The 57,671-nt window shown below is 70.0% G+C and carries 27 protein-coding genes (2 of these 27 cut by a window edge); 7 read left to right on the forward strand and 20 right to left on the reverse strand.

Annotated elements, in window-relative coordinates; all coding sequences use genetic code 11:
- The 9 genes from AC3ERS_RS08395 to AC3ERS_RS08435 form a co-directional block, all read right to left on the reverse strand.
- Positions 1–225 carry the beginning of an MCE family protein gene (locus tag AC3ERS_RS08395; RefSeq protein WP_431965189.1) on the reverse strand. Its footprint begins 888 nt before the window's first position, so only the first 225 of its 1,113 coding nucleotides appear in the window; the start codon lies at positions 223–225; the stop codon falls past the left edge of the window.
- A complete protein-coding gene (locus AC3ERS_RS08400) occupies positions 222–1,322 on the reverse strand; it encodes an MCE family protein (RefSeq protein ID WP_431965191.1) in 1,101 nt (366 codons plus the stop codon). The genes AC3ERS_RS08395 and AC3ERS_RS08400 overlap by 4 nt, the downstream gene beginning before the upstream one ends.
- A complete protein-coding gene (locus AC3ERS_RS08405) occupies positions 1,322–2,332 on the reverse strand; it encodes an MCE family protein (protein ID WP_431965193.1) in 1,011 nt (336 codons plus the stop codon). The genes AC3ERS_RS08400 and AC3ERS_RS08405 overlap by 1 nt, the downstream gene beginning before the upstream one ends.
- Positions 2,332–3,354 (reverse strand): MlaD family protein, encoded by a 1,023-nt coding sequence (locus AC3ERS_RS08410; RefSeq protein WP_431965195.1) that lies wholly within the window; start codon positions 3,352–3,354, stop codon positions 2,332–2,334. Before AC3ERS_RS08410 ends, AC3ERS_RS08405 begins: the two co-directional genes overlap by 1 nt.
- Position 3,355: 1 nt before the next feature.
- Entirely contained in the window at positions 3,356–4,765 is a 1,410-nt protein-coding gene (locus AC3ERS_RS08415; RefSeq protein WP_431965197.1) for an MlaD family protein, read from the reverse strand.
- An 8-nt stretch (positions 4,766–4,773) separates the two neighbouring features.
- On the reverse strand, positions 4,774–5,637 hold the full coding sequence (locus AC3ERS_RS08420; RefSeq protein ID WP_431965199.1) for an ABC transporter permease: 864 nt from the start codon (positions 5,635–5,637) through the stop codon (positions 4,774–4,776).
- A 1-nt stretch (position 5,638) separates the two neighbouring features.
- Positions 5,639–6,511 carry an MlaE family ABC transporter permease gene (locus AC3ERS_RS08425; RefSeq protein WP_431965403.1) on the reverse strand — a complete coding sequence of 291 codons (873 nt, stop codon included), beginning with the start codon at positions 6,509–6,511 and terminating at the stop codon, positions 5,639–5,641.
- A gap of 325 nt (positions 6,512–6,836) precedes the next feature.
- Positions 6,837–7,025 (reverse strand): hypothetical protein, encoded by a 189-nt coding sequence (locus AC3ERS_RS08430; protein ID WP_431965405.1) that lies wholly within the window; start codon positions 7,023–7,025, stop codon positions 6,837–6,839.
- Positions 7,025–7,249 carry a hypothetical protein gene (locus AC3ERS_RS08435; RefSeq protein WP_431965201.1) on the reverse strand — a complete coding sequence of 75 codons (225 nt, stop codon included), beginning with the start codon at positions 7,247–7,249 and terminating at the stop codon, positions 7,025–7,027. Before AC3ERS_RS08435 ends, AC3ERS_RS08430 begins: the two co-directional genes overlap by 1 nt.
- A gap of 245 nt (positions 7,250–7,494) precedes the next feature.
- On the opposite strand from AC3ERS_RS08435, the gene AC3ERS_RS08440 reads away from it, so the two are divergent.
- From AC3ERS_RS08440 to AC3ERS_RS08455, 4 genes are all read left to right on the forward strand, one after another.
- Positions 7,495–8,274 carry an oxygenase MpaB family protein gene (locus tag AC3ERS_RS08440; RefSeq protein ID WP_431965203.1) on the forward strand — a complete coding sequence of 260 codons (780 nt, stop codon included), beginning with the start codon at positions 7,495–7,497 and terminating at the stop codon, positions 8,272–8,274.
- Between the two features lie 285 nt (positions 8,275–8,559).
- A complete protein-coding gene (locus AC3ERS_RS08445) occupies positions 8,560–8,721 on the forward strand; it encodes a hypothetical protein (protein WP_431965205.1) in 162 nt (53 codons plus the stop codon).
- Positions 8,718–9,626, forward strand: coding sequence for an oxygenase MpaB family protein (locus tag AC3ERS_RS08450; RefSeq protein ID WP_431965207.1), 909 nt, complete (start codon positions 8,718–8,720; stop codon positions 9,624–9,626). The genes AC3ERS_RS08445 and AC3ERS_RS08450 overlap by 4 nt, the downstream gene beginning before the upstream one ends.
- Before the next feature lie 8 nt (positions 9,627–9,634).
- On the forward strand, positions 9,635–10,081 hold the full coding sequence (locus AC3ERS_RS08455; RefSeq protein ID WP_431965209.1) for an SRPBCC family protein: 447 nt from the start codon (positions 9,635–9,637) through the stop codon (positions 10,079–10,081).
- Between the two features lie 7 nt (positions 10,082–10,088).
- On the opposite strand, the gene AC3ERS_RS08460 is transcribed toward AC3ERS_RS08455, so the two are convergent.
- The 3 genes from AC3ERS_RS08460 to AC3ERS_RS08470 all read right to left on the reverse strand — a co-directional run bounded on the left by AC3ERS_RS08460 (position 10,089) and on the right by AC3ERS_RS08470 (position 13,026).
- The gene (locus AC3ERS_RS08460; RefSeq protein WP_431965211.1) at positions 10,089–10,889 is read right to left on the reverse strand and encodes a serine hydrolase domain-containing protein; all 801 of its coding nucleotides are present in this window, start codon (positions 10,887–10,889) and stop codon (positions 10,089–10,091) included.
- Between the two features lie 213 nt (positions 10,890–11,102).
- Positions 11,103–12,029: a nucleotidyl transferase AbiEii/AbiGii toxin family protein gene (locus AC3ERS_RS08465; protein WP_431965213.1), complete on the reverse strand. Its 927-nt coding sequence runs from the start codon at positions 12,027–12,029 to the stop codon at positions 11,103–11,105.
- A complete protein-coding gene (locus AC3ERS_RS08470) occupies positions 11,962–13,026 on the reverse strand; it encodes a type IV toxin-antitoxin system AbiEi family antitoxin domain-containing protein (RefSeq protein WP_431965215.1) in 1,065 nt (354 codons plus the stop codon). Before AC3ERS_RS08470 ends, AC3ERS_RS08465 begins: the two co-directional genes overlap by 68 nt.
- 763 nt (positions 13,027–13,789) lie before the next feature.
- Between AC3ERS_RS08470 and AC3ERS_RS08475 the strand changes: the two genes are divergently transcribed.
- Entirely contained in the window at positions 13,790–14,206 is a 417-nt protein-coding gene (locus tag AC3ERS_RS08475) for a hypothetical protein (protein ID WP_431965217.1), read from the forward strand.
- A gap of 19 nt (positions 14,207–14,225) precedes the next feature.
- Here the strand turns inward: AC3ERS_RS08475 and AC3ERS_RS08480 are convergent, their stop codons facing one another.
- The 5 genes from AC3ERS_RS08480 to AC3ERS_RS08500 form a co-directional block, all read right to left on the reverse strand.
- Entirely contained in the window at positions 14,226–14,849 is a 624-nt protein-coding gene (locus tag AC3ERS_RS08480) for a HEAT repeat domain-containing protein (protein ID WP_431965219.1), read from the reverse strand.
- A complete protein-coding gene (locus AC3ERS_RS08485; RefSeq protein WP_431965221.1) occupies positions 14,846–16,141 on the reverse strand; it encodes a putative toxin in 1,296 nt (431 codons plus the stop codon). The genes AC3ERS_RS08480 and AC3ERS_RS08485 overlap by 4 nt, the downstream gene beginning before the upstream one ends.
- A 6-nt stretch (positions 16,142–16,147) precedes the next feature.
- A complete protein-coding gene (locus AC3ERS_RS08490) occupies positions 16,148–16,423 on the reverse strand; it encodes a WXG100 family type VII secretion target (RefSeq protein WP_431965223.1) in 276 nt (91 codons plus the stop codon).
- A 1-nt stretch (position 16,424) separates the two neighbouring features.
- Positions 16,425–16,769, reverse strand: coding sequence for a WXG100 family type VII secretion target (locus AC3ERS_RS08495; protein WP_431965225.1), 345 nt, complete (start codon positions 16,767–16,769; stop codon positions 16,425–16,427).
- A 492-nt stretch (positions 16,770–17,261) separates the two neighbouring features.
- Positions 17,262–17,450, reverse strand: coding sequence for a hypothetical protein (locus AC3ERS_RS08500; RefSeq protein WP_431965227.1), 189 nt, complete (start codon positions 17,448–17,450; stop codon positions 17,262–17,264).
- A 255-nt stretch (positions 17,451–17,705) separates the two neighbouring features.
- On the opposite strand from AC3ERS_RS08500, the gene AC3ERS_RS08505 reads away from it, so the two are divergent.
- Both AC3ERS_RS08505 and AC3ERS_RS08510 read left to right on the forward strand, forming a co-directional pair.
- The gene (locus AC3ERS_RS08505; protein WP_431965229.1) at positions 17,706–19,088 is read left to right on the forward strand and encodes a helix-turn-helix domain-containing protein; all 1,383 of its coding nucleotides are present in this window, start codon (positions 17,706–17,708) and stop codon (positions 19,086–19,088) included.
- A gap of 105 nt (positions 19,089–19,193) precedes the next feature.
- Positions 19,194–19,472, forward strand: a complete 279-nt coding sequence (locus AC3ERS_RS08510; RefSeq protein ID WP_431965231.1) for a hypothetical protein — start codon at positions 19,194–19,196, stop codon at positions 19,470–19,472.
- 55 nt (positions 19,473–19,527) lie between these two features.
- Here the strand turns inward: AC3ERS_RS08510 and AC3ERS_RS08515 are convergent, their stop codons facing one another.
- The 3 genes in view from AC3ERS_RS08515 to AC3ERS_RS08525 are tightly spaced (at most 27 nt apart) and all read right to left on the reverse strand, a layout consistent with a single transcriptional unit that may run on beyond the window.
- Complete coding sequence (locus AC3ERS_RS08515; RefSeq protein WP_431965233.1) at positions 19,528–19,746, reverse strand: MbtH family protein; 219 nt, start codon at positions 19,744–19,746, stop codon at positions 19,528–19,530.
- Between the two features lie 27 nt (positions 19,747–19,773).
- A complete protein-coding gene (locus AC3ERS_RS08520; RefSeq protein ID WP_431965235.1) occupies positions 19,774–45,279 on the reverse strand; it encodes a non-ribosomal peptide synthase/polyketide synthase in 25,506 nt (8,501 codons plus the stop codon).
- Between the two features lie 3 nt (positions 45,280–45,282).
- Positions 45,283–57,671, reverse strand: the 3' portion of a protein-coding gene (locus AC3ERS_RS08525) for a non-ribosomal peptide synthase/polyketide synthase (protein WP_431965237.1). The gene runs 5,518 nt beyond the window's last position; 12,389 of the gene's 17,907 nt are visible here — the last part of the coding sequence; its start codon lies beyond the right edge, outside the window — the gene reads right to left on this strand; the stop codon is at positions 45,283–45,285.

Below are 57,671 nucleotides of genomic sequence, written 5' to 3' on the forward strand. Positions count from 1 at the left end.
GCCGGTGACAACGCCGATGTCGGTGCCGCCGATCTTCACGTGCGCGCGATCGGGCAGATTGAGCGCGTCGCGGAACGCGGCGTGGATCTTGTAGCCGGGTGCGCCGATGCCCGGCTGGGGCAGCGGGACGTTGTCCACGGTCACCGCGCATCCGGTCGCCGTGCCGATGCTCGCGGCCACCAGCCCGGCCGCGAGGGTGCGTCGCAGCACCGCCTTCGTCCTCATTTCGCGATCCCCAGCAGTGCGGCGGTGAGACCGAAATCCGGTCCCATGTCCTGAATCTTCCCGGTCCGGCAACCGTCGAGCCGCAGCTGAATCCGCTCGCAGAACAGCGCGAGCGCCTCGCCGTCCAGCACGATCTTGTCCAGCAGGCCGTGCAGTCGTACGGCGCCGTGCTCGCGGCTCATCGAGTTGGTGATGTTCTGGAAGAACAGCGGTGTGACGTCGACGATTTCGGTCAGCTGACGCGCGTTGGCGCGCATCTGCTCGGTGATCGCCACGAAGCGGGTCAGCGCGCCCGCCAGCTGATCCCGATTCTGTCCGACCACCGTCGCGGTGTTGTTCACGAAATCGTTGAGCTGGGTGAGCACCGCGTGCAGGCCGGGCGACTGCTCGCCCATCAGCTGCACCAATTCGGTGAGCCTGCCGCTGAAGTCGCGCACCGTCTGGTCGTTGGACGCGATCACCTGGGTGATCTCGTTCAGCTTGATGATGGTGTTGGCGATCTGGTCCCCGTTGGCGAAGGTCACCTCGAAGGCCGAGGAGAGCGCGTCCAGCGTCTCCCGCAGCCGGTCGCCGTTGCCGTCGAGCAGCGGGAACAGTACCCGGCTTGCCATCGGCCCGTTCTCGCTGTCGCCCTTCAACGCCGCGCCCAGCTGGTCGAAATTCTCCAGGATCCGGTCCAATTCGACCGGCGTCCTGGTGCGGGCGAGCGGGATGTGCGCACCGTCGGCGAGCGTCGGTCCGTCACCGGTGTAGGCGGGGGCCAGCTCCACGTGCCGATTCGTGATCAGCTGCGGCGAGACCAGCGCCGCGATGGCGTCGGCGGGCACCTTCACGCTCTTGTCGATGGACATGGTGACCTCGACGTAGCTGCCGCGCGCGGTGACCGTGTCGACCCGGCCGACCGGAACGCCGAGGACGGCCACCTCGTTGCCCGCGTAGAGCCCGGCGACGTTCTCGAAATCGGCGCTGATCCGCAGATGTTCGCCGAGATACTGGTCGGGCAGCGAACTCACGCTCTCGGGCAGCAGCGAACAGCCGCTGCCCACGGCCGCGGCGACGCACACCGAGACCAGTTTCAAGACCGCACGAATCCTCATCAGTTGCACCCCGGTACCGCTTGTGCGAAACAAAGCCAGTTGTCCGGGAAGATCCACGGCGCCCAGACCTCGCCGTACGGCCCGTTGCCGAGCGCGTTGTTGAACTGCCGCATGGCGACCGGCATGATCTCGTACAGCCGGTCCAGGTTCTCCCGGTTCTTCTCCAGACCCTCGGTCATGGTGTTCAGGTTCTGGATGAGCGGGCCGAGCTGGTCGTTGTTCTCGACGCCCATCTCCTGCAACAGGGCCGACAGCGCCGCGACGTTGTCGAGCAGTTGCCGCAGCAGGTCCTGCCGCAACGCCACCGCGTTGCCGATCGCCTCGCCGCGGGTGAGCAGCAGCAGCACGCTGTTCTGGTTGTCCGCGACCAGCTGCGACACCTGATCCATGCTCTTCAGCAGCGTGTCGACCTCGTCGCGACGATCGTTGATCACCTTGGCCAGCGCGCCGATGCTGTCCAGCGCGGCGACGGTCAGCTGCGGCGAGTCGCCCATCTGCTGGTCGAGCACGTCCAGCGCCTGGCGCAGCTTGCCTGGGTCGATGCGCTCGATCCGTTCGAAGGACGACTTGTACTGCGGGTCCTGGATCACCTTGCCGAGGTTGTACGGCACCGAAGTGTTCGACAGCCGGATGACATTGTCCGGCAGGCCCTTTCCATCCCCGGGTGTGAGCTCGACGTGCAGCCTGCCCAGGATCGTCGACATCTTGATGGCTGCCCGCGCGTTCGGCCCGAGCCGCAGGTCGCGGCGCACCCGCAGATCCACCACCACCTTGTCGCCCGCCAGCCGGACCGCGCGGACCTGGCCGACCTCGATGCCGGAGACGTCGACAGTCGCCCCCGGCCGCAGCCCCGCCGCCTGGGCGAACTCGGCCTTGATCGTCTTGTCCGCCAGCCGCGCCTCGGACACCACGCTCGAACCGACCAGCAGCAACGCCACGAAGCCCGCCGCGATCACGCCGAGCCAGAGGTAGCGGTTCTTCGAATACCTCGGCAACCGAATCCGCGTCATCACCGGCACACCTCCGACTGAGAATTACCGCCGACCTGCGAGAACAGCCCCGGCGGGAGCAGCACGCCCCACAGCGAGACGTCCAACCGGCAGATGTAGGCGTTGCCGTACGTGCCGTAGCTGGTGAAGCGAGCCAGCGCGTTGAGCAAGTTGGGGAACTGCACTGCGGCCTTGTCCAGCGCGGCGCCGTTGAGCAGCAGCATGGCGATGCCGGTGGTCGCGTCGTCCTGCGCCCTGGCCAGGTCGGGCTGCACCTGAGCGATCAGCGAGACCAGCGAATCGGTGGACTCGGCCACCAGATCGACGGACTGCTTCAGCGACTCGCCTTCCGCGTAGAGCGCCTCGACCAGGGCCCTCGACTGGACGATGAGGGTCTCCAATTCGCTCGAGCGGTGCGCCAATCCGCTGATCACGCTGCTCAGGTTGGTGATCACGTCGCCGAGGATGCGGTCGCGCTGGCCGAAGGTGCCTGCCAGATCGGCGGCCTGGGTGATCAGCGTGCTCAGCGAGACGCCGTCGCCCTGCAACGCCTGAATCAGCGTCTCCGACAGCGAGTTCACCTGATCGGGCTGCAACACGCTGAACAGCGGCTCGAAACCGGAGAGCAGCGCCGAGACGTCGAAGGACGGCTCGGTGTTCGCCAACGAGATGTGACCGCCCGGACGCAGCGGGTCGCCCTCCTCCTTGCCCGGTACGAGCGCGATATAGCGCTGGCCGATGAGATTCTGATATCGCACAAGGGCTTTGGTCGTTGTGGTCAGCCGCTGCCTGTCCTGGATGCGGAAATCGATGACGGCCTTGTAGTCGTCGTCGAAATCGATCCGATCGACCCGGCCGACCCGCACGCCCGCCATGCGGACGTCGTCGCCGACCCGCACGCCCATCACGTCGGAGAAAGTCGCGGAGTAGGTGTGCGTGTCGCCGGGCACCGAGCGCTGCAAGGTCGACCAGATCGTGTAGGTCAGCGCGATGGCAAGCACCGCGAAAAGACTGAAGCCCGCGAGGGCCTTTCCGGATTTCATCTCAGTTGCCCCCTTCCGCCGGTGCGGTGTCGTACACGGTCACCGTCCCGCCTGCCAGCAGCGGCGTCAGCAGCAGGAGCTGCGCGGCGGTCGGTTGCCCACCGACGATCGCGGCGACACCGGCGTGCCCGCGTCCGCCTGCGATCGGACGCGCCGCCGGGGTGGCCACACCGGGGGCGGTGATTCCTGGAATGGCGGGCAGGCCCGGGATCGCGGGCAAACCCGGAATGCCCGGGATGGCGGGCGCCGCTTGGAGTCCCGGCAGCGTGAGCGTCGGCTGGGGACCGGCGGCATCCAACCAGCGCGGTTGCAGCCGATCCGGAAACTCCTGGTCCGGTGCGACTTCCGGCACCGTCGGGCCACCGCAGCGAGGACCGGTGAGCGAACCGTAGGCCGGGCAGTCCTCGGCCGTGTACTGCTGGAAGGGCGTGAAGGTGACGTCCATCTTCCACACCATCTGGCGGCTCGGCCCGAAGTGGAACACCGTGGCCAGCCTCTCCAGCGACGCGTTGAGGTTGCGCGCGGTGTCCGGGATGGCCTGCGTGTCCTGCGCCAGGCTGCCGAACAGCTGGTCTAGTCCGGGGACGAGGTCCTTTGCCGCATCGGGGTTTCGAGCGAACAGCGAGTTGACGGAGTCGATGGTGTTGCTCGCGTTGGCGAGCAGCGCGACGAGGTTGTCGCGGCGCTCGGTGAAGGTGCGGGCCGCCGTCACCGACTCGGCCAGCACGCCGACCAGATCCGGTGCCGACTTGCTCAGTTCCGTGGTCGCCCGGCCGAGATCACCGAGCAGTTCACCGACACCGGGGACGGTGCGCATCTGGGTGACCCAGAGGTCGAGCCGCTCGATCGTCGAACCCGGCACGCGCGCACTGGGATCGAGCGCCGCCGCAAGCGTCGCCAGCACCCGGCCGAGCTTTTCGGGCTGGATGTTGTCGAGCACGTCGCGCAGCACGGTCAGAGTGGTCTGCAACTGCATGGTCGAGGTGCTGGTGTCCTCCGGAATCACCGCTCCGGCGACGAGTTTCGCGCCCGCCGAGCCGTTGTCCACCAGCTCGATCGCGGTGACGCCGAACAGATTGTTCGGCACCACCCTCGCCGTGACGGCCGCCGGAATCGTCGGCGCGACGGCGGGCTTCAGGTGAATCTCGGCGCGCTGCCGTTCTCCCTTGGCGACCACCTCGACACCCGCGACGGTGCCGACCACCATGCCGCGGAACTTCACGTCGGCACGTTCGGGCAGACCGTCGCCGGTGCTGGTCAGCTCGGCGGTCACCCGGACCTTGTCTTCGAAATAGCCGTTGTAGCGCAGCATCAGCAGGCCGAGCAGCAGCGCGGTGGCCGTCACCATCGCCAGGCCGGCCAGGGAGAGCTGACGCGCGGTCGGCCCGCGGCCACTGGGATCGAGAAGCATGCCCGCCCCTATCCCGAGATCCGGAAACCGGGGTCGATGCCCCAGATAGCCAGCGTCAGAACCAGATTCGCGAAGACCATCACGACGATCACCATCTTGATGGCCTGTCCGGCAGCGACGCCGACACCCTCCGGCCCGCCCGAGGCGACATAGCCGTAGTAGCACTGGATGAACGTCGCGAGCAGCACGAAGACCACGACCTTGAGCAGCGAGAAGAAGACATCGGTTCCGATGAGGAATTGGAAGAAGTAGTGGTCGTAGGTGCCCGCGGAGGTGCCGCCGAGGAAGAGCACCGAGAGCTTGGTGGCCAGGTACGCCGTGGCCAGACCCACCGTGTACAGCGGGATGATGGTCAGCGTCGCGGCGATCATCCTGGTGCTCACCAGGTACGGAAGAGGGCGGATGGCAATGGATTCCAGCGCGTCGATCTCCTCGGAGATCCGCATGGAACCCAATTGCGCGGTGAACCGGCACCCGGCCTGGATGGCGAACGCCAGCGTCGCCAGGATCGGCGCCAGCTCGCGCGTGGTGGCGAAGCCGGAGATCGCACCGGTCAGCGGGCCCATGGTGAGCAGGTTCAGCGCGGTGAACGACTCCATGCCGACGGTGATGCCGCCGAACGCGCAGAGGATGATCACCACGCCGACGGTGCCGCCGCCGACGACCAGCGAGCCGTTGCCCCATCCGACGTCCGCCGTCAGTCGCAGCACTTCCTTGCGATAGTGCTTGAGCACGAAGGGAATCGCGGCCAGCGCCTCGAAGAACGTGATGGCCTGGTGGCCGAGCCGCTGATTCGCCCGATAGGGCACGGCGGCGACGGTACCGACCGCCCGGAATGGTCTCAGGGCGGGCGGGGTGTACTTCGTGCCCACCTCAGATCACCTTCGTCGGGAACAGCGTGTTGTACAGCTGGGTGAGAATGATGTTGGTGGCGAAGAGCATCAGCGCCGAGGTGACGACCGCCGAGTTCACCGCGTTCGCCACGCCGCCGGGGCCGCCCTTGGCGTGCAGCCCGATGTCACAGGCGATGATCGCGGTGAGCGCGCCGAAGATGGCCGCCTTCACCAGCGCGACGATGAGGTCGTTGGCCACCGCGAAGGACGCGAACGAGCCGATGAACGAACCCGGAGTCCCGGACTGGGCGTAGACGTTGAACATGTAGGCCGTCGCGAAGCCGACGAACACGATGAACCCGCACAGCAGCATGCTCACCAGGACCGCGGCCACCAGGCGTGGCGCGACAAGGCGGCGCACCGGATTCACGCCCATCACCATCATGGCGTCGATCTCCTCGCGGATGGTGCGCGAGCCCAGGTCTGCGCAGATCGCCGAGCCGACCGCGCCCGCGATCATCAGCGAGGTGACCAGCGGCGCACCCTGGCGGATGATGCCGAGTCCGGCGACCGCGCCGATGAACGTCGTCGCGCCGACCTGGTTGACCAGCGCGCCCACCTGAAGGGAGACCACGACGGCGATCGGAATCGCGACCAGCACGGTCGGCGCCGCGGAGACGCTCGACATGAACGCGCACTGCCTGATGAATTCGTGATACGGGAAACGCCGGGCGGCGATCGCCCGGAACAGTTCGATCACCGCGTCGCGGCCCAGCATCACTTGCCTGCCAAGGGTTTCCAGCGATCGCTGCGGATGACGCCGCCACAGACCCTTCAGATCGTCGACGGCTCGCTCCAGGTCGGTGCGCTCCGGAGGCTGCTCCGGCTCGATCCGACCCGGAGGTCGTTCGATGGTTGTCACGCTGCCCGAGTCCTTTCTCGGCCTTCTTCTCGCTCACTTCGCCGACCGGTAACGGTGACCCCCTCGAGGGCGCGGAGCGTGTGAAGTGTCGCACAGCCCGGGCGCGCGACACAAGTCACATGTGAATAGGAATTCTCGACACAACTGGATCGATGTGTCTCATAGTGAAGGCTGGCCCGAATCATTGAACGAGCAGTCGACCTGCAAATATATCGAGCTAATCAGCGCATCATCGCGCCTATATCAGACACTTACAACTCGAACAAGTTTCCACGAAGTCACATATTTCCCGGGCACCTGTCCGCGCACCGACCGGTCAGGCCGGTTCGCTGAGGAAGTGCTGCAACGCCACCAATCCGTAGCCGAGCGCTGCGACGCCGGCCACGACGGCGCTCAGCACGGCGAGCCACAGCCCGTAACGCAGGATCGGATTGACTTTCATTCGCCCACCGAGGATCTTGACGCCGATCACCACGATGTCGATGAGCCACACCAGGATCATCATCAGGTCATGCACACATTCGAGAAGGTGAGCACCGGCCAGCACACGATCGACCCGAGGAACGAGATGACCACGTCGATGCCGTGCATATCGCGTAGATGACTCGTATGGGTCAGCGTCCAGACGACTCCCACGAGCCCGTAGGGGATTCCGAGAATGATCAGAGTTCCGAGGAACTCGGAGACCTTCATCTCGTAGCTGAATAGTCGATCCAGCTTCTTGAGCATGTACGTCGCATCCTTTCCTGCACCGGCCGAACCCGCTGACGGCACCCGCGCAGAGCGAAGGAGATCGCGACGTCGCGGGGGCGCCCAACCGTGTACATCCGGTCCGGCATGACCCGTATGTTACGCACGATTCACAGGATTGCGGAAGCATTTTGGACAGATTCCCAGGAACTTGCTCTGGGAGTAGTCCCATGAAGCACCGATTGACGGACCGGTGCTGCGCGAATAAGTTATCGAGCGTTCTCATGAGCGACGGCGATGGCCTCGCCCGGCAGACAGGGGAGGCGCAGGTGCTCGACACAAGCAACGTACTGCGGCGCCACCTCGGCGATCGACGCTTCGCCCTGACGCTGCCGCGCGCCGTCGCACTCCAGGTGCTGCACCCGGCGATCGCCGCCGCGCTCCGCGACCACGCGCCGAACCGGCTCTGGGAGCACAAGCGGCGCACCGTGGGCGGGATGATCAACATCGCCTACAGCGACCGAGATCTGCGCTCGGTCATCCGCTTCGGACACGAGCACGTCAAGGGCGCCGATGCCCTCGGCCGTCGCTATCACGCCCTCCATCCCGAGCTCTTCTTCTTCCAGCACGCCACCTACGTCGACACCCTCATAACGAGCATCGACACCTTCTCCGGCGGGCTGACGCCCGCGCGGCGCGAGCAGCTCTACGCGGAGTGCCACGCATGGTATGGCCGCTACGGCATCTCGGACCGGCACGCGCCGGCCACCTGGACCGAGTTCACCCGGTATTTCGCCGACGCGTGCGCGGCCCTGCCGCCGCCGGGAGCCGACACGCTGGCGCTGCGCGATCAGGTGCTGCGCCCCGACGCGTGGACGCCGCGCAGGCTGCCCGGCTTCGCCGTTCGCGCGCTGCTGCACGAGCGCGCCAGAGAACTACTCGACGCGCCGCTTCGCCCCGGCGACGCGGCCGCCTTCGCGGTCTACGCCCGCGCGGTCCGGATCGGCTCCGCGCTGCGCCCGCCGCGGCTGCGGTATGCCCGTCAGGCTCGCAATCCCCTCTAGAACACCGCCACACTTTTCTAGATGGATACCGAAGGAAACAGGGGAAAACCAGGACATCAGCTGCACTTGCCATGCAGAATTATCGGTAACATAATCGACGGAGGGGCGATCTCGCCCCGGAGCAGGAGACGTTCGATGACGAGCAACCCGGTCGCGGTGACGACTCTCGGTTCCTCGTTTCCCCCTGCCCGGCCGCCCGCGCACAGCGCGCCACGGTGGCAGCGGATCTCGCCGCAGGCGAGCGCGGGCGCACCGGCTCCGCATCGACCTCCGGGAGGTCGAACGATGAAAGCACTCAACAGGATTCTCAGCGTGGAGATGACAGTTTTCGAGTTCCTCGGCTGGCTGTTCCTCGCCGGATTCCTGTTCGGCGCCGGGCAATTCACGGTGGCGCTGCTCGCGCGCCTGGCCCGGCCCCTCAGGAAGACAACGGAAGGACTCCCATGACCGCGGTCGCCCAGCCCTCCTACGAGAACGAACCGGCGCCACTGACCAAGGAGCAGACGCGCATCCCCATCAGCTCCGCGCACCGCCCGATCACCAAGCGGCCGATCAAACTGTCCGACGCCCTGGACTTCTGGTCCTTCGCGGGCGCCGCGGCCAACGTCGCGATGCAAATGGCCAGGCCCGGTGTCGGTTACGGCGTCGCGGAGAGCAAGGTGGAAAGCGGCGCGCTCATGAAGCACCCGTGGAAGCGGGCCCGCACCACCACCCAGTATCTGGCGGTGGCCATCCTCGGCACCGACGAGGAGCGCATGGCCTACCGCGAGGCGGTGAACGCGGTGCACCGCCACGTGCGGTCCGAGCCGGGCGCCGCGGTGAAGTACAACGCCTTCGACCGCAATCTCCAATTGTGGGTCGCCGCATGCCTGTACATCGGTTTCGAGGACACCTACCAGCTGCTGCAAGGCAGGATGAACGACGAGCAGGCCGAGGCCTTCTACGCCTCGTCCTCGACGCTCGGCACCACGTTGCAGGTCACCGAGGACATGTGGCCCAAGACGCGCGCCGAGTTCGACGTCTACTGGAACGAGGCGTGCCACCAAGCCGTCCTCGACGACTACGTGCGCTCCTACATCGACGATCTACTGAACCTGCGCATGATCCACTGGTATCTGCGGCTGCCGTTCCGGAACTTGTTGAAGTTCTTGACGATCGGCTTCCTCGCGCCGTATTTCCGCGACCAGATGCGGCTGGAGTGGACCGCGGCCGATCAGCGCCGCTTCGAGCACCTGTTCGTATTCGTCGGGTTCGTCAACCGGTTCATTCCCCGGTTCCTGCGGCACGGCGGCAGCCTCGCGCTGATGGCCGACCTGCGCCGCAGGATCCGCACAGAGAAGAACCTCGTCTGAGGTGCCGGTTGCGCACCGTCGACATCGAGCGGACCATTCCGGCGCCGGTCGCCGACGTCTTCGAATGGCTCACCGACGCAACGAATTACCGCCGGATCTCGCTGGTCCGGCGGGTCACCCTGGTGCGCCCCGGCGATGTGCACTGCCACGGCCGCGGCGCTGTCCGGGTGGTCGTCACGCCGCTGCTGCGATTGACCGAGGAGATCGTCGAGTACCGCCCGCCGACGCTGATGCGGTACCGGATCACCAGGTCCACGCCTCCGCTGCGGCACGACGAGGGGTTCATGGCATTCCGTTCGGTGCCCGAAGGCACCCGGGTGCGGTGGTTTTCGCGGTTCGAGGTGGCTTCGCCGATCCTGGCCGGGCTGTGCACGCTCGCCATGGTTCCTGTGGTGGCCGGTGGGTTCCAGAAGACGCTGAACTGCGCGGAGCGCGAGCTGCTCGGACTCCGTTGAGCCAGTGTCACGGGCACAGCGCGTGTTCCAGCATGCCGATCAGGTCGGGTTCGGTCTCGGGCGCCTTCGTCATCGCGACGGTGACCGCGCGGCCGTCGACGGTCGCGCCGGACAGCGTGTAATAGCCGTGAATTGCGCCGTTGTGCCCGACGTACTCCGCGCCGCACGACAGTCGCATCGAGCCGAGCCCTAGGCCGTAGACCATTCCGGACTCCGGATCGATGGGCACCCCGGCGCGAATCTGCTCGAGCTCGGCGGCGGCCAGCACCCGACCCGCCAGCAGCGCGCCGTAGAAGTGATTCAGATCCGCGCCCGAGGACACCAGTGCGCCCGCCGCCCACGGGATGGACGGTTCGATGCGCGAGACGTCCGTGACGACACCGTCCGAAGTGGCGTAGCCCGCCGGGTGCGGCCCGCGGATATCGCGTTCGCCGGGGGCGGGCAGGTAGGTGTCGGCGATCGGCTCGTCGAGACGGACCTTCCCCTCCGCGACCAGTTGCAGCACCAGCGCGCTGGTGAACGACTTGGTGACACTGCCGACACGGGTGCGCTGCGGAGGTTGCGCGGGAATCGGCGCGGAGGTTCGGAGGTCGGCCACTCCAGCGGTGCGGACCTCGGTCGCACCGTTCTCGGTGACCGTGGCGATCGCCCCCGTGACGCCCGCCCCGACCGCCCTATCGATGTCCTCCTGCACGGCATGCAGCCGAGCATCCGAGACACCCTGCGACCCGGTCTCGGTGTCGTTCGCGCAGCCCGCGGCGAGCAGGGCCACCGCGGAAACGGCCGCGAGGATCGGTGTCAGGCGCATACCTCGACGGTAGGCAGGGAGGGGTTCCCGCACATCCGGGACGACCCCGATATTCCCCCGAGCCGGGGGCGGTTTTCGTGCCCGACTGCCGACTCCGCGGGTGTATGAAGTGACCCATCGCCCGGTGGGCCTTCCGCATGTGCGACGGCGGAGGCTCCCCGACCAACCCCGGCTATCGCACTCGCTGGAGAGCGAACGGACCCAACGACACTGTTACGTGCCTTCATCCCAGCGGAGGGCCGAGGGGTTCCAGGTCCCGATCGCCATGGTGCCGTCCAGGATTGGGTTCATGCACTGCCCGAGGAAGTCCAGCGCGGCATCCAGGTGGTGCAGTTCCGCCGGGAGTCGGCTGATCTTCACCGCGATGTCGCGGTAGGAAGCCTTCCAACGCGGGCCGGGCGAATGGATCGCGGTGGGCAGTTCCAGCGCGGGCCGGTGCTGTCGTTGGTGTTGCAGGGCGAGCTGGATCGAAGTGGCGTCGAAGCTGGAGGTGCCGATGATCAGCAGCAGGTCGGCCAGATCGCGCCATCTCGTCGAGGGCTGACGCTCTTCGCCGTGGTACTCGTACATGGCGGCGAGTTTGTCGGCGATCTGGTCGACCAGCGGGTAGCAGGCGAATTCCGGCGGCGGCAGGACGTCGGGGATCTCGATGGTCGGCGTCGGAGCGATCCGGTCGATCCGACCGATGAGCTGCTTGCCCGCGGTCAGATCGATGGGGAAGTGCTGGAGCTCTGTCGTGCCGAGGCGAGGCGTTGCCTGGAGTTGCCACACCGAGGTGCCGCCCTCGTTCACGTTCTGCTTCTTGACCTTCAGGTCGAAGGTCAGCCGGTCCAGCGGACTGGGTGCGACTACGAGGTCGCGGAGTTCGCCGAATGCCTGGTCCAGATCGGCTTTCAGGTGCAATAAGTCGACGTCCTGACTGTGACGGGCGCCTGGAATACGAACCAGCAGCGATGTTCCGCCTTTGAGGATCCAGGGCGCGGCGGGATCGGCGAACACTCTGGCCAGCATCCGCTGCATGTAGAACTCGCGCCGCAACTCCTCGGTGGGACGCTTGATACTGCGTGCCCGCTCACTGATCCGCTGATTGATCGCGGCTTGAAACCCCCGGTCGCTCGGGTACTTCCGTGTCACCGTCATCCCCGCCCCCGCCCTCGTCGTTGTTGCGCTCGGCTCGAACCGACCGAGCAATCGTCTCCAGTAGCGCACGGACGACGGACTCGTTGTCCGCTGTCCACCTGTTGTGCGCGACGACATTACCGAGGGCGGCCGACATACGGCTCGCGTCGACCGCAGAGCCGCGTAGGGCGGTGAGCAACGCCTCGGCGAGGGCGGGATCATCGAGCCGACGCTCGAGCTCATTCAGAGCGAACTTGAACGGTCGACGCTCGAAGAACTTGGATTGCATGGCAATTGGCCGATTTGTCTCGGGGTTGACAAGCACCCAGTCCACGCCGCGGTCGCTTCGCGTCAGGGCCTTGGCTGATTCGGGGACGCCCGCTTGACCGATGAAGTTGTGGACGAGCTCGTCCCCAGCGCCGATCGGCATGCCGTAGTAGTGGGCGTACGGGCGCAGCGCGGCGGCGAGTTCGTCACGGGTGGTGTCTTCGGTGAGGATGGCGTCGCGGACGATCGAGGCCAGATGCCCGCCGTCGGTTCGTGCTGCGGCGAGATCCACGGTGGTGCGCAATGGTCGGGTCACCGGTAGGCCGGCCACCAAGTGCCAGTCTTCGTACCCCAGTTCCCGGACATGGAACTTCACATCCGGGCTGCGGGTACTCCGCCGCTTCGGCACGGTGAATTCGTGAAAGTCGGCGTCGATGTCGCCGAGGTCCTGCAAGCGTGCCGCCGAACGGTGGGACACCACCCCTACAGGCACCGCATCGGCCAAGCGGTCGGCGGCCAGCCGCTTGGGTTCCAGTGCCAGCCACTCAGCCCGAATGGGGTCCTGCGGAGCCTCTGGCGCGCCGGTCAGCCGATACACCCCTTGCCGGAGCCGGGTGATCAGTTCCGCATCAGCGAGACGCTTGAGCTGCTGAGCACTGAAGCCCAGGTCACCAGCCTGCATGGAGGTGAACAGACCCCACTGCGACCCAGCTAGGTCAGCCAGATCTAGGAGTCGTTCCTCCCTGCTCATACATCGAAAATAGCATACGACTCGGCGCTTCTATACATCTGTGACTATAAATGACAACTGCTATGATATTTTTGACGATAGTGGCAATAGTATCGACAGATCCGCTATGCTCCGCTCGCCAGGTCGATCGCGGTGTCGATGCGACACCGCGCCGCGCAGCAGCCCGGCAAATAGGTGTCGATCGGCTAGTCGCGACGGACCAACGACCGCGGTTGGAGTTGAACCATCACCCACTGGTCGATCAGCACTCGCAGCTCGGCGCGGCGCGCATCGATGTGAACGCACACGGATAGGTCGATGATTCGCGTGCGATGAGGTTCTGCCAGCGCATGCGCCCAGTGCAAGACAAGATGATCACCCGGTCGATGTCCGGTCGCACCGCGAAACGCCGTGGACAGTTCCCGCCACAGTGGAAGCGTTGGCCGGTCGCCCTACCCGGCAGCTCGAACGCAGTTCCCCGACACGGTCATTCGCCGAGGACCGTCGAGACGCGTGCCAGCGCAGCCAGATACTGCTTGCAGCGCGGCCCGTGGTCCGCGTGTCTGGCCAGCAGTGCCGTCCAGTCATTGTCGCGAATAGCGTCGGCTGGCGATGTCGACGCCGGGCGCAGCAGCGGGAACGGGCGTCTGAACGTGGCGCTCTTGTGACTGCCGTGCTCCCTCGATCCTCCGGGCATCGCACCGCGAGTGTACGGGCGAGGCTCGAAGCTCGGAGTGCGGTAGCGTTTCGGGCGGTCGGATGGCTGTGAGGGGAGTGGAGCAGATTGGTCTCGTGGCGGGATACCGCGTCGGAGGCGGCTCAGGGCGATCTCGACGGGCTGCTGGATACGGCGTTGACCATGGCGGAGCAGCGGCTGTCGGAGCGGGGCGAGTTCTATCCGTTTGCCCTGGTGGTGAACCGTTCGGGTGGGACCGAGATCGTCGCGGCAGGGACCGGGTCTGCTCAGCACGCACAGGAGCTCAACGTGAGGGCGGTGGTTGGGATGCGTGCGGAGATCCGTGCGGCGGCACTGGTTGTGGACGTGCGATTGCCCGAGTCCGGCGGAGACGGGATCGACGTGCACCTCGAACACGCTGAAGGAACCGCATTGAGCGTGTTGGAGCCCTATCGGGTCGAGCACGGTGAGGTGATTGCTGGAGGATTGGAAGCGTTCTCGGCTCAGCGGCGCATCTGGCAGTAGGGGTTGGACGCAGGGCCCGTCAGCTCTCGTCGTAGCGCACGATGCGTTCAGCAGAACGCTTGTGCCACTTGTTCTTCGAGTTCAGGAATGGCTCTACACGGTCGCGGACTCCTTGGGCGCGTAGCTTCGACAGTACTTCCAGGGCGTGACCCTGCACCGCCTCGTCGTCGAGTTGGGACAGCGCGACCGCCACCGCGTCGGGGTGGCGGGACTTGGCCAGCCAGGAGACGACCATCTGGCGGTCGTCGCCGAACTCTCGATTCGTCGCAATGGCTGCGAGTTGGTCGAAGTAGTCCACGCCAGCGGGAATGTCGTACAGCGCGTGACCCGCTGCCCATCGCTCCCGCGAGCCGATCGACTTGGCAGTATCGAACTGCGAGATCAATGCCGGAACCGCGGCGGTCTTGCGCGCGTACTTGTGTCCCAGTGCTCTCGCCAAGCTCAACCGCGCAAGCGCCCGTCCCTCGGTTTCTGGTCCGGGCCAGCGTTTTTCCAGCTCGATAAGCCACTGTGAAAGCAGAGCAATGACCTTCGGCGACGCATTGGGCATATCTGCGATCTCGGAGATTGTTCTCCCGTATCCGCCAGCAAGCTGGTATTCCTCGAGCAGCTTGGTCGCGGCAGCGTCGTCGGTGGCGGTCACTCGAAGTCCATCTTCACGTGTTTGATCTTGCCCTGTTTGATCAAGTCCTCGATCTCCGGCGCTAGTTGAGTGTTGATGTCGGTGACCAGCACGAACTCGTAGCCGTTGGCTTGAGTGTAGGCGACGAAGTCCTTGATCTGATCGGTGTATTCCTGGCGTTGGACGTTCTTGACCTCGGTCAACCGCTTGTTCGCGTCATCGAGGTCGTCAGGGATGCGGTGTTTCGCAGTCTTGGTTGCGGACGGGACCGACTTCTTGGTTTTGGTGGGATCGATGCCAGCGCGGGCCTCGGCTTTCGCCCCTTTGAGCCTGTTCTCCCGTGCTCTGTCAGAGTGAGTCGGTTCGGGTGGTCGCTTCAATTGACGGTCGAGAACCGGTTTGAACTTGGTGTTCACGCTGCTGACCACTGTGGCCGACACCGAGGCGAACACGGTTTGGGACAGCTTGCGCGATTCGGTCAGCCCATCGAGGATCTGCTGGATTCTGGTGCGGCTGTAGTCGAGCTCGATCTCGGCGGCCTTCCGGATCGCTGGTTCGATCGGCTTGCCGATGGTGGCGGCGTTGATGGTGTTGATCGCTTGCGTGACCGTCTGCAACGCCATCTCGCGCTCGATACCTCCCTGCGCCGCAGCAAGCAGATCGGCGTAGCCACTGGTGGCGCCACTCTGCTGCCGCAACGCATCAGCGAGTAGATCGATCGCGTCCAGAACGGTCTTGTTCGTCTGATCGATATCGGGAATCTCCGGCGCCGTCGAGCCGAGCAGCTTCTTCATCTTCGCGCGGATCTCGGCATCCAGCGCACTGTAGACGCTGGCGGTGTTCAGCCAGCTCGCGGCCACCTGCTGCAGTTTGACGGTGTCGCCGTTGATCCACACGACCGAACCCATGACCAGCGGCCAGCCGAACGGCTCTTCGCGGTTACCGCCTGCGGGGTTCTTCAAAGGCTTGGCTGTGAACGATTGCCCGCCCGGGTCGGCGTCCGGCAGCGCGCCGCCGGGTTTGTTGTACTCCTCAGCGTTCTCGGACTGATCGTGGTTCACCCCGCTCTGCCGAATCAGCGCGGCCATCCGCACCAGCACATCGGTGGCCATGCTCGCGGTGACCACCGCTTCGATGCCGGACCTGAAATAGTCTGCGCCCCATTCTTTGCCGCCGGGATCTCCCCCACTCATGTTCTCGACACGTATCTCGGCGTCCATCTTGCGCAGCGCCGCGGAGGCTGCGGTGCTGGCCCGGCTGTACTCGCCGGCCAGCTCGTAGAACAGTTCAGGATCGACATCCAGTTCCGACACGCCGGCTCAGCCCCGCCACATCTCCAGGTTCGCGGCGATCGCAGCACTGTAACGGCCGTGTGCGGCCTGTGCCGCCCGGCGCATGTCCTGAATGCCATCGTGGATGTCCTTGGCGGCGTCCATCATCCGCTGGTGGGCTTCTTGCTGCGCGGTGGCCGCCTCACCCTCCCACACGCCCTGTAGCTGGGCGACGGCGCTGTCGAAGGCGGTGATCTGCTCGTCGAAAAACCCTTCGAAGCCCTTCATCCGGGCGATCACCGAGTCGAGCAGCTCCAGATTCACGCTATGACGCATTGGGCAGATCCAGCGATGAGGCCACCGATTCGATGGCGGTCACATTTGCCTGCTGCTGGGCCAGATACGCCTCGGCGCTGGCGTTCAACGCCACGGTTGTGTCGCCTATGGCATCGAGCAGGTCGGCCAACCCTTGACGGACTTCGTCGTAGCCTTCCGCAAACAGGTCACGTTGGCGACCTTTCCACGTAGCGGTCAGCGATTCCACGTCGGCATCGAGGGATCTGAATCCGGACGTCAGACTGTCCAACAGATTCTTCACGGCCTTCGCGGCTTGCACTAGTTCCGGCGGCGTTACGGTGAATAGCTCACCGCCCGAGGGCGATTCGCTCACGGTTCCTCCCCTGCCACTCACGATCGCAACACGTGTCGAGCACGATGTTGTCATGCTCCCACGGGTCGATCGTGGTGTCGATGTGCCAGAGCATCAAAGGCTTCGACGCCGACGGCCCAAGCGCAGGCTCGGTGATGTCGGCCCTGTATTCGGCGGCGAGCCTTCGGAGCACGCGGGCGCGGACCGGAATTCTGTGGATACTTCGCAGAAATCGCCGGAAACTATGTCGAATAACCGTCGGCGCGCGTGTCGGGAACGATACGCCCCTCCGCGACCAGGGTGCGGAAGGCGGCTCCTTTGCGGGCGCAAGCATCTGCGCGGCAACCGCGGTGTTGCTGCATTGCGCGGTGGGCTTCGGCGACCGTGAAAGGGGCTGGGGGAGCGCGGTGTCCGTCGGTGGCTCGGGTGTCTCCGACGTAGGTTCCGATGATGCCGATGAGGGAGAGAACCAGACCGCATCCGGTCAGCATGGACAGTGTGGAGTACATCGGATCATGTGTCCGCGGTGCGCCGGAAGCAGTAGGCGGAGGCGGCTAGGTATTGGCGGCATCCGCTGCCGTGCCCGGCGTGCACCGACAGGATGAATCGGGCGCGATCGTAGTCCAGGACCTGCGGTTCCTGTGTGCAGTCACGGCTTTGGACCAGCCACAGCTCACGCTGGTCGAAGTGCGGGACGTTCATCGTTCACCTCCGCGAAGTTCAGTGCACCCGGCGCCGGGAGCGCCGGCGGAACCGAGCTCGAGGCGGCTGGATCGAGGCCGCGTCGGGACCGTGCGCCGGGTTCCGGAGAGCGGACGCTCCCAAAGGTCTGGGCACAACCTTGGCGCCGGGTGCGAAATACAGAGTGCGCGTTGCGATTGGGTACATAACAGCCCGGAATGCAGTAAATGCGAGTAATTTCCGAGTGAATCGGCCTGATGCGAGGAAGCGGGTCATATGGTTGAGGTCGACTGGACGGGCGAAGACGTACTTGCCCTTCGCTCGGCGATGAAGCGGAGTCGTTACGAGTTCGCACGTTTGGTGGGCGTCACCCCGCGCACCGTGGTCTTGTGGGAGAACGGCCGGACAACCCGGATGCACGCCGCAAGCCGTCGGCTACTCGATCGAGTGCTGTCCGAGGCCGATTCAGTCGTCGTCACGCGATTCGAGCGGGCGATCACGGCGGGCCGCGACGCGGGCCGCGCAACCGACGATGCGAGCGCGGCGCTCGATCGGACAATCAAGCTCGGTAGGGAAACAGCGCGGGGCGGAACCGAGGTTCGGTCCGCGCCGATCGGGCTCGACAAGGAAGTCGAGGATGACGACGTGAGAAGGCGGGAACTGCTGGCCTGCATCGGCGCAGGTCTGGCGGGCCATGCGGTCGACCTTTTGGCAAGTGAACCGGAGAAGATGCTCGCGGCCCTGGACGCCGGGTCGATCAGCGAGCGCAGGCTGGGCGTCCTGGAGCAATCCACCTCCGTACTCGGCAAGCAGGTCGTCCGGGTGCCGCCGCACGAGCTGCTGCAGAGCACTCTCGACCAGTTCCGCACGGTCCGTGCGTGTCTCGGCGAGCGCCAGGCCACCCACCATCAGATCAGGCTGGTGCGCACCGCAGGCCGGCTGGCCAATGTGGTCGGCGAGATCTTGTTCAACGAAGGTCATTTCGGCCAGGCCCGCCTCTGGTACACCACCGCGATCCACGCGGCACAGGACATCGGCGATCGCTACTCGGAGGACATCGCCCTCGCCGGTCTGGCCTACCTGCCCACCTACAGCGACAAGCCGAGGGAAGTGCTGCGCCTGCTCGACCCGCGTCTCGCGGAAGATCCGGCGACCGGCGCGGCCGCCGCCTGGCTCTGGGGCATGGCGGCACGGGCGCACGCCGATCTCGGCGACGAAAGCCAATTCGCCCACTGCATAGACAAATCCGCGCGTGCGCTGGGCAGCGTCGGTACCGAAGAGCTGCCGATCGGCATCTTCTCGTTCCGGCCGGAGAAGCTCGCCTTCTACCGCGCCATCGGATACGCCAGGCTCGGCAAGCCCGACGAGACGGCCGCCGCGGCGGCGCAGGCCATCGCACTGTACGACCCGAACGAGACCATGGAACCCGCGCTGGTGCGTTTCGAACACGCGACCGCGCTGCTGGCTTCCGGCGAGGTGGACGAGGCCTGCGCGGTCGCCACCGCCGCCATCACCGACGCGCACACCTATGTCGGCCTGACGGTCACCAAGCGCGCCAGACGATTCGACTCGACGCTGCGACACGGGAGCGGCCGCGCGGTGTCCGAGTGGCGGCAGCAGGCCAGGACGGTGATCGACTCGCAACGCGTGGACGTCTAGTCACGGGGCGGTTGTTGTCGGTCCCCTCTGTTCGCCACAGCCCATCCACACCTGATCAACGCCCACGACGAATACGTCTGGCGCTTCGCGATCGCCCTCGCACCGGTGGTCGACGACGCCGACACACTGTATCCACGGCTCCTCGACCATTGCGTTCACGAGCTGGCGGCCGCGCGGGACGCGCTGGCAAAGGGCGGCATGCACGCCGCCGAACGCGCGCTGGCCGATTCCGGTTGGTCCGTCATCGTCCAGCTTGTCGTGATCCGCGAGCTGTTGGGCTGTTCACTGCGAGATGCGGCGGCACATCTTGCCGCCGGCAACGGCACAACGAATCTCGCTGATCTCCAGCGAATCGCCACCGCCCTGGCGCCGTACGCACCCTGATTCGGCCAAGGGGGCGCGCCGGTCGGCAGGGATGTGGACCGGCGCGCCCCGGCATTCAGTTGGTCTTCGGCATCATGGCGGCGATCAGCGACTTGGGGCGCATATCGGTCCAGTGGGTCTCGACGTATTCCAGGCACGTGCTGCGCGCAGCCGCGCCGTAGGCGATGGTCCAGCCGGTCGGCACGGCGGCGAAGACGGGCCACAGCGAGTGCTCGCCCTCGGCGTTGACGAGGACATAGAACTGGGCGTCATCGTCGTCGAACGGGTTTGTCATGGTTCACCTTTCGTCAGGCGGGTCGGTTCATGCGCGGTCGGTGTCCGCCCAGCCCGCGGCCAGCACGTGGCCGATGCGGGCGAGGGCCGATTCGGAGGTCATCCGCCAGTGGGTGGCCACGACGGCGTGGTTGTGCACGGTGCCGTCCACGGCCTCGGACCAGCTCGCGGCCCCGGTGGCGCCGGTCGGATCGTCCAGGGCGGCGGTGAAATACACCAGGTTGCCCTTGTAGCGGCGGGGCCGGTAGCGACGGAGCAGGTCGAGGGAGCGAGTTCCCGCGTCCAACAGCCGTGCGAGCCGTTCGGCGCCGAAGGAGGAGAACGGTTCCGGCAGTTCGGCGATGCGAGCGGCGAGTTCGGCGAGGCCGAGTCCGGTGTCCGCGTCGGCGGCTTGTTCACCGAGCAGCCCGCCGAGCAGGTCGGCCAGCGGCACGGTGGTGTCGGTCGCCGCGACCGTGCGCGGGCTGTCCATCATGGCCAGCGTCGCGACGTGCTGTCCCTGGTCCTGCAACTGGATCGCGACGGCGTGCGCGAGCACGCCGCCGAGCGACCAGCCGAGCAGGTGGTAGGGACCCTCCGGCTGCACGACGCGGATCTCCGCGACGTAGCGCCGCGCCGAGTCTTCGATCGAATCCGGCAGCGGCTCCGTCGAATTCAGCACCGGAGATTGCAGGCCGTAGAGCGCGCGCTCCGGGTCGACGTGCGCGGCGAGACCGGCGAACGACCAGGCCACGCCGCCGACCGGGTGCAGGCAGAACAGCGGCTCCTTGCCGCCGCCCGGCCGGAGCGGGAGCAGCACGTCGAAGGCCGCCGCCGCGTCCACCCGCCCGCGTCCCGACCTGGTCAGCTCGAGCTGGGCGACCAGCCCGGCCGGCGTCGGCGCGGAGAACAACCACACGACCGGGACCGGTTCGCCGAGTTCCGCGCTCAGCCGGGTGGCCAAGCGGGTGGCGAGCAGCGAGTTGCCGCCGCGTTCGAAGAAGTTGTCGTCCAAGCCGACCCGCTGCGCGTCCAGCACCTCGGCGAAGACGGCGCACACCACGCGGTCCAGTTCGGTCGCCGGAGCGCGAAACTCGCGCACGGACAGTGCGGGTCGCGGCAGCGAGACGCGATCCACCTTGCCGTTGGCGTTGAGCGGCAGCGCGTCCAGCCGAACCAGCGCGGCGGGCACCATGTAGCTCGGCAGCGCCTCGCCCAGCGCGGCGCGCAGCGCATCGATGTCGAGCGGCGTCGATCCCGTGAAATAGCCGACCAGCATGGCGTTCTCGTCATCCGCGCGGTACGCGACGACGATGGCGTCCGCCACACCGGGCCTGGCGCGCAGCGCGTGTTCGATCTCGGCCAGTTCGATGCGATAGCCGCGCACCTTCACTTGGAAGTCGCGCCGTTCCACGTAGTGGAGGTTGCCGTCGGAGCCCCAACGGACCATGTCACCGGTGCGGTAGAGCCTGCCGCCCGGCGCGCCGAACGGATTGGCCACGAAGCGTTCCGCGCTCGACTCCGGCCTGCCGTGGTATCCGCGGGCCAGCTGCGCGCCGCCCAGGTACAGCTCGCCGGTGACGCCCGCGGGCACCGGGTGCATCCGGTCGTCGAGGACGTACACCTGGGTGCCCGCCTCCGGAGTGCCGATCGGCACCGTGCCGGTCGGCATCGCCCTCACGGTGCCGGTTGCCACCGTCGCCGCAGCGTTGAGTGGCACCGGGACCGCCGTGCCGGTCGGCAAAGTCGTCCCGGCGTCTGTCGACTCGAGCACCGCAGCGCCGGTCGGCTCGAACGTCGCTGTGCCGATCGGCACCGTCCCCGCACCGGCCGCCCCTGCGCCGATCGGCACCCCTGACGGCGCACCGACGGTCGCCCGGTACCGGGTCACCGAGACGGCCGCCTCCGTCGGCCCGTACAGATTGTCGACGCGCGCGTCGGTGAGCGCGCCGACCCGCGCGACGGTCGCGGCGGGCAGCGCCTCACCGATCACCAGCAGCCTGCGCAGTGAACGAGGCAGCCTGCGCCTGCCCGACACCTCGGCCAGCATGGCTAGCAGCGAGGGCACGAGTGTGACCGTGGTGACCGACGCCCGCCGGACCAGGTCGAGCACGCCTTCCGGGTCGCGCTGCGCGCCGATGGGTGCGAGCACGACCCGCGCACCGGTGCGCAGCGCCCACCAGAATTCCCACACCGACAGGTCGAACGCGGCCGAGGTCATCAGCAGCGTTGCGTCGTCGGCGCCGAGCCCGTATTCCGACTGCATCCAGTCCAGCTGGTGCGCGACCGCGCGATGCGGGACGGCAACGCCCTTGGGGACGCCGGTCGAGCCCGAGGTGAAGATGACGTACGCGGTGTTGTCCGGCGACAGCGCCCGCACCCGTTCGGCGTCCCGTACCGGCGCGGCATCGACGTTCGCCGGGACCGTCGTGATGTCGAACAGCACCTCGTGATCGGAGACCTCGGCGGGCAGCATCGGCCTGTTTCCCGAGGTGAGCACAAGTTCCGGGTTCGCCGCCGCCAGCACGCCGGTGGTCCGGTCGAGCGGGTGCGCCGGGTCGAGCGGCACGTACGCGCCGCCCGCCGTCACCACCGCGTACATCGCGACCAGCAGGTCGACGCTGCGCGGAATGGCCAGCGCCACCGGCGATTCCGGTGCGATGCCGCGTCCGATCAGCACCCGGGCCAGCCGGTTCACTCGCGCGGCGAATTCGGCGTAGGTCACGGTGCGTGCGTCATCCACGACGGCGACCGCGTCGGGCGTGCGCACCACCTGCGACTCGAACGCGGTGACCAGCGTGTCCGGCGCGAATTCCCGATCGGCGGCGTTCCAGGCGACGAGCATGCGTTCGGCCTCGGCGCCGTCCAGCAGCGGCAGGTCACCGACGGGCAGCCGCGGCGTGGTGCACACGGCCGCGAGCAGCCGTTGCAGCCGCCGCGCGAAACCCGCGACGGTCGCCTCGTCGAACAGCACCGTGGCGTAGGTGATCGTCGCCGCGAGACCCGCGGGCGCGCCGTGCGCGTCGTAGCGGTCGGTGACCACCAGGTGCAGGTCGAACTGGGAGACCTCGGAGTCGAAGTCGACGGCGGTGGCGGTCAGGCCGTCGAGTGTGAAATCGGCCTCGATCTGGTTGTGGAAAGAGAAGCCGACCTGGAACAGCGGGTGCCGCGCGGTGGATCGTTCGGGGTTGAGCACCTCGACCAACCGCTCGAAGGGGACGTCGGCGTGCGCGAACGCCGCGAGGTCGGCGGCCCGCACCCGGTCCAGCAGTGCGGTGAACTCCTCGCTCGCGTCCACCCGGGTGCGCAGCACGAGGGTGTTGACGAACATGCCGACCACGTCGTCCAGTTCGGCCGTGCCCCGGCCTGCCACGGGCGTGCCGACGGCGATGTCGCCGGTGCCGGACAGCCGCGCGAGCAGCGCCGCGAAGGCGGCGTGGACCACCATGAACAGCGTCGCCCCGCCGGCGCGCCCCACTTCGACCAGCGCCGCATGGGATTCGGCGTCGACCGTGAAATCGACATGCCTGCCCCTGGTGGACACGACCGCGGGCCGCGGCCGGTCCGTGGGCAACGGCAGTTGCGCGGGCAGCTCGTCGAGCGTTTCGGTCCAGAACCGGAGTTGGCGCGCCACCACGGATTCTGGATCGTCCTCGGAGCCGAGCAGTGCGCGCTGCCAGAGGCTGTAGTCGGCGTACTGCACCGGCAGCGGCGCCCAACCGGGCGCGCGACCGTGTTTGCGTGCGGCGTAGGCCAGCATCACGTCCCTGGCCAAGGGCGCCAGGGAGGAGCCGTCGGCGGCGATATGGTGTACCACCACCACGAGCACGTGTTCCGTTGCCGCGGAATCGGTCTCGCCGCCGTCCTCGGCGACGGGGCGGAAGAGCCTGGCGCGCAGCGGAACCGCGTCCATCACGTCGAACCCCGCGCCGACGAAATCCGCGACGGCGACGGGTAGGTCGTCGATCGGGACATCGATCGGGGTGAGCACCGGCGTGCCCGCCGCGTCGACCGGCAACACCACCTGCACCGGCCCGGTCGTCCGCTGCGGGTAGACGGTACGAAGCACCTCGTGCCTGGCCACCACGTCGGCGACGGCGGCATCGAGCGCGCCGACATCGAGCGTTCCACTCAGCCGCACCGCGAGCGGAATGTTGTAGGCGGTGGACTGGCGGTCGAGGCGGTTCAGGAACCACATGCGCTGCTGCGCCAGCGACAGCGGCACCGGCTCGTCGCCTGTGCGCGCGATCAGCGCGGGCCGTGCCTCCGACGCGTCGGCGCCGCCCAACTCGTCCGCCAGCGCGGCCACGGTCGAGTGCTCGAACACGGTGCGCACGCCCACGGTGACGCCGAACGCGGCGCCGAGTCGGGCGGCGAGCTGGGTTGCGGTGAGCGAGTTTCCGCCGAGGACGAAGAAGTCGTCGTCCAAGCCGACGCGGCCGTTGTCATCGAGACCGAGGACCCCGGCGACGGTCTCGGCCACCGCCCGTTCCGCCGCCGTACGCGGTGCGCGGAACGTGGCGGCCCGGAATTCGGGCTCCGGCAGCGCCTTTCGATCCAGCTTCCCGACCGGCGTCAACGGAAGCTCGTCGAGCGCCATGATGGCGGCGGGCACCATGTAAGCGGCCAGCGACCGTCCCGCGAAGGCGGTGAGTTCCGTCGCGTCGACGGTGCGGCCCGGCGCGGCCACCACATAGGAGACCAGCGCGACCACGCCGTTGGCATCGGTATGCCCCACGGTCACCACGTACGCCACGGATTCGTGCGCGGCGAGCACGGCGTCGATCTCGCCGAGTTCGATGCGCAGGCCGCGCACCTTCACCTGGTGGTCGGTGCGGCCGAGGTGCTGGAGCGCACCGGACGCTGTCCAGCGCGCCAGGTCACCGGTGCGGTAGATCCGTCCGCCCGCGGGACCGTAGGGGTCCGCGACGAACCGATCCGCCGAAAGTCCCGGCCGCGCATGGTATCCGCGGGCCAGGCCGGGACCGCGCAGGTACAGTTCGCCCGCGACGCCGACCGGGACCGGGCGCAGGCGGTCGTCGAGCACCAGCGCGGACATGCCGTGGATCGGCGTGCCCATGTCGAACGATTCGCCGGGGTGCATCCGCGCGCTGATGGTGGTGATGATCGTGGTCTCGGTCGGCCCGTAGGTGTTGTACATCTCGCGTCCGACGCTCCAGCGCCGCACCACATCCGGCCCGTACGACTCACCGCCGACGGTCAGCCGCTCCAGCTCGGGCAGCTGTGCCGGATCGAGGGTTTGCAGGACCGCGGGCGTGAGGAACGCGTGGGTCACCCGATGATCGCGGATGAACGCGGTCAGCTCGGCCCCGCCGTAGACCCCCGCCGGCGCCACGACCAAGGTCGCGCCCGCCGCGAGCGCGAACAACAGCTCCAGCATCGAGGCGTCGAAGCTCGGCGAGGACACGTGCAGCACCCGCGACTCGGCCGTCACCGAATACCGATCCCGTTGCGCGCGCGCCACTCCCGCGATGCCCGCGTGCGTGGCGAGCACGCCCTTCGGCACGCCGGTCGAGCCCGAGGTGTAGATCATCCATGCCGCGTGGTCGGTGCGCACCGGACGCACCAGCTCGTCCGGGCCGAGCGGGGCCGCGCTGGTGTGCCGCATCCGCGCCACTGTGGCCGGCGCGTCGAGCACCAGCCACTCGACGGCGCCGGGCTGCGCGGTGTGCGCGTCGCCGATCGTGAGGCCGATGACCGCGCCCGAGTCGGTGAGCATGTGGGCGATCCGGTCGGCCGGATAGGTCGGGTCCACCGGGACGAAGGCCGCGCCGGTCTTGGCCACCGACCACACCGCGAGCAGCGATTCGGCCGAGCGCGGAACGGCGATCGCGACGATGTCCTCCGCGCCGATGCCGTGCCCGGCGAGCATCCTGGCCAGGCGAGAGGACTGCTCGTCCAGCGCGCGGTAGGTCAGCTCCCGATCACCGCAGCGCACGGCGATGCCGTCCGGGTTCATGGCGACCGCCGCCGCCATCGTCTCGGCCAAGGTCCGCGGCGGTACGGCCGCGCCGCCGCGCCGGGCGAGCAGTTCGGCGCGCTCGGCGGGTGCGAGCAGATCCACCGCGCCGATCGGGCGTCCCGGCTCGGCGGTCAGCGCGCCGAGGACGCGGCCGAAGCGGCGCAGCAGCCCGGCGGCGGTGCCGTGGTCGAACAGATCGGTCGCGTAGTTGAGCTCGACGGCGAGATATCCGTCGGCGTCCCGGTCCGCGGCGACGGTGAACTGGAGGTCGAAACGCGCTACGGGCTCGTCGAATTCGACGCCGGAGAGCTCTAGTCCCGGCACCGCGAAGGCGTCGTCGCCGGTGTTCAGGTAGCTCATGGCGACGGTGAACAGCGGATGCCGCGCCTGCGTGGTGGCCGCGCCGAGCTCGTCGACGACCCGCTCGAACGGCACGGTGGCGTGCGCGAACGCCGCCAAGTCGGCGGACCGCGTCGCGGCGAGCAGATCGGTGAACGACTGCTCGGCGCGCGGGCGGGTGCGCAGCACCAGCGTGTTCACGAACATGCCGACCAGGTCGTCCAGCGCCGCCGCGCCGCGACCGGCAACGGGCGTGCCGATCGCGATGTCGTCGGAACCGGAGAGCCTGGCGAGCAGCACGGAGAGCGCCGTGTGCACCACCATGAACGGCGTCGCGTGGTGCTCGCGGGCGAGGTCGCGCACCCGCGCGCCCACGCCCCCGCCGATCCGGGCGCGCACATTCCCGCCGCGCTTGCTGGCTACCGGCGGACGCGGGCGGTCGGTGGGCAGCGCCAGGTCTTCCGGCAGGTCGCGCAGCGTCTCGCGCCAGAACGAAAGCTCCTCGGCGGCCGCGTTTTCCACTGCGGCGGCCTGCCACAGTGCGTAGTCCGCGTACTGCGCGGCCAGCTCCGGCCACGTCGGCGCTGTGCCGAGCACCCGAGACAGATAGGCGGAGAGCAGATCTCGCAACATCGGTCGCATCGAGTACCCGTCGGCGGCGATGTGGTGCAACACCGCGACGAGCACCCGGCTGGCCGGGCTCTCGCGCAGCAGCACCGCCCGCACGGGGACCTCGGTGGTGACATCGAAACCCGCGGTGAGGAATTCGGCGATCCGGTCCTCGATAGGAGCGGCATCGAGGGGTTCGACGGCCAGCCGCACAGGCGCGGCGGCCGCGGGCAGGATCACCTGGTGCGCCGTGCCGTCGGCGGCCGCCGGGTAGACCGTGCGCAGCGCCTCGTGCCGCGCCACCACATCGGCGAACGCCGCCGCGAGCGCCACTTCGTCCAGTTCGCCGCGGATCCGCAGCGCGACCGGGATGTTGTGCGCGGCGGACGACGGGTCGAGGCGGTTGAGGAACCACATGCCGCGCTGCACGGGCGCCAGCGGAACCGACTCCGGCCGCGGACCGGCGACCAGCGGAACGACGGAATCACCAGCGGCCGAGACGATCCCGTCCGCCAGCGCGCGAACAGTCGGCGCCGCGAACAGCAGGCGTACCGGCACCCGTCTGCCGAGCCGTTCACCGAGCCGGGCCAGCACCCTGGTAGCGCTGAGCGAGTTGCCGCCGAGATCGAAGAAGCTGTCGTCGGCACCCACCGGCCCGCGGTCGAGCACGGCCTCGAAAGCGGCGGCCACCAGGCGCTCGGCCGGGCTGACCGGGGCCGTGTAGGCCACCCGGTCGAACACCGGCTCCGGCAGCGCGGTGCGCTCGAGCTTGCCCGAGGCGTTGAGCGGGAACGCGTCGAGCACCACGAAGGCCGAAGGCAGCATGTAGGACGGCAGCGCCGCCCGTGCCGCCGCGCGCAGCGCGCCTTGGAGTTCGCGCGCGGCCGATGCGCTCTCCGGCGTTGGCACCACATAGCCGACCAAGTGATCGCCGACCACCAGCGCCGCGGCCTGGGACACGCCCGCGACCGCGGCGAGCACCGCCTCGATCTCCCCGAGCTCGATGCGCTGGCCGCGGAACTTCACTTGGAAATCGGTGCGCCCCAGGTACACCAGCTCGGCGGTGTCGCCGGTCTCCCAGCGCACCAGATCGCCGGTGCGGTACATGCGGTCGCCGGGAGCGCCGAACGGGTTGGCCACGAACCGATCCGAGGTCAGGTCCGGTCGGCCGTGATAGCCGCGGGCGAGTTGTGTGCCCGCCAGGTACAACTCCCCCGCCACTCCCGGCAGCGTCGGCCGCAGCCGCGAATCCAGCACGTACACCCTGCTGTTCCACTCCGGGTTGCCGATCGGCATCACGGTGCGCTCGGTCTCGCCCGTCACGTCGCGGTAGGTGATACTCACCGCGGCTTCGGTGGGGCCGTACAGGTTGTGCAGCCGGGCGGCGCTCACCGTGCCGAACGCGCGGACGGTCTCGGCGGGCAGCGCCTCCCCGATCACGAAGACCGTGCGCAGCGCGTCGAGGGCGGCGCGCTGCCCGGCGCCGTGCACGTGTCCGGCGAAAACGCTGAGCATCGAGGGCACGAAGTCGGTGACGGTGACGCCGTAACGGCCCATCACCTCGGTGAGGTAACCGGGATCGCGGTGTCCGTCCGGGCTCGCGAGCACGAGCGTCGCGCCGACGCGCAGCGGCAGGAAGTAGCCCCACAGCGAGACGTCGAAGGTGGTCGCGGTCTTCTGCAGGTACACGTCGTCGGCGCGCACTCGGTATTCCGACTGCATCCAGGTCATCTGGTTGACGATCGCCGCGTGGGACACGCTGACGCCCTTGGGCTTTCCGGTCGAGCCCGACGTGAAGATCACATACGCCGGGTTCGCCGGGTGGATGGGCGCGCCGCGCTCCTCGGTCGCGATCGGGTCGTCGGCATAGCCGTCGAGCACGACGGTGTCCACGCACACCGTGTGTCCGGTGTAGCCGAGTTCGGCGCGGTCGCGCTCGGTGGTGAGCAGAGCGGCGGGGCGCGCGGTGTCGAGGATATGGACGATGCGCTGGGCGGGGTGATCGGGATCGATCGGCACGTAGGCGCCACCCGCCTTGAGCACCGCGTACATGGCGATCACGAGGTCGATGGAGCGTCGGATGGCCAGGGCCACCAGCGATTCCGGTCCCACGCCCGCCTCGATCAGGTGGCGCGCCAGCTGGTTGGCGCGCTGATCGAGTTCGCCATAGGTGAGCACCGAGGCGGGCGCGCCGTCGTCGGGGACGTACACCAGCGCCGGATCGTTCGGGGTGGCCGCGGCCTGCGCCTCGAACTCGTCGAGCAGCATCTCCGCCACGAACGCGGTGTGCGCGGAGTCGTTCCACTCGGTGACCACCCGGTGCAGTTCGCCCGCGCCGAACAGGTCGATGTCGCCCACCGGCAGGCTCGGGTCCGCGATCACCGCGGCCAGCAGCCGCCGGAAGCGCTCGCCCAAGGTGCGGATGGTCGCCGCGTCGAACAGGTCGGTGGCGTAACTGAACCGCACCGCGTCGTCGGAGACCGTCAGTTGCAGATCGAAACGTGTTGTCTCGTAGTCGAACTCGTATTCGGCCACGGTGACCCCCGGCAGCCGCACCGCGACGGGGGCCAGGTTCTGGAAGAACAGCGCGACCTGGAACAGCGGGTGGCGCGCCTGCGAGCGCGGCGGGTCGAGCACCTCGACCAGCCGCTCGAAGGGCACCTCGGCGTGGGCGAACGCGTCCAGATCGCCCTCGCGCACCCGCCGCAGCACGGCGGCGAAGGGGTCCGCGCCCGGCACCGCGGTGCGCAGCACCAGGGTGTTGACGAACATGCCGACCAGGTCGTCGAGCCTGCGTTCGCCGCGCCCGGCGATCGGCGCGCCGATGGCGATGTCCGCGGTGCCGGAGAGCCGGGCGAGCAGCACCGCGAGCGCGGCGTGCACCACCATGAACGGCGTCGCGTCGTGCCGCGCGGCCAAGGTCGCGATGCCCGAGCGCAGCGCCGGGTCGAGCAGCAGAGTGACGCTCGCGGCGGCGTGCGAGGCGACGGCGGGGCGCGGCCGGTCGGCGGGCAGGTCGAGCTGCGCGGGCAGACCGCGCAGCGCCTGCCGCCAGTACGCCAGCTGACGGGCGGCGATCGCGTCCGGATCGTCCTCTGCGCCGAGGATTTCGTGCTTCCACAGCGCGTAGTCGGCGTACTGCGCGGGCAGCGGCGCCCAGTCCGGCGCGGCGCCGGTGACGCGCGCGGCGTACGCGGCGGCGAGATCGCGGGCCAGCGGTCCCATCGAGAAGCCGTCGGCGGCGATGTGGTGCACGACGAGGGCGAGCAGATGCTCGTGCTCCGCGAGCCTGGCCAGCCCGATGCGCAGCGGAACCTCGGCGGTCACGTCGAACGGGGTGGCGACGAATTCGGCGAGCGCGGCGGCCGGGTCGGTCGCGTCCAACTCGGTGATCGCGGGCACCGCGGCGTCCAGGATCAGCTGGTGGCCGGTGCCGTCGCGGTCCGGGTAGACGGTGCGGAGAGTTTCGTGCCTGTCGACGACGTCGGCGATCGCGGCGGTCAGCGCCGCGGTGTCCAGCTCGCCCGCGAAGCGGAGGGCGACCGGGATGTTGTTGACGGTCTCGTCGGGATCGAACCGGTTCAGGAACCACATCCGCTGCTGCGCGGGCGAGAGCGGAATCATCTCCGGGCGCGGGCCGACGGTGAGGATGGGACGGCGGGCGGCGCCCGCACTCTCCGCGCGCTCGGCCAGGGCCGCGACCGTCGGCGCGTCGAACAGCATCCGCACCGGGATGTCGGCGCCGAGCTCGGCGCCGAGCCGCGCGGCCACCTGGGTGGCGATCAGCGAATTGCCGCCCAGTGCGAAGAAGTCGTCGTCGGCGCCGACCTGTTCGACGCCCAGCAGCTCACCGAACAGGGCCGCGACAGTGCGCTCCGCGTCGGTCTCCGGCACGCGGAAGACCGCCGCCGCGACCACGGGTGCGGGCAGTGCCGCGCGGTCCAGCTTGCCCGAGGAGTTGAGCGGGAATTCATCGAGCACCACGAAGGCCGACGGCACCATGTAGCCGGGAAGTTCGGCGGCCAGCCGCGCGCGCACGGCGTCGATGTCGATCGGTCCGCCCGCGGCGGTCAGGTAGGCCACCAGCTGATCGCCGTGGCCTGCGCCGCGCACGACGACGACGGCCTGGCCGACCGCGTCCAAGCCCGTGAGCGCGGCCTCGATCTCGCCGAGCTCGATCCGCAGACCGCGCAGCTTCACCTGGAAATCGGTGCGGCCCAAATACTCCAGTTCACCGTTGGCGTTCCACACCACCAGATCGCCGGTGCGGTACATGCGGTCGCCGGGAGCGCCGAACGGGTCGGCCACGAACCGATCCGAGGTCAGGTCAGGTCGCGCCAGGTAGCCGAGCGCCAGCTGCCCGCCCGCCAGGTACAGCTCACCCGGCACGCCGACCGGCACCGGCCGCAGCCGGGCGTCGAGCACGAGCAGCCGGGTGTTGAACACCGGCCTGCCGATCGGCACCGAGCCGGTGTCCGCGTCGGTGACCTCGTGATAGGTCACGTCCACCGCGGCCTCGGTCGGGCCGTAGAGATTGTGCACCCGCGCGCCCAGGACGCGTCGCGCCCGCTGCGCGACGGGCGCGGGCAGCGCCTCGCCGGACGCGAAGACCCGGCGCAGCGCGGCGCAGTCGCGGGCCAGCGGCTCGTTGAGGAACACCGCGAGCAGCGAAGGCACGAAATGCACCGTGGTGATGCGTTCCGCCGCGATGAGCCTGGCCAGGTAGGCCGGATCGCGATGCCCGTCGTGCCGCGCGACGACCAAGCGCGCACCGATCTGCAAGGGCCAGAAGAACTCCCACACCGACACGTCGAAGGTGGCCGGCGTCTTCTGGAGCACCGCGTCGTCGGCGCGCAGCCCGTAGCGGTCCTGCATCCACACCAGCCGGTTGACGATGGCGGCGTGCGAGACGGCGACGCCTTTGGGGCGACCGGTGGAGCCGGAGGTGAAGATGACGTACGCGGGGTGGCCGGGGACGAGCGCGCCGAGCCGGTCGGCGTCGGTCAGCGGTCCGTCTGCGAAGCCGGACAGCTCGAGGCGATCGATCCGAACCTGCGGCGCCGCGGCGACTTCCAGATCCATCCCCGAGGTCAGCACGCATACCGGACGCGCCGTGGTCAGCACGTATTCGGTGCGATCGACCGGATGATCGGGATCGAGCGGCACGTACGCGCCGCCCGCCGCCGCCACCGCGTACATCGCCGTGACCAGATCGAGCGAGCGCCGCATACCCAGCGCCACACAGGAACCCGGACCGACACCCTGCGTCACCAACCAGCGCGCCAAACGGTGCACGTGAGTGGCGAACTCGCCGTACGAGTGGGCCGGACCCGTCCCCTCGAAGGCGACCGCTATCGCCTCGGGTGTGCGCGCGACCTGCGCTTCGAACAGCGAGACCAGGGTGTGCGGGCTCGTGGCGACCGGGTGCGCGGTGTCGTTCCATCGCTGAAGCACGAGCGCCCGTTCGGCGGGGTCGAGCAGTTCGATATCGCCGACCCGGATCGCCGGGTCGGCCACCACGGTCTCCAGGATCCGGGTGAATCGCGCCCCGAAGGATTGCACCGTGGCGCGGTCGAACAGGTCGGTCGCGTAGCGCAGCAGCGCGCGCAGCGCCGTGCCCGCCCCCTGCCGGTGTTCGACCAGTTCGAGCGCCAGGTCGAACTGAGCGACGCGGTTGTCCAGCGGGTAGGCCGACACCTCCAGCCCGGGCAGCTCGAGCACCGTGTCGTCGCGGTGCTCGAGGGTGAGCAGGGTCTGCACGATCGGCGAATGCGACTGCGAGCGCACCGGGTTCAGCTCGTCGACGAGACGCTCGAACGGCAGATCGGCGTGCGCGAAGGCGCGCACGTCGGCCTCACGGACCGCGCGGAGCAGATCGGCGAAGGTCGCGCCCGCGCGCACCGGGGTGCGCAGCACGAGGGTGTTGACGAACATGCCGACGAGCTCGTCGAGCGCCTGTTCGGCGCGTCCGGCGACGGGTGTGCCGATCGCCAGGTCTTCGGTCCTGGCGAGGCGGCCGAGCAAGGTGGCGTAGGCGGCGTGCAGCACCATGAACGACGAAACACCGTGTCGCCTTGCCAGTTCCGCAATGGCCGCGGTCAGTTCCGCGGACACCGTGAACTCCACGGCCGCACCGCGCCCGCTGGCGAGCGGCGGGCGCGGGCGATCGGCGGGCAGCTCCAGCACCGGCGCGAGGCCGGCCAGTTCGGCACGCCAGTGTGCGATCTGCCTGGCCAGCACCGATTCCGGGTCCGAGGCCGCCCCGAGCGTCTCGCGCTGCCAGAGCGTGAAGTCGGCGTATTGCACCGGCAGCGGACGCCACAGCGGTGATTCGCCCGCCGCGCGGGCGGTGTAGGCCACCATCAGATCGCGGGCCAGCGGTGCGGTGGACACGCCGTCGGCGGCGATGTGGTGCACCACCACGGCGAGCACATGGTCTTCGGAGGCGGTACGGAACAGCCTGGCGCGCACCGGGATCTGGTTGCGCAAGTCGAACGGCTCGGCCGCGAACGCGGCGACGGACTCCGGCAGTTCGACCTCGGTGACCACGCTCGGGTCCAGGTCCAGCGCGGGCACTTCCGCGAGGGAGCGCACCGACTGGAACGGGCCGTCGCCGTCGGAGGGGAACACCGTACGCAACGACTCGTGCCGCGCGACCACGTCGTTCAGCGCGGCGGCCAGCGCGGCGGTGTCCAACGCGCCGGTCAGCCGGATGGTGATCGGGATGTGGTAGACCGCCGATTCCGGATCGAGGCGATGCAACAGCCACATCCGGGTCTGCGCCAGCGACAGCGGAATTCGCTCCGGGCGCGGACCGGCGGCCAGCGCGGGCCGCGCGATCACGTCGTCCAGTTCGGCCGAAAGGCGCACGCGCACGGCGAGTTCGGCCACCGTCGGCGCTTCGAAGACCTCGCGCACCGTGAGCGCGCAGCCGAGCGCCGCGTTGGCTCGCGCCACCAGGCGCATGGCCAGCAGCGAATTCCCGCCGCGCGTGAAGAAGTCGTCGTCCGCGCCGATCCGCGCCGATCCGCCGAGCAGGTCGGTGACCAGCGCCGCGAGCACCGATTCCGCACCCTCCCTCGGCGCGCGGTATGCCGCTGCGCCGCCGCTGAATTCGACCTTCGGCAGGGCCGAGCGATCCAGCTTGCCGACCGTGGTCAGCGGCATATCGTCCAGCGCCACCAGGTGTGCGGGCACCATGTAGCCGGGCAGCCGGTCGCGCACCACGTCCAGGACCGCTTCGGCATCGATCTCCCCGCTGACGTAGCCGACCAGGCATTCGTACCCGGTGCTGTCCTCGGCCACCACGACCGCCGCGTTGGTCACGCCCGGCACCCCGGCCAGCGCCGACTCGATCTCGCCGAGCTCGATCCGCTGGCCGCGCAGTTTGATCTGGAAATCGTTGCGGCCCAGATAGATCAGGTCGCCCGCGCGGTTCCAGCGGACCAGATCGCCGGTGCGGTACATCACCGCGCCCGGCACGCCGAACGGGTCGGCGACGAACCGTTCCGCGGTCAGCCCGGAGCGGCCCTGGTAGCCGCGGGCCAGCTGATCGCCCGCGAGGTAGAGCTCGCCGGGCACGCCGACGGGCACCGGGCGCAGCCGCGCGTCGAGCACATAGACGCGGGTGTTCCAGCAGGGTCGCCCGATCGCCACCTCGCGGCCGGAAGTCACTTCGGCGTCGGTGAATTCGTGATACACCGCTGAGATCGCGGCCTCGGTCGGGCCGTAGGCGTTGTGCACCGCGCCGTCGAAGCTGCCGCGAATCGCGGCGAGCAGATCGGGCGTGAGCGCCTCGCCGCCGCAGTGCAGATGCCGGAACGAGCGCAGCGCGTCGCCCATGCCCTCGCCGATGAGCGCGGCGAGCACCGAGGGCACGTATTCGGCGATGGTGATCCCGTGTTCGCGCAGCAGCCCGGCGAAGTAGGCCAGATCGAGGTGTCCGCCGGGCCGGGCGATCACCAGCGGCGCGCCGACCGCGACGGGCAGGAAGCATTCCCACACCGAGACGTCGAAGGTCAGCGGCGCGCGCTGCAGGATGCGGTCGGCCGCCGTGACCTCGTACCGGTGCTCGAGCCAGCGCAGCTGGTTCATGATGGCGCGGTGGGTGACCGCGACGCCCTTGGGCCGTCCGGTCGAGCCCGACGTGAACAGCACGTACGCGAGGTTGTCCCGGCGCAGCGCGGCGCGGCGCTCGGCATCGGCGACCGGCTCGGCGGAGTACCCGGAGAGGTCCAGGTCGGCGGGGCGAAGCACGCGCACATGCGGCATCGCAGGCAGTTCGGCGCCGCCGACGACCAAGACAAGTGCGGGGTGGGCGCTTTCGATCACCTGGGCGAGCCGGTCGGCCGGATGTGTGGGGTCGAGCGGAAGGTACGCGCCCCCGGCGCGCACGATCGCGAACATCGCCACGAGCATGTCCAGCGAACGCAGCGCGGCGAGCCCGACGACGATGTCCGGGCCGACGCCCTCGGCGATCAGGAGCCGCGCCAGCCGGTTCACCCGGTCGGCCAGCGCAGCGTAGGTAAGCGACTCGTTCTCGTAGGTCACCGCGCGACCGTCCGGATCGGCGGCGGCGCGGGCGGTCAGCAGGTCGTCGAGTGTCTCGGCGGGCAGCGAACGCGCGGTCGCGTTCCGGTCGGCCAGCAGCATGCCGCGCTCGGCGACCGACATCAGCTCGACGTCGCCGACCGCGGTCCTGGTGTCGCGTGCCATGGCGCGCAGCACCCGCTCGAATCCGGCGAGTAAATCGGTGACCGTGTGCTCGTCGAACAGGTCGAGCGCGTAGTGCAGGTGCACGTCGATGCCGTCGGGCTCGCCGTCCGCGTCGTAGCGGTCGGTCAGGGTCCAGTCCAGGTCGAGCTGGATCGGGGCGGGCCCGATGTCGAGCGCGCCGATGGCGAGCCGCTGGAGACGGAAGTCGGGCTTCGTCTGGTTCTGGAGCGTCAACGCCACCTGGTAGAGCGGCGAATGCGCCTGCGAGCGTACTGGATTCAGTGCATCGACGAGCTGCTCGAACGGCACCGCGGCGTGCTCGAACGCGGCCAGGTCGGCGGTCCTGACCACCGTGAGCAAGTCGGCGAGGGTGGCGTCGGCGCGCACCTCGGTGCGCAGCACGAGGGTGTTGACGAACATGCCGACGAGCTCGTCCAGCGCCTCGTCGCCACGCCCGGCCACCGGTGCGCCGACGACGACGTCGCCGGAGGCGGCCAGCCTGCTCAGCAGCGCGGCCAGCGCGGCGTGCAGCACCATGAACGGGGTGACCCGGTGTGCCGCGGCGAGCTCCTGGATATCGCGGTGCATGGCGGCGTCGAGTCGTCCGGTGACGGCGCCGCCGCGGTTCGAGGCGACCGCAGGGCGCGGACGATCCGAAGGCAGCGCCAGCACCTCGGGCAGGCCCGCCAGGCGGTGCGTCCAGTAGCGCAACTGGCCGGCCAGCACCGAGTCCGGGTCGTCCGCGCGGCCCAGCGCCGCGCGCTGCCAGAGCGCGAAATCGGCGTACTGAACGGGCAGCGGACGCCAAGCGGGCGCGGACCCCGCGCAGCGCGCGACGTAGGCGGCGGCCAGATCGCGGGTCAGCGGCGCGAAGGACCAGCCGTCGGCCGCGATGTGGTGCACCACGAACAGCAGCACGTGCACCGGCTGGGCGCCGCCGTCCTCGACGTGCAGCAGCCGAACCCGCAGCGGCACTTCGGACGTCACGTCGAAGCCGGTTTCGGCCGCCGCCGCGATCAGCGGGGGCAGTTCGGCGGCGCGCACCGGGCGCGGTGTCACATCGACCAGCCGGGTGCCAGGGGGCAACACCACCTGGGTCGCCGCGCCGTCGTGTTCCGGATAGATGGTGCGCAGCGTCTCGTGCCTGGCGATCACGTCGGCGACGGCCGCGGCGAGGGCGGCCACGTTCAGCGCGCCCGTCAGCCGCAGCGCGAACGGGATGTTGTAACCGCCGCTCGCGCTGTCGAATCGGTTCAGGAACCACATGCGCTGCTGCGCGATCGAGAGTGGAATGGTCTCGCCGCGCTCCCCTGCGCGCAGCGGCGGCAGCGTCACGGGCGCGGCCGGGCCGTCGAACCGCACGTGCCTGGCCAGCTCGCGCACGGTGGGCGCGTCGAACACGGCGCGCACGGGCACCTGCGTTCCGGTGGCCCTGGACAACCGCGCGGCGAGCTGCGTCGCGACGAGCGAGTTGCCGCCGAACGCGAAGAAGTCGTCGTCCGCGCCGACCCGATCGGCGCCGAGCAGCGCGCGAAAGGTATCGGCGACAAGGGTTTCCGCGGTGCCTTCGGCCGCGCGGAATGCCACGGTGCGCCGCGCGGGTGCGGGCAGGGCCCCGCGGTCCAGCTTGCCGGAAGCGTTCACCGGGAAGGCGTCGAGCACCACGAACTCGGCGGGCACCATGTACGCCGGTAGTCGGCGGGCGGCCTCCGCGCGCACCAGGTCGAGGTCGAGCGCGGTCTCCGACCTCAGGTAGGCGACCAGCTGGTCGCCGGTGCCGTGATCATCGCGGACCAGCACCGCGGCCTGCGCCACCCCGGGCGCCGCGAGCAGCGCCGTCTCGATCTCGCCGAGTTCGATGCGCAGGCCGCGCACCTTCACCTGGAAGTCGGTGCGGCCGAGGAACCGCACCTCCCCCGCCGCCGTCCACCGCACCAGGTCGCCGGTGCGGTACATCCGTGCGCCCGGCGCGCCGAAGGGGTCGGCCAGGAAGCGATCTCCGGTCAGGTCGGCCCGGCCCAGATAGCCGCGGGCCAGCTGCGCACCGGCCAGATACAACTCGCCCGGCACGCCGACCGGGACCGGACGCAGACGCGCGTCGAGGACGTACATCCGCGTGTTCCACACGGGTCCGCCCATCGGCAGCGCACCGGTGTCCGCGTCGGTCACCTCGTGCGCCGACACCTCGACCGCCGTCTCGGTGGGCCCGTACATGTTGTGCACCCGCGCCGAGGTGAGCGCGCGCATCCGCTGCGCGGTGGCGGCGGGCAGTGCCTCGCCGGAGCAGAAGACGTGCCGCAGGGTGGGGACGTCCGGCTCCTCGGCGACGAACGCCGCCAGCATGGACGGCACGAAATGCGCCGCGGTGACGCCCTCGCGGCGGATCAGCTCGGCGAGGTAGGCCGGGTCGCGGTGTCCGTCGGGGCGGGCGAGCACGAGCCGCGCGCCGACCTGGAGCGGCCAGAAGAACTCCGGCACCGACACGTCGAAGGCGACGGGCGTCTTCTGGAGCAGCACGTCGTCCGGGTCCAGCGCGACGTACGCCGACTGCATCCAGCGCAACCGGTTCACGATCGCGCCGTGACCGACCGCGACGCCCTTGGGCCTGCCCGTCGAGCCGGAGGTGAAGATGACGTACGCGGTGTTCGCGGCGCGCAGCGTGCCGCGGCGTTCGGCGTCGGTGATCGGTGCGTCGGAGTATCCGGACAGGTCGAGCCGGTCGATGCGGATCTGCGCCGCGGCGAGGTCCAGATCGGCGCCGGAGGTCAGCACCGCCACCGGAATCGCCGTGGCGAGAATGTGTTCCGTGCGTTCGGCGGGATGGTCGGGGTCCAGCGGCACGTAGCCGCCGCCCGCGGCCGTGATCGCGTACATGCCGACAACCAGATCGATGGAGCGCCGCATGCCGAGCGCCACCAGCGAATCCGGGCCGACGCCCTGCGCGATCAACCAGCGCGCCAGCCGGTTGACCCGCGCGGCGAGTTCGGCGTAGGTGAGCGTCGCGCCGTCGAAGGTGAGCGCGGGGCGATCCGGGGTGCGCGCCGCCTGCACGGCGAACAATGAAGCGAGCGTGGCGGATTCGTCCACAGGGTGCACGGTGTCGTTGAAGCGATCCAACACGAGCGCCCGTTCGTCGGCGTCGAGCAGGTCGATCTCGCCGACGCGCGCCGCCGGGTCGGCGGCCACCGCGCCGAGCATCCGCCGCAGTCCGGTGACGAACGCGTCCACCGTCGCGGCGTCGAACAGATCGGTGGCGTAGCGCAGGCTGCCGGACAGCCCGGCGTCCGCGGCGAGTTCGCCGAGCACCAGGTGCAGGTCGAATTTCGCGCCGTCGTCGGGGATGTCGATCGGCTCGACGGTCAGCCAGGGGACCTCGACGGCCGACGGCGTCTGCCCGGCCGCGCCGAAGCTCAGCAGCACCTGGAACAGCGGGTGCGCGCCGGTGCCGCGATCGACCTCCATGGCGTCGACCAGCTGCTCGAACGGCAGCTCCGCGTTGGCGAACGCGGCCAGGTCGGTATCGCGCACCTCGGCGAGGAAGACCTCGAACGGTACGTCCCAGCCGACCCGGGTGCGCAGCGCGAGGGTGTTGACGAACATGCCGATCATGGCGTCGAGATCGCGCTCGCCGCGCCCGCCGATCGGCGTGCCGACGACGATGTCGTCCGCGCCGCCCCACCGCGCCAGCGTGGCGGCGAAGGCGGCGTGCAGCGCCATGAACAGCGTGGCACCGGAGCGGGCGGCCAGTGCCCGCAGCCCGGCGGCGACCTCGCCGTCGATCGCGAAATCGACGGCCGCGCCACGCCGGCTGGGCCGCGCCGGACGCGGCCGGTCGGTCGGCAGCGGCAGCTCGGCGGGCAGTCCGCCGAGGGCGTCGCGCCAGAACCGCAGCTGCTGGTGCGCCAGATCGCCGGGCCGTTCCGCCGCCCCGAGTAGCTCACGCTGCCACAGACTGTAATCGGCGTACTGGACGGGCAATTCGGGCCAATCGGGCTGTTTGCCGATCAGCCTGGCCCGGTAGGCGCGGATCAGGTCGGTGACGAGCGGCGTCATCGAGAGCGCGTCGGCGGCGATGTGGTGGACGACGAACACCAGCGCGTATTCGTCGGCGGGCACGCCGCGCCCGTCGTCGACGTGGTCGACGGCAAGCAGCGCGACCCGCGCGGGCAGCTCGGCGGTGACGTCGAAACCGCCGCCCGCGATCGCCGCGATGGTGTCGGCGAGCTCGGCGCGCTCGACCTCGACGGGGTGCAAGCTCAGACCGATGTCGTCCGCGTCCAGGATCGACTGGTAGGGACTGTCCTCGGTCTCCGGATAGATGGTCCGCAGCGATTCGTGCCTGGCGAGCACGTCGAGCACGGCCCGCTCCACCGCGCGCACGTCGAGCCTGCCGGTCAGGCGAAGCACGACGGGCAGGTTGTAGACGCCGGGTGCATCGTCCTGGCTTTCCAGGCGATTGAGGAACCACAACCGCTGCTGCGCGGGCGAGAGCGGAATGCGCTCCGGCCGGTCCCGGCGAGTCAAGGGCAGCCGCGTGCGGCCCTCGGTCGCCAGCTCGGCCACCGCGGCGGCGAAGCCCTCGACCGTGGATGCCTCGAAGAGGGCGCGCACCGGGATGCGCGCGCCGACCGCCTCGCCCGCGCGGGCGGTGACCTGGGTGGCGTCCAGCGAGCTGCCGCCGAGCGCGAAGAAGTCGTCGTCCAGCCCGGCCCGCTCGACCCTGAGCACCTCGGCGAAGACGGCGCCGACCAGCCGCTGCGCCGCGTCGACCGGAGCGCGAAAACCCTTGGCCTGCAACACCGGAATCGGCAGGGCCGCACGGTCGAGCTTGCCGCTGGTGTTACGCGGGAATTCGGTCAGCTGCACGAGCGCGGTCGGCACCATGTACGCGGGCAGCACCCGGCCGAGACCGGCCTTCAGCGCGTCCAGGTCCAGTTCCGCGCCGGAGTCTTGCCGCGCCGGGGCCGCGATGACATAGCCCGCCAGATAGTCGCCGGTCTCGGCGGTGATCAGCCGCACAGCCGCCTGGCCGACCTCGGGCGCGGCGAGCAGCGCGGTCTCGATCTCGGCGAGTTCGATGCGCTGACCGCGGAACTTCACCTGGAAATCGACGCGGCCGAGGTAGACCAGTTCGCCGTCCTGACTCCAGCGCACCAGGTCGCCGGTGCGGTACAGGCGCGCGCCGGGCGCGCCGAAGGGGTTGGCCACGAAGCGATCCGAGGTCAGGTCGACCCGGCCGTGGTAGCCGCGGGCCAGCTGGTCCCCGGCCAGGTACAGCTCGCCCGGCACGCCGATCGGCACTGGACGCAGCCGCGAATCCAGCACGTAGACCTGCGAATTCCATTCCGGCTCACCGATCGGCACCTGCGGGGTGTCGTCGACGGTGACCTCGCGGTAGGTGATGGACACGGCCGCCTCGGTGGGGCCGTACAGGTTGTGCAGCCCGGCGTCGGAGACCGCGTGAAAGGCCGCGACGGTCTCCGGCGGCAGCGCCTCGCCGATGACGAACACATCGCGCAGCGAGGCCAGCTCGTCGGCCTCGGCGTGCGCGGCGAAGACCGCCAGCATGGACGGCACGAAGTCGGTGAGCGTGACGCCGTGGCGGGCAATGGTTTCCGCGATGTAGCGCGGATCGCGGTGGCCGTCCGGGGCGGCGAGCACCAGCGTCGCGCCCGCGCGCAGCGGCAGGAAGTAGCCCCACAGCGAGACGTCGAAGGTGGTCGCGGTCTTCTGGAGGTACGCATCGCCCGCGCGCACACGGTATTCGTCGTGCATCCAGGCCAGCTGATTGGCGATGGCGCGGTGGCTGATCGAGACGCCCTTGGGCCGACCGGTGGAACCGGAGGTGAAGAGGACGTACGCGGGATGCTCGGGGTGCAGCGCGGCGGTCCGCTGGCCGTCGGCGATCTTGGCCGCCGAGTAGCCGGCGAGGTCCAGCTCGTCGAGATGGTGCACGCGCACGGACGACGGCACCGTGCCGGGCGGCGTGAATCCGGCAGCGCGGGTGGTCAGGATGGTGTGCGGCGCGGCCGTGTCGATGATGTGACCGATGCGCTCGGCGGGGTGCGCCGGGTCCACCGGCACGTACGCGCCGCCCGCGCGCAGTACGGCGTACATCGCGACACCCAGCTCGACCGAACGCGGCATAGCCAGCACCACAAGCGATTCCGGCCCGACGCCGGTGTCGATCAGCATCCGCGCCAGCCGGTTGGCCCGTTCGGAGAGCTCGGTGTAGGTGAGCGCTGTGTCGTCGTCGGCGACGAGGGCGACCGCGCCGGGGGTGCGCCGGACCTGGTTGTCGAAACCCTCGTGCAGGAAGCGGTCGGCGACCCGGTGGCCGCTGGCGTTCCAGCTCGCGGTCACGTAGTCGAACTCACCCGCGTCGAGCAGTTCGATATCGCCGACGGGCGCGTCCGGCGTGCCGACGGCGGCGCGCAGCAGTCGAACGAACTTCGCGGCGAACTCCCGGACCGTCGCGGCGTCGAACAGGTCGGTGGCGTAGGTGAATTCGGCCCGGTATCCGCCCACCGCGGCGGCAGGCTCGGAAAGCGTCAGCTGGAGATCGAACTTGGCGAACCCGGATTCGAAGTCGACAAGCTGCGTGTCGAGTTCGGGCATGGCGAGCGGGACGGGCGCCATGTTCTGCATGAACAGCGCCACCTGGAACAGCGGGTGCCTGCCCTGCGAACGCGGCGGGTTCACCGCCTCGACCAACTGCTCGAACGGAATGTCGCCGTGGGCGAACGCACGCAGGTCGCGTTCGCGCGCGTGCCCGACGAGCTGCGCGAAGGTCGCGGCGGGCGCGACCTCGGTGCGCAACACAAGGGTGTTGACGAACATGCCGACCAGGTCGTCCAGCGCGGGCTCGCCGCGGCCCGCGACCGGGGTGCCGACAGCGATGTCGGAGGTGCCGGAGAGCCGGGCCAGCAGCGCGGCCAGCGCGGCGTGCAGCACCATGAACGGCGTCGCGCCGCAGCGCTCGGCGACCCGTCCGACGGCGGCGCGCAGGTCGGCGTCCAGTGCGAATTCGTGGGTGGTGCCGCGGTAGGACGCCACGGCCGGCCGCGGGCGGTCCGACGGAAGATCCAATTGCGCTGGGAGCTCCGCCAATTCGGTCCGCCAGAATCCCAGCTGACTCGCCGCCGCCGATTCCGGATCGTCCTCGTCGCCGAGCACGGCGCGCTGCCACAGCGCGTAGTCGGCGTACTGCACCGCGAGCGGCTGCCAGCCCGGCGCCGCGCCGGCCCGGCGCGCGGCGTGGGCGGTGACCAGGTCGCGCATCAGCGGTCCCATCGAGACGCCGTCGGCGGCGATGTGGTGCACCACGAGCACCAAGGTGTGGTCCCGCGCGCCGCTGCGCAGCAGGCGCACCCGCACCGGGATCTCCTCGGCGACGTCGAAGCCCTGGCTCGCGACGGCGCGCACCGCCTCGGCCAGCCGCTCCCCAGGAATCTCGGAGGGCGTCAGATCGAAGACGGCGTGCATCGGCCGCACCACCTGCACCGGGCCCGCCTCGGTCTGCGGGTAGACGGTACGCAGGATCTCGTGGCGCGCGACGAGATCGGTGATCGCGGCCGACAGCGCGGGCACGTCGAGCGCGCCGCGCAGGCGCAGCGCCACCGGAATGTTGTCCACCGCGGCATTCGCGCCCAGCCGGTTGAGGAACCACATGCGCCGCTGCGCGGGCGAGAGCGGAACGTGCTCCGGGCGCGGCCCCGCCACCAGCGCAGTTCGCGGGGCCCCCGCGCCGGACAGCGCGGCCACCGCAGCCACCGTCGGCCGGTCGAAGAAGTCCCTGACGTCGATCGCGACGCCGAGCGCCGCCGCGACCCTGGCGATCGCGCGCGCCGCCAGCAGCGAGTTGCCGCCGAGGGCGAAGAAGTCGTCGTCCGCGCCGACCCGCGGCGCGTCGAGCAGGTCGGCGAAGATCTCGGCGACGCGACGCTCGGCGCCGGTCGCGGGTTCGCGGTATTCGACCGCGGCGGCGCCGAAGTCGGGTTCGGGCAACGCCCGACGGTCCAGCTTGCCGTTCGCGTTGACCGGCATCTCGTCCAGCACCTGCACCAGCGAGGGCACCATGTACTCCGGCAGGTGCGCCCGCGCGGTGACGAGCACAGCTGCGGTGTCGACCGCGCCGCCACCGGCCGCCACCACGTAGCCGACGAGGTGATCGCCGCCCGCGTGCCGGTGCAGCGTGACCGCGGCTTGCGCCACCTGCTCGTCGCGCAGCAGCCCGGCCTCGACCTCGCCCAGTTCGATGCGCAACCCGCGCACCTTCACCTGGAAGTCGGTGCGGCCCAGGTATTCCAGTTCGGCAGGACCGCCGTCCACGCCGGACACCCAGCGGACCAGATCGCCGGTGCGGTACATCCGATCGCCCGGCGCGCCCTCGGGGTTCGCCACGAACCGATCCGCGGTGAGACCCGGACGGGCCACGTAGCCGCGGGCCAGCTGTACGCCGGACAGGTACAGCTCGCCGACCACACCCGCCGGAGCCGGACGCAGGTTCGCGTCGAGCACCAGCAGTTCGGTGTCGTCGGCGGCCGTGCCGATCGGCACGCTCGTGGTGTCGGCGGCGGTCACCTCGTGCGCGGTCACGTCGACCGCCGCCTCGGTCGGACCGTACAGGTTGTGCAGGGTCGCGCCGCTGACGTCGCGGAAGGCGGCCGCGGTGGCCGCGGGCAGCGCCTCGCCGGAGGCGAAGACCAGGCGCAGGGTGTCCGCGGCCGCTTCGATCTCCGGCTCGGCGACGAACACCGCGAGCATCGACGGCACGAAATGTGCCACGGTGACGCCGTAGTCGGCGATCGTGCGGGCCAGGTAGGCCGGATCGCGATGGCCGTCGGGCTCGGCGATCACCAGCCGCGCGCCGATCTGCAAGGGCCAGAAGAACTCCCACACCGACACGTCGAAGGTGAACGGCGTCTTCTGCAACACCACGTCGGCCTCCGACAGCCGGTACAGCCGCTGCCGCCAGCGCAGGTTGGCCAGGATCGAACGGTGCTCGACGGCAACGCCTTTCGGCCGACCCGTCGAGCCCGACGTGAAGATGACGTAGGCGGTGTTGTCCGCCGCGGGCAACAACGGCAGCTCCGTGTCCAGCGGTTGTCCCGCGGCGCCGGTGAGCTGTCCGGCGCTGCGGAGGGCGGCCTCGAATTCGTCGATGCGCAGCACCCGGCTGTCGGCGATCGACTCCGGCTGATCGGCGGTGGTGGTGAGCACCAGCGTCGGCGCCGCGGTCTGGAGCACGTAGGCGATGCGCTCGGCGGGATGCTCCGGATCGATCGGCACGTACCCGCCGCCCGCCTCGAGGATCGCGTACATGCCGACGAGCAGTTCGAACGAGCGCCGCACGGCCAGCCCCACCAGCGCGTCCGGCCCGACGCCCAGCTCCCGCAGGCGCCGAGCCAGGGCGGTGACGCGCGCGTCGAACTCGGCATAGGTGAGTGTGGCGTCGCCGAATACCAGTGCGACAGCCTCCGGGGTGCGCTTGACCTGCTCCTTGAATTCGCTGACCAGCGTCTCGACCGGGGTGAACGCGGTCGGCAGCACGTCGGCGGCGATCAGCAGCACGTCGTCGAGCAACCGGTCGAGCACCTCGCCGAGCGCGCCGTCACCGGATTCGAGCAACTCCGGAAGCCTGCCCGAGATCACCACCGAAACCAGGGCATCCGGGCTCAGTCCGCCGCCCATGGCCGCGCCGAGCGCCGCGGCCTCGGTGGCCAGCGCCGCGTAGCCGACCGCGGTGTCGCCGTGCCGCAGCGCGATGCGCTCGGGCGCCAGCTCGGCCACGATGTCGAGCAGGCCGGGTAGGTCCTCCACACCGTAGGCGCGGCGCAGCAGCGCATGCCGGGGTGGGTAGGTGCGGTTGCCGAGTCCGCTGGATGCGACCGATTCTGCGTGAGACATCAGCTAATTCCTTTCGGAGACCACGGCCTGAGCCTCGGTGAGGAGGCGGTGCAGCGCGGCGGCGAGACCGCCGCCGCCGAGCGCCGCGAGCACGCCGGGCACCAGCCCGGCGAGGGAGACGTTGATGAGGACTTCCGGTGTCGCGGCTCCGCCCATGGCCTTGGCCACGGTCGTCAGCTTCGCGGCGAGATCGGCATAGGACACCCGGTGCGCACCGTGACTGAACGCGAGTTCGTCCGGCGCGAGAGCGGCTGCGGCGGAAATCAATTCGGGCAGTTCGGCGATCGTGACCGCGGGTGCGGCAGCGGGCCGCTGCTCACCTTCGGTGCGGATGTCGATGGCGCGAATCGCGATCGCCGGGTCCGCCGCGATCGCCGCGAGCACCAGCAGCAGCCGGTCGGCGTAGCGCTGGACCGTCGCGGCGTCGAAAATGTCGGTCGCGTAGCCGAATCGAAGCGCGAGCCCGTCCCGTTCACCCGCGGCGTCGAAGCGTTCGATGCCGGTGAGTTGCAGGTCGAACTTCGCCTCGTCCGGCGCGGGATCGAGCACTTCGACAGCGAGGCCGGGCAGTTCGACGCGGCCCGCGGGCATGTTCTGGAAGGTGAACATCACCTGGAACAGCGGAGAGTACGCGCCGGACCTGGCGCGGCCCATGGCCTCCACCACTTGCTCGAAGGGCAGGTCGGCGTGCGAGAGCGCGGCGAGGTCGCGATCCCTGGCCTGGCGAAGCAGATCGGCGAAGCCGGAGCGCGGTTCGATCTCGGTGCGCAGCACCACCGTGTTGACGAACATGCCGATCAGGTCGTCGAGTTCGGCCGCGCCGCGCCCGGCCACCGGGGCCCCGATGGTGATGTCGGCCGCGCCGGACAGCTTGGCCAGCAGCACAGCGAGTGCGCTGTGCATCAGGGTGAACAGCGTGGTCCCGTGGTCGCGCGCGATCCGCTCCAGCGTGCGGGTCAGCTCGGCGTCGACCGCGCAATCGATCGCGGCGCCGCGCATATCGCGGTGCGCCGGACGCGGGCGGTCGGTGGGCAACGCGAGCACTTCCGGCGCGCCCGCCAATTCCGTTGTCCAGTAGTCGAGTTGTCGTGCGTGCCAGCTCGCGGGATCGGCGGCGGAGCCGAGCAGCGCGCGCTGCCATTCGCTGTAGTCGCCGTACTGGACGGGCAGCGGCGCCCAGCCCGGTTCGCGGCCCGCCGCACGGTCGGCGTAGGCGCGGACCAGGTCCCTGGTCAGCGGCGCGATCGAGTAGCCGTCCGCGCAGATGTGGTGCAGCACGACGACCAGCACGTGCTCGTCGGCGGCGAGTTCGAACAGCGCGGCGCGGACAGGCGGCGCGACGGTGACGTCGAAACCGGCGGCAACGAATTTCGCAATTCGACCGTCGATCTCGCTGGGCTGCACTGGAATCGGCGTCGGATCGAACGGCACCGCGGCGGCGTCGAGCACATCCTGCACCGGGCCTTCTCCGGTGTCCGGATAGCGGGTGCGCAGCGCCTCGTGCCGTTCCAGGACGTCCCGCGCGGCCGCCGCCAGCGCCGCTCGGTCCGTTGCGCCGGTGAGCCGGATGGCGGCCGGGATGTTGTAGGCGGCCGAGTCCTGCGCGAGACGGTTCACCACCCACATGCGCTGCTGCGCGGGCGAGAGGCGGGCCGGGCGGGCGGTGTCGCGCCGTACCAGAGCCGGTCGTGCCTCGGCGTCGTCCTGGTCGGTCAGGCGCTGGGCCAGACGCGCGACGGTCGGCTCCTCGAACACCATGGCGACCGGAACCCGCACACCGAGTTCGGCGCCGAGACGGGCCGCGAGCTTGGTCGCGAGCAGCGAATTGCCGCCGAGCGCGAAGAAGTCGGTGTCGGCGCCGATCCGGCGGTCGGCCGTTGCCCCGTCGATCACCGCGGCGAAGGTGGCGGCGACCAGGCGCTCCAGGTCGGTGGCCGGGGCGCGGAAGGCGGCCTCCTCGAACACCGGCTCGGGCAGTTTCGCGCGGTCGACCTTCCCGTTGGCGTTGAGCGGCAGGGCGTCCAGCGCGACGAGGGCGGCGGGCACCATGTAGGTCGGCAGCCGCTTCGCCAGGCTCGCGCGCAGGTCCGCGGCGGACTCGGCGCAGCCGTCGGCCAGGACGACGTACGCGACCAGGCGCGCGCCTGCCCGCTCGTCCGCCTTGGCGACGGCCACCGCGGCCCGCACCTCCGGCAGCTTCAGCAGCGCGGTCTCCACCTCGCCGAGCTCTATGCGGAACCCGCCGATCTTGACCTGGAAATCGGCCCGCTCCAGGTACTCGAGATTGCCGTCGGCGCGCCACCGGACGATGTCGCCGGTGCGGTACATCCGCGCGGACGACTCGGCCGCGAACGGATCGGCCACGAACCGGTCCGCCGTGAGGCCGGGCCTGTGCTGGTAGCCGCGCGCCAATTGTGCACCCGCCAGGTACAGTTCGCCCGCGACGCCGACCGGGACCGGCTGTAGCCGGTCGTCCACCACGTACACCCGGCTGTTCCAGGCGGGCGTGCCGATCGGCACCGCCTGGCTCGGCCGCTCGGCCACCTCGTGCGCGGTGATCGACACCGCGGCCTCGGTCGGTCCGTAAAGGTTGTAGAGCCGCGCGCCACCGGCCGCCCGACCGAGGAACTCGGCGGCGGTCGCGGGCGGCAGCGCCTCACCGATGGCAAGTACCCGCCGCAGCCCGGCGGGCAGCGGTGCGTCCGGCGACGCCGCCAGCAGCATGCCGATCTGGGACGGCACCGCGTACAGCACGGTGACGCCGTGCCGTGCCATCAGCGCGCGCAGTCGATCCGGGTCGCGCTCGTCGCCGGGCCGGGTCACCACCAGCGCGCCGCCGGTGACCAGCGGGGACCAGAACTCCCACACCGAGAGATCGAAGGTGGCGGGCGTTTTCAGCAGCGTCCGGTCGGTCACGCCGAGCGTGAATCGCTCGCGCAGCCAGGCCAGCTGGTTGACGATCGCCGCGTGCGGCACGGTGACGCCCTTCGGCCGCCCGGTCGAACCGGACGTGAAGATGACGTACGCCGGATGCTCCGTGCGCAGCGGGCGGATCCGCTCGCTGTCCGCGACCGGGGCCGCCGAGAGGTGCGCCGCCACGAGCCGGTCCACCTCGAGGACGCGCACCGAGGTCTCGATCGGCATGCCGTCGGCCACGGTGGTGAGAGCGCAGACCGGTGCGGCGGTGTCGACGATGTAGGCGATGCGGTCGGCCGGGTGGTCCGGATCGACCGGCACGTAGGCGCCGCCCGCGCGGACCACCGCGTACATGGCGATCACCAGCTCGACCGACCGGCGCATGGCCAGCACGACGGTGCGCTCCGGGCCGACGCCCTGCCCGATCAACGCGCGCGCCAGCCGGTTCACCCGAGCGTCGAATTCGGCGTAGTTCAGAGACTTTCCGGTGTCGGCGTCGACGAGCGCCGGAGCGGCCGGGGTGTGCGCCGCCTGCCGGTCGACAAGATCGGCGAGGGTCAGCCGCTCGACCGAATGGGCGGTGGCGTTCCATTCGCCCAGCACACGCGCACGCTCGTCGCCGAGCAGGTCGAGGTCGCCGACCAGTGCGTCAGGCTGTGCGACAACGGATTCCAGCACGCTCTCGAGCAGGTCGATGATCCGCTCGGCGGTCGACGGCTCGAACAAGTCGGTGGCGTAGCCGAGGGTCAGCTGGATGCCCTCGGGCGTGCCGTCGGCGGCGTACCGGTCGACGGCGAACAGGTGCAGGTCGAATTGCGCTACGCCGTTGTCGAATTCGAGCTCGCGAACGGTTAGTCCCGGCAACCGCAGTTCGCCGCGCTCGTGATTCTGGAACGAGTAACCCACCTGGAAAAGCGGGTGTCGGGCGGTGGAGCGCTCCGGATTCAGCACCTCCACCAGTCGCTCGAACGGCACGTCGGCGTGTGAGAAGGCGGCGATGTCGGCGCCGCGAGCCTCGGTGAGCAGTTCGGCGAAGGACTGACCGCCCTCGACGCGGGTGCGCAGCACCAGGGTGTTGACGAACATGCCGATCACGTCGTCGAGTTCGGCCTCCCCACGCCCGGCCGTGGGCGTCCCGACGGCGATGTCGGCGACGCCGGACAGCCTGGCCAGCAACGCGGCGAAGGCGGCGTGCACGACCATGAACAGCGTCGCCCCGTGCGCGCGGCCGAGACCGACAAGCTGCTCGTGCAGCCGCGCCGGCACCAGCCGAGCCGTCTTCGCGCCGCGCAGGCTCTGCCGGACCGGGCGGGGACGATCGGTGGGCAGCGCGAGCTGATCAGGCAGACCGGCCAGCGCCTCGGTCCAATAGGCGATCTGCTCGGACGCGCGGGAGTCCGGATCGTCCTCGGCACCGAGCAGCCCCCGCTGCCACAGCGCGTAATCGGCGTACTGCACGGCCAGCGGTGACCAGCACGGCGCGCGGTCGTCCAGGCGCGCGGTGTATGCCGTCATCAGATCGCGCACGAACGGCGCGACCGATGACCCGTCGGCGGCGATGTGATGCAGCACGCCCGCGAGCACGACATCGTCGGAGCCGATGCGGAACAACCGCATTCGCAGCGGGATCTCGGTGGTGACGTCGAATGCGGTGCCCGCGAGATCCCGAACGCGCTGCGGCAGACGGTCTTCGGTGACATCCACCGGGTACAGTGCCGGAACGGCCTGCGCCGCAGGCAGAATTCGCTGCGTCGGCGCTCCGTCCAGCTCGGGGTAGGTGGTGCGCAGCGATTCGTGCCTGCCGATCACGTCGGCCAGCGCGGACTGGAGCGCGGGTACGTCCACGTCGCCGGTCAGCCGCAGCGCCAGCGGGATGTTGTAGGCGACGGACGCGCCGTCGAACCGGTTCAGGAACCACATCCGCCGCTGGGCGGGCGAGAGCGGCAGCGTCTGCGGTCGTGCGCCCGCCACCAGCGGCGGCCGCGCGGCTCCGGCCTCCCCCGCGCTCACGGTCGCCGCCAGCTCCGCGACTCGCGGCGACTCGAACAGCGCCCGCACGCCGACCGGCTTGCCGAGCGCCGCGCCGATCCGGGCGGCGGCCTTGGCGGCGAGCAGGGAGCTGCCGCCCAGCGCGAAGAAGTCGTCGTCGGCCCCGACCTGGCCCGCGGCCGAAAGACCGAGCACCTCGGCGTACACACCGGCGACGATCTCCTCGACGACCGTGCCGGGCTTGCGGTAGGTCGTCGCCGCGAAGACCGGGGCGGGCAGCGCGGCGCGATCGAGTTTGCCGTTGACCGTCAACGGGATTCGATCCAGCGCGACGACAGCGGCGGGCACCATGTGCTCGGGCAGCGTGCGCGCCAGCTCCCTGCGCAACGCGGCCGCGTCGAGCGAGCCGTCCGCGACGACGTAGGCGACGATCCGCGCCTCGTCCACCAGATCGGTCCGCACCACCACCGCGGCCTCGGTGACCGCACCGGTGTCGAGCACGGCCGCCTCGATCTCGCCGAGCTCGATGCGGAACCCGCGCAGGTTCACCTGCTGGTCGGCGCGGCCGAGGTACTCCAGCTCGCCGTCGGCGGTCCAGCGCGCCAGATCGCCGGAGCGGTAGGCGCGCGAACCGTCGGCCGCGTAGGGATCGGCGACGAAACGGCTCGCGGTGAGCGCCGCCCGGCCCAGGTAGCCGCGAGCCAGCTGACCGCCGGAGACATAGATCTCGCCCGGCACCCCGACCGGCACCGGCCGCAGCCGCGCGTCGAGCACCCGCACCGTGAGCCCGGGAATCGCGCCGCCGATCACGCTCGCCGACCCCGTGCCCGGCTCGATCGGGCGGTACGACACATGCACCGTGGTCTCGGTGATGCCGTACATGTTCACCAGGCGCGGGCCGTCGGGATAGCGCGCGAACCACCCGGCCAGCCGCTGCGGTTCCAGCGCCTCACCGCCGAAAATCACGTGGCGCAGGGCAAATTCGGCGGGATCGACCGCGGCGTCGGCCGCCATGAGCTGATAGAACGCCGACGGCGTCTGGTTCAGCACCGTCACCGCCCGCTCGACGAGCAGACGGCGGAACTGCTCCGGCGATCGCGACGTGAAGTAGTCCACCACCACGAGTTCGCCGCCGAACAGCAGCGCGCCCCACAGCTCCCACACCGAGAAGTCGAAGGCGTAGGAGTGGAACATGGTCCACACGTCCGAGGGCCCGAACTCGAACCGGCGCCGGGTGTTGTCGAGCAGCCTGAGCACGTTGCGGTGCGGTACGGCAACGCCTTTCGGCCTGCCGGTGGAACCGGAGGTGTAGATGACGTACGCGGTGTGCGCCGGATGCAGCGGGGCCCGCCGGTCGGCGTCGGTGAGCGGCTCGGCGCTCACCGACGCGAGGTCGGCCGCCACATCGAGTACCGGGCCGCCGAACCAGTCGCGCGGCAGGCCCGTCGCGGCGGAGCTGACGGCGCAGACCGGCCGGGCGTCGTCGATCATGTACTCGATGCGATCGGCCGGGTAGTCGGGGTCGATCGGCAGGTAGCCACCGCCCGCCTCGAGCACGGCGAGCAGCGCGACGATCAGCTCGACCGATCGCGGCAGCGCCACCGCCACCAGGGTTTCCGGCCCGACGCCCGCGGCGATCAGCCGCCGGGCCAGTCGGTTGGCCCTGGCCGTCAGCTCGCGGTAGGTCACGACCTCTTCGCCCGCGCGCACCGCGACGGCGGTCGGATCGAGCGCTGCGGCGCAACGGAAGCGGTCTATCAGCGTCTCGTCGGCGGCGGCCAGGTCCGGGCCGGTGCTCGCCCATTCGACCAGCGCGCGGCGCTGTTCCTCCGCGGAGAGCAGCTGGATGTCGCCGACCGCGACCGTCGCGTCCGCGGCGACCGCCGCCAGCACCTGGGTGAACCGGCGGGCCAGCACCGCCACCGTTTCGCAGTCGAAAAGATCTGTGGCGTAGGTGATCTCGATGTCGATGCCGTCGGCGCGGCCGTCCGAATCGTCGGCAGCCACCACGGTGAACTGTAGATCGAATTCGGCGCCGACCGCGTCCAGCTCGACCGGCCGCACCCGAAGCCCGGCCAGCTCGAGCACGGGCACGGTGAAATTCTGCATGGTGAGTGCGACCTGGAAGAGCGGGTGGCGGTTGCGCGCGCGGTGCGGCGCGAGCAGCTCGACCAGCCGCTCGAAGGGCAGGTCGGCGTGCGCGAGCGCCTCCAGGTCGCGGGAACGCACGTCGTCGAGGACGGTCTCGAACCGCGCCCGCGGGTCGATCCGGCTGCGCAGCACCAAGGTGTTGACGAACATGCCTACCAAGCCGTCGAGTTCGGCCTCGCCGCGTCCGGCCACCGGGGTGCCGATGGCGATGTCCGCACTCCCCGACAACCGCGCGAGCAGTACGGCCAGCGCGGCGTGCACGGTGCTGAACAGCGTGGTCTCCCGCTTGCGCGCGAGTTCGCGCAGCTCGCTGTGCAGGTCGGAATCGATGCGCAGCCGGTGGGTCGCGCCGCGATGGGTGGACACGGCCGGGCGCGGCCGGTCGGCGGGCAGCTCCAGCTGTTCGGGCAGGCCGTCGAGCGTGCGACGCCAGAACTCCAGCTGACGGTGCGCGCGCGACTCGGGATCGTCGGCGGCGCCGAGGATTTCGGCCTGCCACAGGGTGTAGTCGGCGTACTGGATGGGCAGCGGAGTCCAGTCCGGCGCGCCGCCGTCGCGACGGGCGGCGTAGGCGGTCATGAGGTCGGCGGCCAGCGGACCGAGCGAGAATCCGTCGGCCGAGATGTGGTGCAACACGAGCAGGAGCACGTGCTCCACCGATTCGGCGCCGGTGAGCGCGAACAGGTGGGCGCGCAGCGGGGTCTCTTCGGTGAGATCGAAAGTGACCGCGGCGCAGGCGGCGAGGCGTTCGGTCAGCGCCGATTCCGCGACCCGCTCCTGGCGCAGCACCGGAGCCCGGCGCGGCAGGACCACTTGCTCGGCGCCGTCGGGTCCGGCCGGGTACACGGTGCGCAGCGACTCGTGCCTGGCGATGACGTCGCCGAGCGCGGCCTCCAGCGCCGGGACGTCGAGGTCACCGCCGAGCCGCAGCGCGACCGGGATGTTGTCGACCGCGTCGCCCGGCCCATCGGCGTCGGCGAGGAAACGGTTCAGGAACCAGATGCGCTGTTGCGCGGGCGAGAGCGGCAATCGCTCGGGCCGCGGGCGGTGGGTCGGCGCCGGCCTGCCGCCACGGCCGCGCAACGCTTCGGCCCGCGTCGCCATAGCGTGCACCCTGGGCGCGTCGAAGAGCAGCCGCACCGGCAGCTGGGTGTCCAGCGCCGCGCCGAGCCGGGCCGCCACCCTGGTGGCGGTGAGCGAATTGCCGCCGAGCGCGAAGAAGTCGTCGTCGAGCCCGACGCGCGGCACGCCAAGCACATCGGCGAATACGCGCGCGACGAGCTGCTGTGCGGGTGTCACCGGCGCGCGGAACGCCGCCGCCTCGAGCACCGGCGCGGGCAGGGCCTTACGATCGAGCTTGCCGGAGGCGTTGAGCGGGAACTCCTCCAGCGAGACGAACGCCGAGGGCACCATATACGCCGGTATGCGCTGTGACAGAGCTGCTTTCACCGAATCTATGTCGATGGCCGACTCCGGCGCGGCGATCAGGTACGCGACGAGCTGCGTACCGTCTCGCACCACGACGACGGCCTGGTCGATCTCCGGCAGCGCGATCAGGGCGGCCTCGATCTCGCCGAGCTCGATGCGCAGACCGCGCAGCTTCACCTGGAAATCGGTGCGGCCCAGGTACTCCAGCTCACCCGTCGCCCAGCCACCCATCGAATCGCTTCGCGATGCGGGAAGCCATCGGACGAGATCGCCGGTGCGGTACATGCGCTCGGCGCTGGCGAACGGATTGGCCACGAAGCGATCCGCGGTGAGATCCGGCCGCCGCGCATACCCGCGCGCCAGCTGCGCGCCCGCGAGGTACAGCTCGCCCGGCACGCCGACCGGCACCGGCCGCAGCCGCGAATCCAGTACGTACACCCGGGTGTTGGCCACCGGGACGCCGATCGGCACGCTGTCGGTGTCCGCGTCGACCACCTCGTGGTAGGTGACGTCGACGGCCGCCTCGGTCGGGCCGTACAGGTTGTGCAGCCGCGCTCCGGTCAGCGCGCGCAGCCGCTGCGCGGGTCCCGGCACCAGCGCCTCGCCGGAGGCGAACACCATGCGCAGCGAATCGCACTGCGCCACCGCGTGTTCCGCGACAAACACCGCCAGCATCGAGGGCACGAAATGCGCCACCGACACCCGTTCCCGGATGATCAGCTCGGCGAGATAGCGCGGATCGCGGTGCCCGTCCGGGCGCGCCACCGCCAGACGGGCGCCGATCTGCAACGGCCAGAAGAACTCCCACACCGACACGTCGAACGTCGCGGGCGTCTTCTGCAACACGACGTCCTCGGCGGTGAGCCCGTATTCGGACTGCATCCACAGCAGCCGGTTCACGATCGCCGCGTGCGACACCGCGACACCCTTGGGCATACCGGTGGACCCGGAGGTGAACAGGACGTAGGCCGCGTTGCCCGGGCCGAGCGCACCGAGCCGATCCGCGTCGGTGAGCGGGGCGTCGGAGTAGTCGGAGGTGTCGAACTGGTCGACATCCAGCACCGCCCACACCCGCGCACCGCCCTCGGACGACGCGAGATCCAGGCCGTCGCCGGTGCGGCTGAGCACACACACCGGCCGCGCACCGCGCAACACGTGCTCGATGCGCTCGGCGGGATGGTCGGGATCCACCGGGACGTACGCGCCGCCCGCCGTGATCACCGCGTACATCGCGACGACCAGATCCAGCGAGCGCCGCATGCCGATCGCCACGGTGCGCTCCGGCCGCACGCCGATGGACACCAGCAGCCGCGCCAACCGGTTGACCCGGCCCGCGAACTCGCCATAGGTGAGCGTCGCGTAGCGACTCGATGTGGGGTGGTGGTCGGGCGACGGGTGGGCCGCCGACTCGTCCTCGAAGGTCACCGCGATGGCGCCGGGGGTCCGCCGTGCCTGCGCCTCGAACAGCGACACCAAGGTCGCCACGGGGCCGAGGGCGCGTGCGGTGGCGTTCCACGTGCCGAGCAACTGGGTGCGTTCGGCGGCAGACAGCGTATCGATGTCGCCGACGAGCACGGCGGGATCGGCGCAGACCTCGTCGAGCACCCGCTCGAGCCGGGCCGCGAACGAGGCGACGGTGTCGGCGTCGAACAGGTCGGTCGCGTACTCGAAGACGGCGTCGATGCCGTCCGCCGTCTCGGCGAGCGTGAGCTGGAGATCGAATTTCGCGGTGTGCGTGTCGATGTCGAGTTCGCCGACGTGCAGGTCGGCCAGCTCGACGGTCGCGCTCGCGGTGTTCTGGAAGTCCAGCATCACCTGGAACAGCGGGTGCCTTGCCGCCGATCGCTCGGGGTCGAGCACTTCGACGAGCCGCTCGAACGGCACGTCGCCGTGGGCGAACGCGCGCAGGTCGCCGTCGCGCACGGCCGCGACCAGCTCGGCGAAGGTGCGTTCGGGTCGCACGTCGGCGCGCAGCACCAGGGTGTTGACGAACATGCCGACGAGGTCGTCGAGCGCCTGCTCGCCGCGGCCCGCGACCGGGGTGCCGATCGCGATGTCCCGCTGACCGGAGAGCTTCGCCAGCATCGCCGCGACGGCCGCGTGCAGCACCATGAACAGCGACGTATTGGCTGACTCGGCGATCTCGCGCAGCCGTCGGTGGGTCGCGGCGGGAATTCGGAAGGCGTGCCGTGCTCCGCGTCCCGAGGCGGCGGCGGGGCGGGGCCGGTCGGCGGGCAGGGCGAGCAGGTCCGGCAGGTCGGCCAATTCGGCGGACCAGAACCGCAGCTGCTCGGCCATCAGCGAGTCGGGATCGTCCTCGGAGCCGAGGATTCGGCGCTGCCACAGCGTGTAGTCGGCGTACTGCACCGGAAGGGGCGACCAGTCCGGCGCGTTTCCTGCGCGCCGAGAAGAGTAGGCGCGCAGCAGGTCCCGCGTGAACGGCGCGATGGACCAGCCGTCCGCGGCGATGTGGTGCAGCGACACGACGAGCACGTGCTCGACATCGGAGCGGCGCAGCAGCGTCAGGCGCACCGGCGGAGCCTGCGTCACGGCGAAAGGCATTGCGGCGAGCGCGCGTACCCGGTCGAGCACCTCGTCGGTCTCGTCGACGATCTCCAGGACCGGGCCGCGGTCCGCGGGAAGGACCTCTTGGCGCGCCGATCCGTCGACGGCGGGGTACCGGGTGCGCAGCGCCTCGTGCCTGACGACGACGTCGGTGACGGCGGCGGCCAGCGCCGTCCGGTCCAGCGGACCGGTGAGCCGGACCGCGGCAGTCAGATTGTTCGCCGTGGATGTCGCGTCGAACTGGTTCAGGAACCACATCCGCTGCTGCGCGTAGGAGAGCGGCACGATCGCCGGGCGCTCCGTGGCGACCAGCGGCTGACGGATGCGCGCGGTCGGCGCGCCCGCCAACTCCGCGGCGAGCGCGACCACGGTCGGGTGTTCGAAGAGCAGCCGCACCGGCACGTCGGCCCGCAGCCGGGCGGCCAGCCGCGCGGCGATTCGGGTGGCCACCAACGAGTTTCCGCCGACGGCGAAGAAGTCGTCGTCGAGACCGACCCGGTCGAGTCCGAGCACCTCGGCGAACACCTCGGCCACCGCGCGCTCGGCCTCGGTGACCGGGGCGCGGAATTCCTTGGCCGCCAACACCGGATCGGGCAGCGCCTTGCGGTCCAGCTTGCCCGAGCTGGTCAGCGGCATGGCCGCCAGCGCGACATAGGCGGAGGGCACCATGTAGGAAGGCAGTGTGGCGCGCAGCCTGCCTGCCAACACCGCGGCCACCTCGGTCTCGGGGAGGTCGGTCACCACGTACGCCACCAGCAGCTCACCGGCCGGATGGGCGAAGACGCGCACCGCGGCGGCGCGCACATCGGGGGCGAGCAGCGCCGCCTCGATCTCGCCGAGCTCGATGCGCTGACCGCGCAGTTTCACCTGGAAGTCGCTGCGTCCCAGGTATTCCAGTTGTCCGTCCCGGTTCCGCCGAACCAGATCGCCGGTGCGGTACATGCGCGCGCCCGCAGGACCGTAGGGATCGGCGACGAATCGTTCGGCGCTGAGCTCAGGGCGGCCGTGATAGCCGCGCGCGAGCTGCACCCCGGACAGGTACAGCTCGCCCACCACCGTTTCCGGCACCGGGCGCAGCCGGCTGTCCAGCACCAGCACGCGGCTGGCGCGCACCGGTCGCCCGATCGGCGTCGGACCCGGGGTCGCGGTCACCGGCGCGTGCGTGGCGTGCACCGTGAATTCGGTCGGACCGTAGAGATTGTGCAGTTCGGCGCCGCTCACGGCGGCGAATTCCGCGGCCGCTTCGCCGGTCATCGCCTCGCCCGCGACGAAGACGGCGCGCAGGGTGGCGATCGACGCGGCGGGCGCGGCGGCGGCGAACACCGTGAGCATCGAGGGCACGA

This window comes from Nocardia sp. bgisy134 (assembly GCF_057708325.1).

Bases quoted from the DNA above. Each gene is read 5' to 3' on its own strand.
- AC3ERS_RS08400 (WP_431965191.1), bottom strand. From the start codon at position 1,322: ATGAGGATTCGTGCGGTCTTGAAACTGGTCTCGGTGTGCGTCGCCGCG.
- AC3ERS_RS08405 (WP_431965193.1), bottom strand. From the start codon at position 2,332: ATGACGCGGATTCGGTTGCCGAGGTATTCGAAGAACCGCTACCTCTGG.
- AC3ERS_RS08410 (WP_431965195.1), bottom strand. From the start codon at position 3,354: ATGAAATCCGGAAAGGCCCTCGCGGGCTTCAGTCTTTTCGCGGTGCTT.
- AC3ERS_RS08415 (WP_431965197.1), bottom strand. From the start codon at position 4,765: ATGCTTCTCGATCCCAGTGGCCGCGGGCCGACCGCGCGTCAGCTCTCC.
- AC3ERS_RS08430 (WP_431965405.1), bottom strand. From the start codon at position 7,025: ATGATGATCCTGGTGTGGCTCATCGACATCGTGGTGATCGGCGTCAAG.
- AC3ERS_RS08435 (WP_431965201.1), bottom strand. From the start codon at position 7,249: ATGCTCAAGAAGCTGGATCGACTATTCAGCTACGAGATGAAGGTCTCC.
- AC3ERS_RS08440 (WP_431965203.1), top strand. From the start codon at position 7,495: ATGAGCGACGGCGATGGCCTCGCCCGGCAGACAGGGGAGGCGCAGGTG.
- AC3ERS_RS08445 (WP_431965205.1), top strand. From the start codon at position 8,560: ATGAAAGCACTCAACAGGATTCTCAGCGTGGAGATGACAGTTTTCGAG.
- AC3ERS_RS08450 (WP_431965207.1), top strand. From the start codon at position 8,718: ATGACCGCGGTCGCCCAGCCCTCCTACGAGAACGAACCGGCGCCACTG.
- AC3ERS_RS08460 (WP_431965211.1), bottom strand. From the start codon at position 10,889: ATGCGCCTGACACCGATCCTCGCGGCCGTTTCCGCGGTGGCCCTGCTC.
- AC3ERS_RS08465 (WP_431965213.1), bottom strand. From the start codon at position 12,029: ATGACGGTGACACGGAAGTACCCGAGCGACCGGGGGTTTCAAGCCGCG.
- AC3ERS_RS08470 (WP_431965215.1), bottom strand. From the start codon at position 13,026: ATGAGCAGGGAGGAACGACTCCTAGATCTGGCTGACCTAGCTGGGTCG.
- AC3ERS_RS08500 (WP_431965227.1), bottom strand. From the start codon at position 17,450: ATGAACGTCCCGCACTTCGACCAGCGTGAGCTGTGGCTGGTCCAAAGC.
- AC3ERS_RS08505 (WP_431965229.1), top strand. From the start codon at position 17,706: ATGGTTGAGGTCGACTGGACGGGCGAAGACGTACTTGCCCTTCGCTCG.
- AC3ERS_RS08515 (WP_431965233.1), bottom strand. From the start codon at position 19,746: ATGACAAACCCGTTCGACGACGATGACGCCCAGTTCTATGTCCTCGTC.
- AC3ERS_RS08520 (WP_431965235.1), bottom strand. From the start codon at position 45,279: ATGTCTCACGCAGAATCGGTCGCATCCAGCGGACTCGGCAACCGCACC.